The sequence below is a fragment of the Endozoicomonas sp. ALD040 genome, from assembly GCF_049275945.1.
GTDB lineage: Bacteria > Pseudomonadota > Gammaproteobacteria > Pseudomonadales > Endozoicomonadaceae > Endozoicomonas_A.
On the sequence record NZ_CP184829.1, the window covers coordinates 2,602,672 to 2,658,365 of the forward strand.

Genomic DNA, 55,694 nt, shown 5'->3' on the forward strand with positions numbered 1-55,694 from the left:
GGGTTTCTGCCATTTCCTTCTGCTGAGCAGCGTACTGGCTCAACAGCTCATCCGGGTCATGACTGACTTGTTCGCCGATATGAGGGTTGTCGATATCGAGGTTGTAGATTGGCCAGTAGATGGCATCGGCTGCTTTCTTTTCCGTGTCGGCTTTTGCCTTGAGTGTTTTGGCTTCCTGGGTTTGCTGCCAGATCTGTTCGTTCAGGGCTGCTTTTTTGCTGACAACAGAGACGGTTTTCAGATCTTCTTTTAGCTGCTTAACGCTGGATTCCAGCCGGTTGGCCTGTTGCTTGTAGTCGGCTTCTTTATCTCTGTGTGGCTGTGCCTTTTTTTCGGCTTCAGCTTTGATGGTTTTGAAGTCTATTTTCCAGGCAAACTCACTCTGTTCCCGGCTGGCAAAACCATCCGCTTCGTTGCCCCACCATACTTGCTCAGCTTTGAACTCTTCCACCCGCATGGGCCGGGTTTTGCTGTAGTTCTTGTAACCTTCCGGATAAGGGTGTTGGTAAAACCAGATGGTTTCTGTTGGTTGCCCCTTGGTAAAAAACAGCAGGTTGGTTTTAATGCCGGTGTAGGGATTAAACACACCATTGGGTAAACGGACAATGGTGTGCAGGTTGCACTCTTCCAGCAGCTTTTCTTTCAGCTTCGATTTGGTGCCTTCGCCAAACAGGAAGCCATCCGGCAAGACCACAGCAGCACGACCATTCTCTTTGAGCAGGCGAATAAATAACGCCATGAACAAATCAGCCGTTTCTCTGGTTCGGATATTGGCCGGGAAGTTTTTTTCTATCCCTTCTTCTTCTGTGCCCCCAAAAGGCGGATTGGCCACAATCACGTCTACCCGTTCATCTTTTTTCCAGTCAGTTAATGGGCGGGAAAGGGTGTTGTCGTGACGTATCTGGCTGGGCACTTCAATGCCGTGCAGTATCATATTGGTGGTAGCGAGCAGGTGAGGAAGAGGCTTTTTCTCTACACCGTATATGCTGCACTGTAGCTTCTGTTCATCGGCGGGCACTTTAACGTAATGCTTACGCTTATGCTCAATCGTGCAGGTCAAAAAGCCGCCAGTTCCACAAGCGGGGTCCATGACTTTTTCATTCAGTTTTGGATCGATCTGGCTCACCATAAACTCGGTAACGGCACGGGGGGTGTAGAATTCCCCTGCGTTACCGGCACTTTGCAGATCTTTGAGGATTTGTTCATAGATATCCCCAAAGGCGTGACGTTCCTGTGCCTAGTTAAAGTCGATGCTTTCCTGAATTTTATTAATGACCTGTCGGATCAGCTGGCCTGACTTCATGTAGTTGTAGGCATCTTCAAATACACTGCGAATCACGAAGGCTCGTTGATCATCACCCTTTGGTTGAAGGGTTTGTAATTCCGGAAACAGCTCATTGTCGATAAACTTTTTAAGCTTGTCACCGGTAATGCCTGCAGGGTCTGCGGCCCAGTTCCGCCAGCGCAATTCTTCCGGAATAGGTGATTCATAGTGTTCTTTGAACAGCTCCCACTCGTGCTCCCGGTCGTCAAAGATTTTCAGAAAAAGCAACCAGACCAGCTGACCAATACGCTGGGCATCACCGTCTACCCCTACGTCCTGGCGCATAAGATCCTGAATGGATTTGATCGTACTCGTGATACTCATTGGTCTTCAGAAATTTCCCAGTAAACGGCCTGATGGCTGACTTCGGACAGGTGAAACCAGCTTGTTGCAACCAGGTTAAATAAAACGAACGCCCGTCCTTCATTGATGTAGTCTTCATCAATCAAATAACAGGCTTTGAGCTGTCTGTCGGAGAAGGCGATAGAGCTATCCCACCCCTTGAAAGCGTAGCCATTAAGGGCTTCCAGTAACTCAGGGTAATGCTGTAGTAAGTCGGCAATAGTATGCCACTTCGACTCACGGTAAAAGCTGTCAGCAGGCTGGGTTCGTAGTTTGCTGACAATATCGTCGCTGGTAAGCAGTGAATCAAGGAATGCTTTAAACGATGGATGTTTAACATTTGTCATTGCATCAAGGTACTACCTATCCAAATAATACAGTTGCGCTTCCAGTTCTTTAAACGCCTTCTGGTACTGAGACTTGCCACCAAACGCTCTTACCAATTCTATTGGCGCACCTATCTGGCTAAATGCCTGATCTGTCAGAATAGTCATATCTTCCACTGGCTCGATGCCCACATCGGCGTATTTGTCGAGTAATGTTTCCAGCACCTGACGAGCTACCCCTTCGTATTGGCTGAAATAGTTTCGCTTCTTCACATTATTGGCACGCTCCCGTCGAGTGAGGGCTGGCCGGTCAAATGCAATGTGACAGATCAAGTCAAACGGGTCCAATTCTGTTCCCAGTTTCTCGCCGACATTATCTTGTAACTCCTGCCAGAAAACACCCAGTTCTGTCAGTTCATCAATTATGGCTTTTTTCTTGTCGGCAGCGGACCACTTGCGGAGGAAATCATCCATGCTGGCATACTGCTTTACGACACACTGTTTGGTGTAATCGTGCATGGATTCGGTGACCAGTTTGCCGCTGACATCCAGATGCTGAACTCGATATTTGGTGACTTTAAACGCCTGCCCTTTGACATGGTACTTGATGCGGGGTGACTCCGGCGGTGGTTCAGGGTCGCCTTCATCGCTCCCTCCGGGTGGTATGGGTTCTGGCTCAGGTTCCGGTGTTATTTCGCTGGGTGGATCAGTGATGATCGGCGGATCTTCCTCTATTCCTCCTCCGCCACCTTCTCCTTCGGGATTTTCAGGTTCATCCTCTGGCGGGATAATGGGCTCACCTGGCTTAGGCTTGAATATCTGTACCGGCTCGCCATCGAAGTCTTTGTCGGCAAAACGTTCAGTGGCTTTTTTAAAGTCCATGATAGTGAACCAGTGTTTGCCGTGATCTTCATCAATACGGGTGCCACGACCAATGATTTGCTTGAATTCAGTCATGGATTGGATGCTCTGATCGAGAACAATCAGCTTGCATGTTTTGGCATCCACACCGGTCGTCATCAACTTGCTTGTCGTGGTGATGACCGGATAAGTGGATTCGGGGTCAATGAAGTTATCCAGCTCATCCTTGCCTTCTTCGTTATCACCGGTAATCCGCATCACATACTTGCGGTTCTCTTTCACCCGATCCGGGTTCAAATTCACCAGTGCTTCCCGCATGCGTTCAGCATGATCGATGTCGTCACAGAAAACGATGGTCTTCTGAAACTCATCGGTTTTCTGCAAATACTCAGTAACCTTCAGCGCTACCAGTTGGGTTCGCTCGTCAAAGACAATGTTTCTGTCCATATCCCGCTGGTTGAATATGCGGTCTTCAATCAGGTTGCCATACTTATCGATCTGTCCTTTTTGTGGTCGCCAGCCTTCAAGATCAATATCGAAATCAAATCGGATGACTTTGTATGGTGCCAGGAAGCCATCTTCAATCCCTTGTTTTAGAGAATAGGTATAAACAGGTTCACCAAAGTAATGGATATTGGAGACTTCCTTCGTCTCTTTTGGGGTGGCGGTTAAACCAACGTGTGTTGCAGAGGAAAAGTATTCCAGAATTTCTCGCCATGCAGAGTCTTCACGGGCGCTACCACGATGGCATTCGTCTATGACAATCAGGTCAAAGAAATCAGGATCAAACTGTTTATAGATGTTTTTTTCTTCTTCATTGCCTGAAACGGCCTGATAGAGCGACAGATATATCTCAAACGCTTTGTTGACCTGGCGCTTTTCAATTTTGGTCATCGCTGGGCCAAAGGGTTTGAAGTCGTTGGACTTGGTTTGGTCCACAAGAATATTGCGGTCGGCAAGAAACAGAATGCGCTTCTTCTTTTCAGATTTCCAGAGCCGCCAGATGATCTGGAAAGCGGTATAGGTCTTCCCGGTTCCAGTTGCCATGACCAGTAGAACTCGATTCTGGCCTTTGGCAATGGCTTCAATAGTGCGGTTAATAGCGTTTGCCTGGTAGTAGCGCGGAGTGCGCCCGGAACCATCATCGAAATAAGGGTAATTGACGGTTTTTTGAGCTGGCTCGTCTAATTCTTTTGCCTGGCAGTAGCGACTCCATAGCTCACCAGGCGAAGGGAATTCATTAAGGGACAACTCTGTTTGGGTTTGATCTGCATTACCCGTGCGGTCGTAAAATTTGAAGCCATCTCCATTACTGGAGAACACAAAGGGAATATCAAGTGCTTCTGCATAGCTCAGGGCTTGCTGCATTCCGGAGCCCATGCTGTGCTTGTTATCTTTGGCCTCGATGACCGCTATGGGTTGGTTTTTCTGATGATAGTGGATGTAGTCTGCCCGACGTTTTTTACCTCGGGCATGGAGCTTACCGCGAACGATGATGCGGCCTGCGGTAAAGGTTACTTCCTCTCTTACTTGAGTTTGGATATCCCATCCGGCCTTTTCGATGGCTGGGGTGATGTATTTGGTACATATATCACGTTCGGATAGTTCTTTTTTGTTCACCTCTCAGATCCTGTCACGTCAAGACCTCCCAAACTGCAATGAATCGCCACGAAAATAAGCCTGAATATGAGCGAAAAGCTTGAATAGTGGGATCATTGTACAAGTGATAATAAAGAGAATGGGAGTGGCAAAGTTTGATAAAAAATGAACTGTATGTACGTCGACTTCTTGGTGTTTGGTGCTGGCATCTAGTGTTGAGATCGGGCTGGATGCAGGTTCGCTTTCCAGACTGGAGCAACCTGAATAATCTCAAATCAGTTCTGGGGGTTCAGCTGATCATGCTGCTTCAAAAAAATAGCTATCCTCCGGTTGTTTTTAATGAAGTGTATCAGGGTGTGTTTGAGCAGTTAAGGCATTTTAAGACGTATAGAGTGGGTTGGGTATATGTGATAGAAGGCACTGGATAACCTTCCCCTAATCTAGTGTTGACCTATTCCGACGGAAAGAGGGCGCATTAGCAGGCGCAAAAGCTCAGAAAGCAAAAAGCCCGTAGTGTTCACTAACGCTACGGGCTTTGCTATATATGGTGCCGGCACCAAGAGTCGAACTCGGGACCCACTGATTACAAGGTACGTTAGTACTAATTCCGTACCATTCCACATAATTCCTTATCTTGCTTGTAACCCTTTGTTTACTGGGTTTATTATTTCCGTACGATTTCAGACTGTACTATAGTTTTCCTCTACAGTCCGACAGAAACGGGGACCAAAGTGGGGACCAAAAATACAAATATTCACATTTGCTTTACAGGGACCAAACACGGAGTAAGTCAGTATGGCTAGATTGTCAGACCTGCAATTGAAAAAGCTTTAGGGAAAAGTAAGCGAGCCTATAGGCAGTCGTGGTGATGGCACTCTTTTCTTTAAGCGCAGAGATTGCGGCACCATCGAGGCATACTACCGTTACAGGGATCAAGGGAAGGAATCACTAATCAAGATAGGTCAATACAAACTCACCAGAGACGGGCACGGTTACACACTGGCAGAGTGTAGGGACAGAGCACAGGAGTTCGCCACCATTCGACGTGAGCAAGGCAGTGACCTTAAAGCCCACCTTGAAGATCAGGCGAACAGACGCAAACAAGCAAAAGCAGAGCAGGCCCGGCAGGATCAGTTAGACGCAGCAAAAGGCACACTGTCTGATTTGATCGAAGCTTATCTAGCCAATCTTCATAGGCAGGGTAAGCCTACCGCTAAGGATGCCCGGTACATGCTTGAAAAGTACGTTACCAAGGCTTACCCACTACTGGCAGAAAAGAAAGTGCACCAGGTTGTAATAGAGGACATATCGGAAGTTCTTCGACAGATGATTAAGGACGGACTCACCACCAGCGTTAACCGTACCAGAAGCTTTTTACATGCTGCCTTTGCTTTCGGCTTGAAGGCAGACCATGATCCACGGCACCAGCTGGAACACGGTAGCCGCTTCCACCTGCAGCATAACCCTGTATCCGCGATTCCCAGACAGGCAGACTTTGAAAAGACCAGAGATAGAACTCTGAGCATTGAGGAAGTTAATTCCCTGTGGCATGAGGTTATGAACGTCAACAAGCTGGGTAGAATTATCGGGTTGTTTATTCGTTTCATGCTGGCTACTGGAGGGCAGAGACCAAAGCAGCTACTGGCTTCTGGCTGGGATCGTTACGACACCTTCAGAAAAACCCTGTTAGTTGATGACACTAAAGGCAGGGGAGGTAATCGGGAGCATTTAATACCACTGACAGATAGAGCATTGGCAATCATTGAAGAAGTCCGAGAGTTGACCGCCGATTATCCTTGGCCTTTTGCTACCAACCACAACGCACCCATAAGACTTGATAGCCTGTCTACTGCCTTTACCCGCTACTGTGATGCTCTGGAAGCTGAAGCCAAGGCAGCAGGCACACCAACACCTGAACGATTCACAGCCAAGGATATTCGACGGACGGCTCACTATCTTATGGTGGATGCCGGTTTAACCAGAGAGCAAAGAAATCTGTTACAGAATCACGCCCAAACAGGCATAGATACCAGGCATTACAACCGACACGACCAGTTACCAGAGAAGCGGGAAGCGATCCGCAAGTATGACGCTTGGCTCTCAAAGATCATCGACGGAAAGGCTAGCAAGCTGGTGGATCTTGACCAGTACCGGCAGTCCACCAGCAGCGTTAAAAAATAGGGAATACGTAAAACGGACAGATCCAAAAAGTACCATTTAATCAATTACCGGAGATAACACCATGCCAGCACAACCAAAGCCACAATACATAACCGATGACCAGGGCAACCGGGTATCTGTCGTTCTGCCTTTGGATCAGTACCAGGAACTGATAGAAGACCTTGAAGACCTTGCGACAGTGGCAGAGCGCCGAGACGAGGAAACCGTATCACACGAGGAGCTTATCAAGTCCCTGAAGGCAGCCGACAAGCTATGAGCCGGTTCGTGTTGAGCTGGAAGAAATCAGCACAGAAGGAACTCAGAAAGCTACCCAAGGCAACAGTAATAAAGCTGGTGGCCTTGGCTGAATCGCTGGTGAATGATCCACACCCGGACGGATGCCGCAAGCTGTCAGGCACAGAACACACCTACCGGGTAAGGTCTGGTGATTATCGGATTGTGTACCAAGTACATAACGCTCAGCTAATCATTGAAGTGGTGAGGGTAGGCCACCGGAAAGAAGTCTACCGATAAGAACGACGCGGGCCCGAGCCTGTAACAGAATAGCCAGTCTAGGGTAGCTCCCGAAAAGGCGGATAACCCACCCGCCCTGACTGGCTGACTTAACTGTGGGGGATCGCTGGGGGCAGTGTAGTGGTCAAGTAAAAACGGACACCTGATTAAGCTGCTTTTTTCAATTTTTGCTTCTCGAAGTCTACTGGAATCATATAGTCCAGATAGGAATGCAATCTGTTATTGTTGTAGAACAAAATGTAATCAATAACATGTGCCTCTACTTCTGCCCGAGTATCATAAATATAATGATCCGTTCTTTCCCTTTTCAGGCTGCCAAAGAACCGCTCCATCACAGAGTTATCCCAGCAATTACCCTTGCGACTCATACTACAGACCATCCCATACTCCCTGAGTTGATTCTGATACTCCAGAGACGCGTACTGGCTGCCACGATCTGAATGGTGCATCACACCATCTCCAGGCTTTCTGCCCCAGTAAGCCATTCTCAAAGCTTCCAGGGGCAGCTCTGTCGTCATACGGTTACTCATCGACCAACCGACGACTTTCCGCGAAAACAGATCAACGACAGCCGCCAGATAAACCCAGCCTTCACGAGTCCAGAGGTAGCTGATATCAGCTACGTATACTCTGTCGGGTGCTGAAACTGAAAACTCACGATTCAAAAGGTTTGCCGCCACTGGCAGTTTGTGTTTGCTGTTGGTTGTCACCTTGAATTTTTTGACCACCCGAACCCGCAGGCCAAGCCGTTGCATCAGGGTTTTGGCCTGATAACGCCCTATGCTGTAACCTTTTTCCATAAGAGTCACCTGATTGAGCAAAAATCTCTCGGGCATCTGCCTCCAGGCGAAACATCTCCGGGTCAATCTGTTGATTTTTTGCCTGTTGTTTATTCCATTCGTAGAAACTACTGCGACTAACTTTTAGTGCTTTGCATAGCGTTACGACAGGATAGGCCTTCCTCTCCCGCTGTATGAAGGCGTATCTTACAGCTGGTCTTTCGCAAAGAAGGCCATGGCTTTTTTTAAGATTTCCTGTTCCATTTTCAGCTGTTTGTTTTCAGCTTCAAGCTCTTTGATTCTCTGCTGTTCAGTCGTCAGGGCCTGATGGCCTTTGCCGGGGAAAGCCAGCTCTTTCTTCTCTTCACTGAGTCGAACCCAACGACGGAGGTTAGTCGCACAAATTCCTAGACTTCTGGCGACTGCTGTAGGCGACTGAGCATGTTCAGTAACCAGTTTTACAGCTTTGAGTTTGAATTCCTGAGAATAATGTTTTCGCGTTGCCATTATGAACCTCGTTACTGGTTGCACTATTGTGCTTAACGAGGTGTCCGGTGTCATTAGACCACTTCACTACAGCATGGCGCTGTGTGACCAGACACACCCAAACATTAAAGTAGTTCGGCCTGAAGCCATACAGGAAGAAATCAGGCAGAGTGGTTTAGACAGTGGGAGCAGGCCCGCTATTGATTGGCCGGAACTGCTACCCGTTCAGGAGATTACACCGGATATGCTCCCCCCGGAGCTTTCCGGCTGGCTGGTGGACACGGTAGAGCGAATGGACAATGCCCCCTTTGAATATGCCGCTGTTGCTGCTGTAACTGCCCTGGGGAGTCTGATCGGTCGAAAGGTTAGTGTGAAACCAAAGCAGTATGACGACTGGGCAATCATTCCTAATCTGTGGGGCTGCTGTATTGGCAGGCCAAGCCAGAAAAAGACACCTGTCATCAAAGACACTACCAAGCCATTAACCCGGCTGGAGGCTGAAGCCAGAGCAGAGCACAAGGAAGACCTGAAGCGTTACCAGGCGCAAGAGAAAATAAACCAGATGGCAACCAGGGAAGCAGAGCGACAGGCACAGGCACTGGTAAAGAAAAAGGATCTACAGGCCGCTGAAGCCCTGTTGATGGATGACAGCAGCGACCCGGAGAAGCCCGCCAGCCGCCGTTACATCGTCAATGACGCCACTGTAGAGAAACTGGGTATATTGCTGTCTGAAAATCCATGGGGGTTGCTACTGTTTCGTGATGAGCTGGCCGGATGGATAGCAGGGCTCAACCGGGACGACCAACAACAGGACCGGGCTTTCTGGCTGGAAGCGTTCAACGGCGATGGAACATACAGCTATGACCGTGTAACCCGTGACGATGTTTACATAACCTCTAACACAGTGTCATTGCTTGGAGGGATTCAACCGGGGCGATTACTGCCACTGTTGATGACCCAGAGAGACGGGAGCGGGGACGATGGACTTGTAGAACGTTTTCAGCTGCTGGTGTATCCAGATAAACGATCATTCAGGCTGACCGACAGGAGCCCGGACAAGGCATTGAAGGAACAGGCATATCAGGTATTTCGAAGGCTGGATAACATCCCATACCAACCAGAGGAAGAGGACAGGCCCGCTATCCGATTTGATGATCAGGCACAAGCAGTGTTTAACCGCTGGTACTCTGATCTGATGACCCGGATCAGTGGCGAAGGTGTCAGCCTGCAGATGGAAAGCCACCTCGGTAAGTATCCGTCTTTAATGCCAGCACTGGCCCTTGTGTTTCATGTTATCAGCAACGGGGCAACAGGCCGGATCAGCAAGGCATCAGTTGAAATGGCTATCCGCTGGTGCGATGTATTGGAGACTCACGCCAGACGGGTTTATGCCTTGGCCGACGATCCATTAGCCGGGGCCCGGATACTGGCGGACCGTATAGGGCAGTTGCCGCAACCCTTCAAAATGGCAGACCTTGAGCGTAGAAGGTGGATAGGGCTGCAGGAGAAGCGGGACCGAGAACAGGCTGTAAAGTGGTTAGAACTACATGGCTATATTGTGCGGGAAGAGTCAAAAGGCCGGGGCCGTCCTTCAGTCACTTTTCATATAAACCCGGCTTGCTTGGTAGAAGAAGAAAAAAACGAAAAATAGCAGGGGTAGGTATCAGTAAAAACCAGTAAAAAGACTTTTTACCCCTTTTTACTGACCCCTACCCTACATGATTTCTGTTTTTTTTCAGGAGAACGACCATGCTAATCAATGCTGAAAACAGGTTCGTTGCTAACCAGTGGATGATAATAAATTGGGTAGCTGAATACCTGAGTGTGCCGACAACCCACGTGAAGATAACCAGGCTACTTAACTCTGAACTGGGGTTGCTCATTACAGGGCAATACAGAAAGGTGAATAGCCAGCAGTGGGAGCCCTTCCAGCCAATGACCCGGATACATAGTCAGCAGCCGAACAAGAAAAATCTGCAGAGTTAGAAACAGGGCGCTAACCACCACAGGTGATAGCGGGAAGTACCGCTATCAATCCTGCCTCACCTGGGAGCTTATGAGAATTTACTGAGGGTGGTTGTTGTTTAGTTGTTACTGATAACCGATTGGGCCTGAAGATAAAAAAAGAACTGATAGAACAACCAGACGGCCACCAACCCCCAAACTGTGCAGATTCGCATAGTTTCAACGGGACCCTGACCAGATCGGCATAGCCACGGGGGAACGGATGCGCGGGAATTGGCAAAATTCCTGTGTTCTATGGTCGTCAGCAGCAGCTCTATCAAGCCCTTGCTTCTACTGGCCTGAGAGCTGGCGAAGCTGACGACAGGGAAGGGGGGGGGTAAGAAAATCTCTAAAGCTTTATAGGATAGTGACCGTCGCCCCAGGTAGATTTTTATGTGTACAAAATTAAAAAATCCGATTTGGTGATTTGTGAGTAATGCAGAGCGGGAATTCCCGCTTAGGTTATGAATTCGTCAGGGTCCTTTCTGGTCTAATTGCTGCGGGTGCGAAAGGTCGCGGTGTTTTCAGTTTGCGTGGCTCTGCTTTAGGCCGGTTCCGTTTCCGCTTTGTTAAATGTGGAAATTCCCGTAATTACAAGCTTGCTTGTCTATCCAGAAGCGGAAACGGGTAGCAGTCTTTCACACCCGCAGCAATTAGGTCAGAAAGGACCCGGACCAGTCTGGGGTAACTGCAGATGTGGACTGCCTGTTTTTAATATTTCTGAATACCGACAGGAGAGAGCGAAGATAGGCTGATAAATATCGGTTTCATTCCCATGTAATGCCGCTACAGTCCGACAGAAACGGGGACCAATATGGGGACCAAATCGACAGATAGAAAAAAGCCCGTAGTGTTCACTAACGCTACGGGCTTTGCTGTATATGGTGCCGGCACCAAGAGTCGAACTCGGGACCCACTGATTACAAGTCAGTTGCTCTACCAACTGAGCTATACCGGCAAAGAACGAGGTGCATAATATGTATGAGCAGGTTCTTTGTCAATAACACCGGGTACAAAAAACAGACCCTGCGGTCTGCTTTTTGTACGATCCTTGTGAAACCTCTTCCTGCTCTGAAACGAGCATCCTGCTATCCTGGTCTTTCCTGACCACTTCAGGCGTCCTGCCTCAATTTACTTCCCATCTGAATGCTGACTTCAAAGCTTCCTGCTTTGTCCGCTTCCTGCGGTATTCAAGTCTTCCTGAGTATCCCGAGGCGTCCTGCCTGAAGTAATCCTTGTCAGCTAAAGTCTTCCTGACTTTACGAACGTCCTGTTCCCTGCTGACGATTCCTATTATCCATGGCTAGGTATTTTCCGAAACCGGAGGTTTCCCCTTCCTTTTGTGAGACATTGGCCATAGTGCGTTGGAACAGTTATCGCTGACTGGCAGCCAGAAGCCCGCCGCAGGTTATAAACATTGAGCCAAACAGTCGGTTTTGCAGCTTCCCGTATTTTTTCAGAAATGGCATCAGCTTTAGGGCGAAGCTGGCGTAACCCAGCATGACCAGGCTATCAACCAGGATCATAGTGATTCCCATAATCAGGTATTGGGGCCAGAGTGTCAGAGCAGGATCAATAAACTGCGGCAGGAAAGCCGCCTGAAAAACAATGGCCTTGGGGTTAGTCAGATTCACCAGAATGGCACTGGCAAAGGATTTTTTCTTGCTGGTGCGGATTTGGCTTTCGACCGAAAACTCATTGGGTGCTTCACGCCATTTCATGATGCCCAGGAAAATCAGGTAAAGAGCGCCTGTCCACTTGATCAGGGTAAACAGTGTCTCTGAGGCTGCAAGGATGGCCCCAAGACCGGCAGCGACGACAATCAGAAATATAATCAGAGCGACCTGGAGTCCCATGATGGATGGCAGGGTCCGGATCAGCCCTGAGCGAATGGCGTTGGCCATGGTATTAACCGCACCGGCTCCCGGCGTTAAGCTGATAATGATGGTTGCGGCCAGAAAAGTCAGCCAGGTATTAAGTTCCATTGAAGATTCCAGGTTAGAAAGCCAAGTCTTTCTAGAGTAGGCCCGATGGTTTTTAATCGATGAAAGCTTAAAGCCGTGCAAGAGTAAATAGTCACATCCCGATAGTAAAAGATATATATGGACCAATAGGCCACAGACAAGAGGCAAAGTGATGAGAATTGAACCGTTCAGCTTCGTAAAAAGAAAGCGGCTAACCCGGACTTGAAAGAGCGAATCGTCTTGAAACCAAATGGCAAGGTTTACATCATTGAATCCTTTGAGAATAGAGAGCGCAGGCAAGAAGCTATCGCACTGCTGAAGCTATTGTCTTTCGGTGCTAAAGATGAGTCAGAGGGCAAAACACTATCCGGTGATCAGGTGCTGAATAATATCAGGGCAAAGTATCTGAACAATGCCTGTTATCTAACCTGAGTCCTGTCAGCCCTTTATGAAGCTGATGATAGAACCCAAAGCGACCAGACACCCTGAAAACCTGTGACATTGGCCTCTTTTGAAAGCAGGTCGCCATTACAACTGCATCTTCATTGGAGGCTTAAGACGATTAGCTACTGAAGAAAAGCGATAGCGCGGCTCTGTCAGTGGCAGTTTCAGGTTTCTACGGTGATTAACATTCTTTTTAAAATATTGGGATGAATCGCGATCACATACCTACGAAAAAGGCCGGATAGCATAGTCAGCATCTATCAGAGTGAACGACATTTGTCTTTTGCGAGAACTCAGCAAAGCACTCTGTAAAACTCACCAACGGGAATCTTCTAAAAATTTCAAGAGAGCCAAAATCGAGCTCAGTTCATCAGTAACACCTTCTACTGCTGATTTCCTTTACCTCTTTAATCAAAAATCGATCCGAAGACTACCTGGTACTTGTGTAGCAATATCTACATATAATTAAATATAATTACATATAAAATTATAACTTCAAAAAGTATTAAATAATGCCTTTCCACACATTTATGGACGATCTGGGGGGGTGCAGTGTCTCAATTTTACGATGTTGAACCATCGCTTGATAATTACTGGCGCAGCATTATTCTTTTCGGCAACAATGTAGCTTCTTACAAATTTGCCCTTGCCTGTTCTCTTTATGAGTTGTCCAACTCAAGCGATGATTTTATCTCTCTGGAACAGCTGGCAGGCCCATTCTCTCGCCATATCTGTGAGCATCTGAAAGAGGCACCAAAACAGACGACATCAAGATCCAGTAAGTTTCTGTCAGCATGTTCAGATTTCAATCTTGGTAGGGTTGATGAGGATTATCTCTGTGCCCAAACAGTAAGACTCGGTTTTCAAAATGTCATTGACGCCTTTCACAATGTTAATCGTCGTGAAGTCGACAAACGCTTTTTCATAGATGAGCGTAAAACGACTAACAAAGGCATCCGACTTACAGAAAATTTTTACACCCTCATGGCATCAGAAGCCATAAACAGCATAAAACCCGAAACCGATGCTCGTTGGCGATTGGTAGAAAGTGCTTGGCAGTCAGGCCTTGCAAGAAATCTCTTGCGTGTTGAGCATGACCACCATAGCAAGCAACTATTCACTCATCTGAATGACCGCAGGGTAAACATTACCAGCTCCAGAGACAGCTTGAACGGCTACCAGAAAGGAAGATGTTTTTACTGTTTTGATCATATATCCATTCAATCAGGGGCGACCGACCTTGCTGATGTAGACCATTTTTTTCCATGGTCAATCAGAGAGTACATACCCACTATTGATGGTATCTGGAACCTTGTTCTTGCCTGTCAGAGCTGTAACAGAGGGGAGGATGGTAAGTTTGCTCAGCTTCCACATATTGACTATCTGTACAGACTTCATGCCAGAAATGAGTATTTTATCAACAGCCATCTGCCTATCAGAGAGACTTTGATTCAACAAACAGGCAAAACAAAAGCATTACGTAAAGCATTCCTCCAGCACAGCTACGATCAGGCTAAATTTCAACTTCTGCATAGTTGGAAAAAGCCCGAACCTCGTGGATCGAGAATCTTTTAATCATTCAGGCCTAAAATTACATTTAGCCATTGCTCAGTGGCTCTTTCTGGCCTTAGGTCACGGGTGGTCCAGCTGTTGTGAATCCATAGCTCAGTTGAGCTCAGCATGTTTTGTAATAGAGCGTCATCCATATACGTAAAATGACGTCCATCCCGTAATGCCTCACCCCGCCCGTATTTAAAGGAACAGTAAAAATAGCCGCCCGGGACCAAAAAACCAGCCAGGTGGTTAATGGTTGCAGCGAGATCTGAATAAGGAACATGAAGCAGGGAGGCGCAAGCCCAGATTCCATCAAACTGTCGTTTTGTTTGAAACTCATCAAACAGGCAAGTCTGAACTGTCAGACCCGTTAGCTGAGAGGCCATTGCTGCAAGATTGGCGCTGGCATCAAATGCAGTGACTTTGTAGCCCCGGTTAAGAAAAGCTCTGGCATCCCGGCCTGAACCACAACCAGCGTCAAGGATATGCCCTCCATTGGGAATCAATGGTAGGAAAAACTTATAAAGTTCCCGAGCATCAACGCCAACAGTTGAACTATAAAATTGCAGCGCATTTTTCTGGTAAAAATCTGAGGTGGTGGTCATGGCTTGGCTTGTAGTGTTTTGCAGTAAATCTATCATGTTGATAATACCGAATGAGGTTCGGAATGAATAACATGTCATTTTATAAAAAGCCTTCAGCACTTCATTAGGGATTGCCTGTAAATAATGTCATTTCTTAAGCAGGTCTGCACTGATCCGTACTCGCTTTATAAAGCAAAGAGGCAACTTTTTGTCTGCCAATGAAATACAACTGTGCACCAAGGTGGCGGGTAAGGAGCCTGGTCTGCGTAGTCAGACATTGTAGTGTTTGACATCCTTCACCACTGATTTCTTTGAATCAGTCGTGGAGGATGTCAAAATAATGCAGGTCACACTGGGCGGGTCAAAAATCTTTTAACAGCAATGAATGCCACCCTGCTCTGGGCATCAACCGATGCCTGTGAACAGGCGGTCAATAATTTTGCCAAGTGCCTTTGTGACATTCTCGATTGTCTACTAAGCTCATCGCTCACACAACAAACTGTAAAGGTAAATGTATGAGCCTTGAGGCAAGAGTTGAAAGACTTGAGGAGCAACATAGACAGATGGACGCTAACATGCACAGTCTGGTGAAGGTTTGCGCAGACACACAGAGCATTGCTATGACTAACCAGCATGACATTGCAGACTTAAAGTTGGATATTGCAGGGGTCAAATCTGAGGTTATCAGGGTTAAATCTGATCTTTCGGCACTGACACAAGCAACACTTGCAGGCTTTAAGAGAGTTGATGAACGTTTTGACGAACAAGATAAGCGTTTTGACGAACACGATAAGCGTTTTGACGAACACGATAAGCGTTTTGACGAACACGATAAGCGTTTTGACAAGATTGATAAACGACTCGACGCACACGATAAGCGCTTTGACGAACACGATAAGCGCTTTGACAGGATTGATGAACGCTTCGACGAGCACGATAAGCGCTTTGACAAGATTGAAGAAACACTTGCCATCATCGTGAATCATCTCAAAAAATAACCACGTCATTTAATAGCAAAATCCAGCGGCTTGTCTACGACAGCCGCTGATATACTGGCGTAGTGCAGGTATACATCAGAACTGTTTACAGAAAGATAGTACTTCCACGATCTGAAAGCCAAATGCTTGCCTGACCATGAAGGATTAGTATCCGGCCACAAAATACTGGAAGTGAAGAAGACTCAAATCCGGAAAAACCAGCAAGTAAGGGATGAGAGAGAATAAAAAGGAAGAGAGATGAGAGAGCCGGGAATTTACCGGTTTTCTTGCCATGAATCACACGACAAGATCTTGAGGATTGGTGCCCAGGAGAAGACTCGAACTTCCACGCCCTTTCGGACACTAGCACCTGAAGATACTACCACAGCCTTATAATTCAAAAACTTACCAAATTAATTGGTTCTTTTGATATGGCTTTGAGTTGCCTGATATCTGTTTTTCTGTGCTGTTGAACGTAATGATCAGCAGTACGACCGTAGGCATCGTGACTGTAGGATATGGCATCCACTCTGGCTGCCTGTTTTGATTTCCAGACGAATCCCTCTTTCTCGTATGCGGTATTCTTTTTTCGAATCCTGGTAAAGAAGTAGTTGGCACCACCAGAGTACAGGTCTTCGGAGTACGACATTCCACCCAGCTTTATGCCTCTACGGATTTTATCGGTGGTAGATGCCATCTGACCGCCTGAGCTGAGGACGTTCTTCAGGGTTTCAACGATGTTTTTCTCAGCAGTATTCTCATGGAATATTCGATAGTCCTTTTCAAAACCTTTAAAGGCTTTGTCTTCCAGAACCTCAGGTCGATAGTGAACTCTGCGACCATGACCGAATGCCTGATGTTGCCCCATGGGTTGATAGGAAGGGCTGTTCTTTAGATCCAACTCTAATGTTTCGCTGAGTGAACTGAGCTTCAGATCTATGCGTTCCTGCTGGTCATCCATTCCCTTGGTCAGGTTGGACAGTTTCTTATCCTGCTTGTGGATGTAGGACAGCTTATCAAGATAGAGTTCCTCAATATCCAGTGCAGAAGTCCGCTGGCTGTCTATGCCCAGTTCAGTGATGGCATCAAAGATCTTGAGTGCATCGTCCTGCTTATTGCCGGGTACCTCAATTTCCACCCTGCCCTGCAGGGCAAAGCGCACGTCATATTCTCCCTGGGGCCAAAAGCGTATGGTGGCACCATTCACTTTAGTTTCGTAATGGCTGGTACCCACTAACTCCTTTGATTTCCCATGTCTCTGGTGACCTCTGTCGAAGCTTGAAAGGCCATACTCAGTGTTCTTCTTCTGCCACTGCAGGCCACTAGTCTTTGTGTCGGACTTGGCTGGTTTAATAGTGAACTTCTCGTAGAATCCCAAGTTTTTGTCCCAGCTCGGTATCTCGCCAGATACCTGGTTTGTTCGAACCTGCGACAGTTGACTAATGAAGGGCCCTGTCTTTTTATTGAACTCCATCAAATCTTTATTAGGACGAAGTTTCTTAGCAACGTCTTCTGTGAGTATTTTTTTAATCTCCTCGTATCGTTCAATAGCAGCATCAATATATCCAAAAACATGAGGTTCCAGTGCCATGTCGTTGTCTGCTCTGTGGGCGACTGACTTAACCGCTTTGATGATTAAGCCATGAAGGTCGTCATACTGCTTGCCATCTTGAGTCTGGCTGAGTGTTCTTTCCAGCTTTCTCATAGCAGTAGGCATGAGTTTGAAATAGGCACCTGTTTGCTGTTTACCTTCCGGGCTTTGCTTGTGATATAGAAGGACGTTGTGGTCTTCAATATCGCCTTTGTCAGTGGCTATGGCATAACCGTTGGATCGACTGTTCTTGATCTGCTCATGTTCCAGGCGAGTGATCGGAGTGCTGATTGTTGGCTGAGCCTGTTTTTTCTGGACGGCTTCAGGGAATTGTTTAGCTATGTCTTTTTGCCTGGCCACCAATGTGTTGACCAGTTTGGTTCGCTCACGTTTCGTGGTCGGTCCGTAGGCTTCTACCATTTCTTCTATTTGTTGCCTGCTGAGGCTCAGTACTTTCCTGGCACCTGTCACCATGTCGTCTTTAGTGACATTGGCAAAGACCGCTGCTGACTGAGGGTTCATGCCCGTGTCTCTCAGGCTCTCAATTTCCAGTACTTCCTTGCCGAATGCTTGCCCTTTCTGACCTCCCTGGGCTCGATAGCGAAGGGCTCCACCCACATCGATGTGAATGGCCTTGCTGCCTTTGATGAGCAGGTTGTCATAACCAAGACCGGCCACATCCCAGTTGGCTAACCAGGCATCCACCATAAAGTTGTCGTTGATTCCCTGAATTTTCCCGCTGGCCAGCTGACTGCCATCCTGCTGCAGGTCTTCTATGATCTCGGAGGCAATGCGTACTGTTTTGCCTTCTTTCATCAGATGCAGGGTTGGCACATCTACGCCTGCAGCTTCATAGAGCTTGGCTGCTAATACTTCATTTCTAGCGATGTCCTCGCTGGCGGGTTCTTTGACGTAGTACTTCTTGCCTGTCGTTGTGTCCTGGTAGATGCCTCCCGGGTTGGAGCCTTTCTGGTTGCCGATCTTGGTAAGGTTTGACCACTCCGGCGCTTTTGCCTGTGGCTCCACAGTGGTGGGTGCTGGGTCTGTTTTCTCGACCGGATTTGAGGTGGTTTGCTTTGTCTTTTTCGGTACTGTGACTACTGGCTCACTGGCAGCAGCTTTCTTGGCCACATCCACTTTGGCCAGAAACGTATCTTTCGCTGCATCATCCAGGCTGTTGAAAGCAGCTTGCTGTCCGGGTGTTGGCAGCTTGCCTTCCAGCACTTTTTTCTTGTAGCCAGATAACTTGGCAGCGACTTCTTTCTTCGCTTGCTCAAGTTTGTATTGTTCTTCCACCAGCTGGAGCAGTTTCACCGGAGTCAGATTTTCTGCCTCACCTGACTTCTCGAGCTTTTGCAGTATCTGGTGCTTGAGTGTCTGTCCCTTTGGGTTGTCTTTAATGTCTTTCAGAGTTGCCTTTGCCTGATATTGGCCTGTCTTTAATTCGATGGCATCGTCAATGGCTAACTGAGCTTCTCCCGGGAGGTTGTCGTAGGCTGCCTGAGCTTTGGAACTGGGCTGCTTGTCACTGACCTTGGCTTTTTTGTACTGATTCAGGAGTACGGATTGCTCGATGCTGGTGGCTTTCGTTTTTGCTTTGGCTAATAGCTCTGTGGAGCTGAGTCCGGCACTGCCTTTCTGCTTGTTCAGCTGCTTGATAGCATTGGCCAGATAGGGTGTATTCTCACTGATGGCAGTATCCAGCTGGTGCTGAGCAGCTCTCTCCAGTGTTTTCTTCTTCTGCCGTTCAAAAGCACCATCGATTTCTGACTGGCCCAGCTTTTTCAGAGCCTGGTTTGCTGCCAGCTGGGTCATGTAGGCTTGCTGGGCTTTTTTGATAGCCTGGTCACTGACTTTGTTGGCTTGTTGTTGGGCGATGGTCAGCTGACCGATTTTTTCTTGCTTGACCTGTTTCAGATGATCAAGTCTGCGTTTGCCGGGGTTATGATCCCAGCCGGGATCAAGATCAGCAGGGACGTTGCGTACTTTGCCTGTTCTGGAGTTTGTCCATAACCGCTTCTTGATCTTGGGTTTGGGTGAGAGACTAATGCCCTGCTGTTTCATCTCATCACGGGTCATTTGAATGACGCCACAGCGACAATTCCAGCCATTGGGCGGGTAGTGAGTCTGCCAGAAAGGGTCATCCACGGGTCGAGCAGTGCCGTTCCACTGTTGATGTTCTGGTCGGGTCCGATGATCTTCTACTGCGTCGTACATCAGGTAGGGAGCGGTTTCCTTGTTGGCATCGATACTCTGCCACTGACCTACCGCATAGGCGCTTTGGAGATTGGTTCTGAAGATGTTCTCCAGACGGGAGGCACTGCCCAGCTGCGCTTTGATGACTTTGCCGGTGAGCGGGTCGACCACATCCTTTTTGCCCCACCAGCCAGCTTTCTGCAGTCTGGGGATCATCTGTCGTTTGAATTCGTTCAGGGTAAGACCGTCGTCGATGGCCTTGTCCAGATGCTTCTCAACCGTGGACAGCAGATCGTTGTCCATCATCTTGGCCACTGTCAGTGCTGCGTCGTTTTCTTCGCCGATCATGTCCATCCAGCTGAAGCTGGTGGTTAATCCTTTGCTTTGGAAGTGGCGGATAGCATCTTCGGGCTTGAGGCCAAATGAAGTCGTGAGTTCAAAAAAGTTAAAAATCTCTGTGGCCATAAAAAGCTCCTCTGGTAGTAGGAGCTTCTTTGCTGTGGCTTTTCTTGATCAGTCAGGAATATTCCGTTACCTTTTTTTATTCCTACCTAAAATCTCAAAGGAATGAGACCAATGAAATTGCTTAATCGCAACTTTTTTGCTTTGTTGATTCTGATTTTTTCTTCTCTGACGTTCTCCATCACTTCTAATGCTTCAGAATCCATCCCAATGAAAAAGCATAAGTTTGAATTGCTTGGTGATGCTAATGCTGCTCCTGCCCTTGGTCTGATGGCACAGCCTTTTAACGCCTCCACTATTACTGGAGCATGGGCTGACTCTGTGACTGGACCGACTATGTATCTTAGAGGGTAGTACTATATTTCCTCTTTGATGGGATCTACAACTTCCATTCCAACCAATGCCACAGTGACTCTTGTTCAGTGGAACTGGAACATTGCCAATAAACCGGCAGGGCTGATTGTATATCTCTGCGATACTATCGGTGGTTGTTTAAACGTATCTGGCTATCAATCAGCTGGTAGTGAGGCTTTCCGGGGACGCTCTGCAAACGCAGAGTACTATTTTGCTTTCGGTGTGCCTGGTAGCGGTAACATTTCGCCAGTACCTTTTGGTATGACAAATAACATTATCGTGAACTGGACAAGTAACAATTGATCCTGGATTTTTTGAGGTGAGAACCAGCATTCTCACCTTTTAATGTCCCATCTCAAATATACCCTATCTTCAGTTTGAAGCTCTCTGGCAGGTTAGCATACAGATCGAATATTTTTTTCATGATCTCAATAGATGAGGTGCCTTCAGCCCTTTCTTTTTCATACAATTCGATTCTCTGTTGCCTGAAGAAATCAGCCTCAGCTTCGAATTTTGGTCTGTAGCTAGTGTCAGTGACCGGTGTTCCATCCAGGTACTTATGGTCAGCGATTCTTGGGCTGGTTGGTGCTGGAACAAGGAGAAAATTAATACCATAGGCAAATTGTTTTGCGTCAACAGCAGCTTCTCTTGGGTTGTTTTTATAATACTCGATCTCTTTAGGATTTAATGTGTATGCCTGTTTTGTACTGATCTTACTCAAATCCCTTGCTTGCTGACTGATCTGAACTTGAACTTCTTTATTACCTGAAGGAGTCTGAGATGCTGAAAGAGGGTTTTTTGCAACACCTGTAGCTGCTGTATTGTATCGGTTTGTTGAGATTGAACCAATTTCCATGAAGGTATCCTCTAAATATGCAGATATTCGTTCTATCGCTCAGGTCTTCTTTTTTTTTAGTACAGAGTTCGATCTGCTTATGACAGCAATATGAGTCAGAAAGCATTTTGTTTTATGCACTCTCTTCATGTCGATTTTTGAATACCCCCCATCAACCTCCCAAAAAACGAAGCATTCCTCACCTGCTCTACCGCCTCATTAGCAGGCGGCTCTTCCATCATCTGGGTTAGATTTTCCCTGAACGTCTCTACATCCCCGGTTTCCTCCATATATTGCAGCAACTGCTCCACCCGCTTGCCATACATCTCCTTATACTGACTTCCCAAATACTCAGCCGCATCCACAATGGCCTGCATATCGGCCCGATGTGCTGCTCGTTTCTGAGTCAGACTACTAATCTCCGAAAACTCCGCAGGTAGCTCCGGTGAGCCTTTCCCCACAGGCGGCAGAGGACTGCTTTCTTTTTTCTTCCAGCCGGGGCCGTAGACTTCTGTAATGTATTCTTCGGAAGGCTCGTAGCCGAGCGTACTGATCTTGTTGTCCCGTTCTGCCCGTTGCATCAGATCTTCTTCAGGCTCGGTGTTTCTCCAGACTCGGGGTGGGGTGGCGTTAGGAAAGTTCCATTCAGTCAGCCATTTGATGACTTGCTGGTTCAGGCTCTCACACACCAGGTCTGCATCACTCTTGATAACCGAGCGAGCTACTCCCTGATGGACTTCAGCCTGGCTGCGACTGCTGCCATCGTCAGTGGTCATGGTTTGGCTGAGGATGACTTTGCTGATGGCTTTGTCCATACGCTGACAGAGCACGTCATAGTCTGCGGTGCCGGATCGAGCCGCCTCGATCAGCTCGATGACAATATTGTCCGGTACCACTATGCCGCTGTCGGTTTGTATGGCATCTAATGCCGCCAATGCTTTGTCTCGTTCGATGGGATCTTGTGCCTGTCCGGGTGGCAGCTTGGCCGCTGCAGTGGGCATGCCGAACTTCTCCAGAAAGATCAGCCAGAACTTAATGCCGTTGCGCTTGAAGAAGGTGGGCCAGTAGAGCGCATGAGCCAGACCGAGGCCGTAAGGGTTATCACTGTGGTCAGCACCGGCTGAAAAGACCCAGAACTTATTCTCAGGCATCAGCTTGCCGTTGGGGTTCTGGACGTTGATCAGTCTCAGGCGGTTTTGCACATCGAACTTGAAACGGGACCTGTCCCTGATCTTGACCGTGTCCAGGGTGATCCGATGACCATCTGTTTGCCAGAGACATTCTGCTACCGAGAGGCCATAGAAAACGCCGTACAGCATCTTGTCGGTAATATCATCAAACACCAGCTGAGTAAGTTGCTGTTTGATAAACTCTGCGGCTGCTACATCTTCAGGACTTTCACTGGCAGGCTCTACATCCCACTCTGACTGTGTGACAGCCAGACGTCTTTGCTGGAAACAGGACTTTACCTGGTCATCACGCAGGATCTCTTCGTAAAGCTTTAGGTCACGGCCTCGTTGTTGTAAGACAGTGTCAGGGTTTGACAGTAACAGTGACGTATAAGCCTTGGCCATGCGTATGCCATGGTCGGCCTTTGCGATTTCTCCGAGACTGGCTTTCCCTGCCATGATAGTATCCTTCTTGGTATGGTCGGTGATGATATTATACCTTATGTACGGCATATCCAGTGCTATGTGTCTAAGGAGTAAGTTTGAAACCCGCAATTTTCATTTTAATCGTAGCGTGGATAGTATCTGTAATCGCTTTGATTACAGACCTTTTGGGTTATACCGCTTCAATGACCTTGTTTGGTAGAACTGGAGCAGTTTTAACCTTATTTGCAGTCGTACTTGAGTATAAAATTTCCACAAAAGGTCAAAAAAATACATCCCATAAACCGGATGGGCGAATTTCATTGGGGGCTGTAGGTAATGCTGTTCTCCTGACAGATGGAGAGAAATGCGCTCAATATTTTGCGCATATATCAGTCATTCTTGGCACATTCATTTGGGGCTTTGGTGACTTGGTTCTCCGGTTTACCAACACATGCCAAGTCATTCCATGTTGACGCCTACGGCGTACCTGAATGAGGCGTTAGCATTCTCTACAACAATCACACTGTTCTTTCACTATTCGACTATAAATATAAAGATTCCAACATGGAGTAAATAAGTAATGCTTATCAGTATCAAAAACAGAGATGATGTTTTCTATTACGAGTTCAATAGTCTTGTAAAGACCGAAGGTTATGCTCAGGGAATATTACATGAATATTATATAAATCCAGAATCTCTTTGTTCTTTCAAGATTTGTGAAAATCTAGAGCATAGCTTTTCATTTGGTGGTGTGGGCTGTGATGAATGTCGGAAATCAATAGTTCTTAATTTTGGTGGAACAATCGAAGTTTTAGCTTTTGAAGATAGTGCTGTGGGTGAATATCATAGAATTAAGCGAGAGCTACTAGAGCACTTTGAGGATAAAAGTGAGTCAGTTTCTGAGGTGCAGTCAAAAGCCAGCAGCTCAAAATAGTCCGAATGCTAACAAAAAATACCAAGGGACGCCATTGGCGACCCTGAATTTGGCATTATGCCGCTGAATTAAGTCTTGTCAGTCTTACATGTAACTGAGCAAGGTTATTGAACTTCTGTCCCCAATACGATTTAGGCTCATCCTTCACCCTGCCCAATTTCATGTAAAAAAACGGGTTCCCTTTATCATGCTTATCTAGGAACTCCAGTAACACTCTGCCAGTGTATGTCTCTAACGACATCGCTTACCTCAGTACAAATGCAACATAATAGCAGCATTGTCTGGGAGTCGCTGACGCTGGCCCTTCAGTCATCGGAGCAGCCTGCTTTTTTTATCACCGATATAAGCGACAAGGTTATCAGTCTGTTCATTCATCAGAACAAACAGGGGCAATGCCGCATAATAAATACTCCCAGTTCGTTCTCTTCGCCCACCCGACGCCGCCTTTGGCGGCTCGGCTTCAGCAGGAGACATTCTCTAAATAAAATCAGCTCTGCCCGCGTCCGCTTAATGCTGTCATCCGCTGAGCTGCTGAATCTTCCGCCACTTCGGATAGGGCATCCCTTTAATGTTCTCACCACGTTCCAGAAAACCCAGAGCCTCCAGAGCTTCGCACTGATCTCTAAACTTCCCAATGGTGCAGTACCAGGCTTTGAAGTTCATGTCTCTTATCATGAGTGCCGAGTCCAGATCCGTAGCCTCTATCAATTCATCAAATGTCATCAGTATCCTCTGAAGTCGTTGTTGCCTCGCACACTGCCGTAACCTCTATCGGAGTCGATTCTGCTGTCGCCCAGAGCTTCTGCTCCCACCCGCTTCTTACCGCTGGCGGCAAAGTCAAAGCTGGCCTGATTCTCATGGGCCCACTTGAGAAACTGACTGGTGCTGCCCACCTGATCATCGTGAGGTGCCAGAGGGAAGATGGTCAGCTCGATCTCTTAGTCCAATAACCAGGGAGCCACTTCTGGCAGAAAAACCATGCCTGCTTCAAACAGGCTTGATACGGCGATAACTCGATCCACTTTGTTGATGCCCTTGGGACCTATGGCAATCACCGGAATACGCACTTTGCTCTGGTTCATATCCACGCCAGCTTTCAGCTCCTGAATCAGGCTTTGGCCGCTGCCCTTGTCTTCTATCAGGACGCCCTGTGGCCGCCAGGCTTCGTATAAGCTGGCTGCTGCCCGCTCCAGTGCCGGGTACTCCATACGTTCTCTGAAGACATCCAGCAGGTACCATCCCTGTCGTGTTTCGCCCCAGGTGGTGCAGACACTGGGATCGTTCACCTGTTCTGGTTTATAAGCGGTATCCCAGCTTTGAATAACACGCAAAAATTCCGAGGGCTGAACGTTGTACCGCTTGAACCACTGTGCCTTGAGCAGGCCGCCTTCGGGTGTAGCGTTCCAGTCACCTTTCAGCCATGCCTGAACCAGCCAGGAGGGACCTGACTTGCGTATTCTGGCGATATACTTCGGGTCGTTCTGCATCAGTAGCTGGTTGTCTTCCAGACGACTGGGGATATAAATACGCTTCTCGCCGCTGCTTTCATCCGTCACTGGACGCATACCCAATGGAGCCGGATCGATGTAACGTTTCTTGATCCACTCATGGCCGGGTCCGCCCGGGTTGGCACTGACATTGAAGCTGGAGGGAATACCGTAGGGGTTACGCAGTGTGGCGTTCAGTTTGTCGATGGGCGCTGGGTCTGGAAAGTTGCCGCCTTCGTCTATGTAGATATCGGTGTAGCTGTGTCCCTGGTATTTGCCTGCATCGGCATCCCGCTCCAGGCTTCTGAGTCGGAGCATGGCTCCGTTGGCCATGATCCAGGTGCTTTTCTGGGCTTTCCAGGTGGCTCCCAGTGGTGTGAATATCTCCTGGCTGCGGCCTATCACCTCATCCAGCTCTGGCATGCTGCGTCGCACAAAGAGCCCTTTGCTTTTGCCGCCATAGTGCTGGCTTCGCATCAGCCACTTGCCCAGAAAACCATCGGTCTTGCCACCACCACGGGCACCGCCGTATAGAATGTCTTCGATGGGACAGGTGAGCAGTGCCGTCTGCGGACCGGGCGGTGACCAGGTGATCACTCTTGTTCCTGCTCGTCCTGGTGGTAATGCTTGATCCAGTCTTCCAGTGCCATGGGGGTCGGAACAACAACAACGCCTTGCTGTATCTCTTCGCCATCGGGTGTTGTGTGAGCTATCTTCTGGGGTGCCTCAAAGCCGTAGATCTTGGCTCGCTGGTCTATGGCTTTCATGATTCTGTCCATGGCCTGCAGATCACCCTTGAGAGCCAGCTTCATGGCCTCTCTGATAATCCAGTCCAGTCGTTGTAGATCGAGGGTCTTGTTGAGCTTGGCCAGCTGACGAGTTTCTTCCTGAATCTCTTGCAGAGCATTCTTCACTGCCTTGTAAGCAGCCGTCTTGGAGACCCCTAATTGGTCGCCGACTTGCTGGTAGGAAAGACCAAGTGTACGGAGTTCTAACGACTTTCGTTTTAACTCACTGGTTTTTAAGCGTTTTTTGTCCATTTCCTTGGCCTCATCGTTAACTTCCTTATGCGTTAACCTTTCTTACTATTTTATCTCCTTTAGATTCTTGATGATTTTTATTGTTGTTTTAACTGCCTTTCGATCAGGTTCTGCCTTTTCACAACGGCTCCTACCTATGTAACCGAGCCCAGTGATCAATAGCTCTCTCGTAGATGACTTCCCGGCAATCTGGAGAAAACGTTGCGCTTTGGATCAAACCAAGCTCTGGTGGCCTGTCAAGCAATGGTTGTGCTTCCCTGTCCCCGAGACTGTGTCTGCAATAAGGACAGGTTGTATTTTCCGACAGCCATTTACTCAGGCAGTCTTCGTGAAACATATGGCGGCATTCTTCGAGAACCCTGACTTCCCTTCCGTCAAAAGCTTCGAAACAAATAGGGCAATCACCGGTCGCCTCTTGATAAGGCGATGATGGACTATTAGGGTCGGCGGGTAGTGTGTTGGGTGGTGTGTTGGGTGGTGTAATTCCGTTCATATCCTTTCTCCTCTCTCTGTTTTTCAAATAACTTATAGTTTTAGATCATTGTCTATCCATTTAGTTCCCCGTGTTTATTTTTTTGTTTAACATTTCTAATCCCTGAGGTTATGTGTGTGGTTATTTTTACTGTATAAATCCATACAGATAAGTTATCTATTAACACTTTCAAAACATAAAATCTTTGACTGCCTGACTGGTGACTATTGTGAATGCTTTCTTTTCCATGCCTGTGCTGCTCGGTCTTTAGAAGTTTTTAATTCCGGCTCTTAATCAAATCATCCAGCGATTGACCGCTTTGACTGTGGATGATTTCTACATCCGGATACTTTCGCCTGAAACGTTCCAGTGCCACATCGCAGTATTCAGGTGCCAGTTCCATTGCATACATTTTTCGGCCAGCTTGCTCAGCGGCGATCAGACTGGTCCCTGATCCTGAGAATGGTTCATAGCAAATATCATCCTCGTCTGTGAAGGCTTCGATAAAGTGCTGAGGCAGTGCGACTGGAAAGACCGCCGGATGATCGATGCCATCGCCGATACTGCCTTTCTGACGCATGATTCGGATAACGCTGTCCGGTATTTTAAAGTCTTGGATGGGTTGGCCAGCATGGGTCCAGCCACCGACATCACCATCGACTTGTCGAATTCCGCCGGCATTTCTATCATGGCTGACTTCACCGGCACCTTCGCAGGGTACAATCTTGTTGGGTTTTCGCTTCTGCTTGTTGAAGTGAAAGATCAACTCAAAGGCAGGGGCAAATCTGCCTGCCCAGTCACCCGGCATACCGGGTCCCTGATCCCAAACGTATAAACCAAACCTTCGCCAGCCACCGATACTCATCCACTCTAGCCAGTCCTTCCAGTAAGGCAACCACTCATTTTTGTGGTGTATCAATCCAAGGTTAACTAACACCTGGCCGCTTTTGTGCAGAGCACTGCCGAGGGTGCTTCCTCCAAAGACGCCGGTCATTAATTTGTCCCAGTCGCTGATACCATCTGTGGTGTAGTCTCTCTGGTTGCCATAGGGCGGGCTGGTAAAACAGAGTCGTGCTTTGCGGCCGTCCATCAATAGATCAACGCTTTGTGGATCTGTGCTGCTGCCACACATGAGCCGATGTTCATCGATCTGCCAAATGTCACCTGATTGCGTGACCTTAGGTGCGCTGAGTATTTCTTCTTCGGGTTCTTCTGCTACGACTGTTTCTGTGTCTTGTGGATAATCCGGCTCAAGTTCTGCCAGCAGTTCCAGCAGTCCATCGTTGTCTGTTTCAACCTGGCTCAGCAAGGCTTCGAGCATTTCTGCGTTGCTGTCTGCCAGAGCGCTGATAGGGTCCAGGGTGGCAAGGGCCAGTTTCTCTTCTTCCTCTGTGAGGTCGACGTAAATGACCGGCACTTCTTTGGCTTTGTGTTTTTTGGCCAGCTCTACACGCAGGTGGCCATCTATCAAACGGCCCGTTCGCTGATTAACGATGATTTGCTGAATCCATCCCAACTCATCGAGTGCGCCTTTCATTGCTCTTTGCTGGGACTGCGGGTGGACTCGCCAGTTGTCTGGGTTCACTAATAGCTTCTGGGGATCCTCGGTACCCTGGCCTGTGATGCGCTGCTTCCATGTCATGCTTTGAACTCCTGTCCATTCTCATGCTTGGCCACTTGCCCGGTGAATTCCTGCCACCGCTTGATAATCACATCGCAGTATCTTGGGTCCAGTTCCATGAGCCGGGCTTGTCTTTTGAGTTTTTCGCAGGCAATCAGGGTAGTGCCTGAGCCTCCACACAGGTCGAGCACCCGGTCCTGGCGAGTGCTGCTGTTGCGAATCATATGCACCACCAGAGAAACAGGTTTCTTATTTTTTTGACGAGGCACATTTTTTAACAGCAATGAATGCCAACCTGCTGTAGGCGTCAGCCGATGCCTGTGAGCAGGTGGTCTATAGTTTTGCCAAGTGCCTTCGTGACGGCCTCGATTGTCTACTATGCTCATCGCTCACACAATAAACTGTAAAGGTAAATGTATGAGCCTTGAGGCAAGAGTTGAAAGACTTGAGGAGCAACATAGACAGATGGACGCTAACATGCACAGTCTGGTGAAGGTTTGCGCAGACACACAGAGCATTACAATGACTAACCAGCATGACATTGCAGACTTAAAGTTGGATATTGCAGGGGTCAAATCTGAGGTTATCAGGGTTAAATCTGATCTTTCGGCATTGACACAAGCGACACTTGCAGGTTTCAAGAGAGTCGATGAACGTTTTGAAGAACACGATAGGCGCTTTGACGAACACGATAAGCGCTTTGACAGGATTGATAAACGACTCGACGAACACGATAAGCGCTTTGACAGGATTGATGGACGCTTCGATGAGCACGATAAGCGCTTTGACAAGATTGAAGAAACACTCGCCATCATCGTGAATCATCTCAAAAAATAACCACGTCATCTAATACCAAAATCCAGCGGCTTGTCTACGACAGCCGCTGATTTACTGGCGTAGTGCGGGTATACATCAGAACTGTTTACAGAAAGATGGTACTTCCACGATCTGAAAGCCAAATGCTTGCCTGACCATGAAGGATTAGTATCCGGCCACAAAATACTGGAAGTGAAGAAGGCTCATATCCGGAAAAACCAGCAAGTAAGTGATGCGAGAGAATAAAAAGGAAGAGAGATGAGAGAGCCGGGAATTTTACCGGTTTTCTTGCCATGAATCACACGACAAGATCTTGAGGATTGGTGCCCAGGAGAAGACTCGAACTTCCACGCCCTTTCGGACACTAGCACCTGAAGCTAGCGCGTCTACCAATTCCGCCACCTGGGCCTGTCACTTAAATTGTACGGACTTTGCGTCCTGCCCAATCATTGTTAATGATTGGTGCCCAGGAGAAGACTCGAACTTCCACGCCCTTTCGGACACTAGCACCTGAAGCTAGCGCGTCTACCAATTCCGCCACCTGGGCCCTGTGATCAGCAGTAGGCTGGTCAACAAGTGCGGCGAATGTTAGGGATTTAAAGCGAAAGTGTCAACACCCCGGTCGAAAAATAGGGGTTCGGAATGTACGCTATAAGCATTTGAACGACGATGAAGGTCTGGCGGGCTTTTGATGTAAACCCGGACTGATAGAGGCTACTCACTATGATTTGTGAAAAGACAGGCTCTGGTTCCTGAAGACATCTTAGGAGGACATCATGAAAGTGAATGAAAAACAGCACCGATTTCTGCAAGCAACACTGGAGAACTGGTACCGGGATGGTCTTCTGGATGAAGTTAAAAAGGAAGCCCTGCTGGACTCTCTGGACGTGCACTCCTTTCAGTGGCGTATGTTGGCTCAATACGCTTTTTGGGCTGCATTGTCTTCCATGGTGCTATCCCTGTTAGCGGTGGTTATGGATGAGGCTCTGATGGCATGGCTGGAGCGTTTATTGACTCTTCAGGACGGCACCCGAAGTTTGTTTTTTGCTGCGTTGTCAGTTGGTTTTTATCTGTTTGGCGGTTGGTTCAAGTCCCGTCAGACAGGCCGTGTCTTTAGTCAGGAGCTTGTTTTTTTTCTGGGCGCTGCATCCACAGCGGCTTCCATTTACTACCTGGGTCGGGCCGTTTATACAGGAAGTGGCCACTATTCGCTGCTATTACTTCTTGGTGCCGTGATCTATCTGGTGCTGGCGTTACTGCTGGAATCGCTGTTGCTCTGGGTTTTGTGTCTAGGAGCATTGGCTTTCTGGTTTTTTGCTGAAACGACTTACTGGGCTGGTGGTTACTATCAGCCGTTTTTCGGGATGAGCTATCCCTTGCGATTTCTTTTCTTCAGTTTGGTGGTTCTTCTGTTGGGCTATGGCCTGCCCTTTTTTAAACGAACCAGAGCCTTTTTTGATGTGACTCAGTTTATTTCCTTAATGATGCTTTTCGTGTGCTTGTGGATTTTGTCCATGACGAGTAATTACAACTACGGGCTTAAAGCCCTTGAGGCATCAGAAATGCAGCTTTGGTTATGGCGACTGGCCATGGCGGCAGCGTCAGGTTTGGCGATGTTTATCGGTTTTTGCAGAGATGACTCTATTCTGAGAATCAGCGGAATCTCCTTTTTGTTGCTGAATCTGTATACCCGGTTCTTTGAGTACGCTTGGGAAGAGATAAATACAGCACTGTTTTTTGCATTGCTGGCGCTTAGTTTCTGGCTGCTGGGAAGATACTCAGAGAGGCTCTGGCTGTCTGGAAAAAGAAAGGTTTCAATAAATGAGGTTGTTCTGTAAGCAGAGCAACCTCGGGTATTATTGGGCTCAGCCGGTATCAGCCGTTAACTGCGTCTTTCAATGATTTACCTGGTTTGAAGGCGACCGTATTGCTGGCAGCAATCTGAATCGGCTCTCCTGTTTGCGGGTTTTTACCTGTGCGTGCGGCTCTGCTGCGTTGCAGGAATGTACCAAAGCCTACAAGGCTGACAGTGTCTTCTTGTTTCAGAGCGGAGGTTATGACTTCAATCATGGCGTTGAGTGCCTGATTGGCTTGTTCTTTTGTCAGATCTGCCTGATCGGCAATGGCGTTAACGAGTTCTGGTTTACGCATGGTGTCATGCACTCCTTCTTGTTTTTCTTTCTTCCGATGGATAAGCAGTCATGAACAGACTAAAACACTGTAAAGGTTAGAGCAATAGGCTTTCTCGTGAAAAACACGGGAATCGGATTATTTCGACCAAATTAGCCAATTTTGACCATTTCAAAGTCTTCTTTGCCGACACCACAGTCAGGACAGTGCCAGTCTTCAGGAACATCCTCCCAGCGAGTACCCGGCTCAACCCCCTCATCAGGCCAGCCCTGTTCTTCGTCATAGATAAAACCGCAAACAACACACTGCCATTTCTTCATGTCTGTCTCCATTAATGGCCATTTAAAAGTCAGTGACGACTGTCTCAATCTTATACAATGAAAGCTGCTCGGGGGTGAAAAAAAGGGCAAGGAAAAAGCATTGGAATAACAATAACACCCCGGGCTCTGTTTTTGACAGAGCCCGGGGTGATGAAAACTGTGACCTTGTTCTCCTATTCAGATTTCAGCTGCTGATACCACTGCCCCAGAAGCTGGCGTTCTTCTTCCGTCATCTCTGTACGGTTTGCCAGTGGCATGATCTGTGTCTGAACGGACTGACTGTAGATTTTGTCCGCTTTGCTGGCGATGGATTCATAATCGTCAAAGATCAGGCCACCTGGCGCTGTCTGGAAGAGAGGGTCAGTTGGCTTGGCCCCATGACAGGTAGAACAGCGGCTGGTGACAATCTCGACAATTTCCTGTTTGTCAAAAGCGGGTGCTTTTGCAACCTCGGATATTGGAGCCATTTGTGGTCGTATAACAAACGCCAGACTCAACATGACAACGGCAGCGGCAGGCCAGAGCCAGGTTAATACAGCACCCTGGTTACGACGGTTAAAGAAGTGTCGGATCAGAATCGCAGCCAGCGACAGGGCAGCAAGAATCGCCCAGTTCCAGTCATGACCATAAGTCATTGGGTAATGGCCGCTGATCATGATAAACAACAGCGGCAGGGTGAAGTAGTTGTTGTGCCTGGAGCGAAGCAGTGCATGTTGGGCAATGGCCGGATCAAAGCTGTTATCACCTCTTTGTGCTGCGTCAACCAGCTTCCTCTGGGACGGGATGATAATCCGGAAGACATTACCCACCATCAGGGTTCCGATCAGGGCACCAACGTGGATATAAGCTGCTCTGTCGCTGAACAGTTGCGCATATCCCCAGGCGGCAAAAACAATCAGCCCAAAGAGTACCGCGCTGAACAGTCTTTCATTTTTAAACAATGGCGTTCGGCAAAGAAAGTCATAAGCCAGCCAGCTCACGAACAGGCTGAATAGGCTGACCGCAATAGCTGAGGCCGGGGACAGTGAAGAGTCTGACGACAGCAGATAACTTTCTGCTCCCCAGTAGTAGATGATGGCCAGCAGGCCAAAGCCACTGAGCCAGGTAACATAAGCTTCCCATTTGAACCAGTGCAGGGTTTCCGGCATTTTCTCCGGTGCCAGATGGTATTTGTTTACTTCATAGAAGCCACCACCGTGCACAGCCCATAATTCCCCTTTAATACCTTTTTTCTGTTTTGCCTGAGGAGCTTTTTCCAACCGGCCTTCCAGCCAGTTGAAGTAAAAGGAGGCACCAATCCAGGCAATACCTGCTGTGACGTGCAACCATCGAAAAATCAGGTTCAACCAGTCTTGTATATAGGATTCCATACTCAGCTTCTTCCTCGAGTTTCCTGGCCCATGATAATGGCTTTTTCAATGACCCGGTCGTCACCCATTACCATCAGTACACCCAGCAACTCTTCAAGTGTTTGTGTTTTCTCTGTTCTGAATTTCAACAAAGGTGTGGCTTCGGGATTAAGCACCAGAAAGTCTGCCTCGTTGCCGACCCGGAAACTGCCAATGCGGTCATCGAGATGCAGGGCTCTGGCCCCACCCAGAGTGGCCAGGTAGAAAGCTTGAAGAGGAGATATCGTATTCTCACCCAACTGAGATACCTGATAAGCGTCTTTCATCGTGTTCAACAGACAAAGACTGGTGCCACCACCCACGTCTGTGCCCAGCCCGACACGAATATTTTTGTTTTTAGCATTAGAAAAACGGAATAAACCGCTGCCCAGGAACAGGTTGGAACCCGGACAGCAGGCAATGGATGAATCACTTTCAGCCATTCGCTCCCAACTCTCGTCGCACAGATGGATGGAGTGGGCAAAGATCGAGCGGGGACCCAGCAGACCGTGCTGGTCATAAACATCCAGATAATTTTTACTGTCAGGAAACAGTTCCTGAACCCACTCTATTTCTTTGGGGTTTTCAGACAGGTGGGTATGCAGGTAGAGACCGTTATGTTCTCTGAGCAGTCTTCCAGCCAGGGTGAGCTGCTCGGAAGAAGAGGTTGGAGCAAAGCGGGGAGTGACGGCATAAGACAATCGACCCTTGTTGTGCCAGCGATCAATCAGTTGCTTTGACTCTTCATAGCTGCTTTCCGGGGTGTCGAGCAGGTAGTCTGGCGCATTGCGATCCATCATGACCTTGCCGGCAATCATACGCATCTTGCGCTTTTGCGCAGCTTCAAAGAAAGCATCAACTGATTGGGGAGAGACTGTGCCAAAAACCAGTGCGGTAGTCGTTCCACTGTTCAGGCACTGATCCAGAAACAACTCTGCAATGTCCCGGGCATATTCAGGATCTGAAAAGCGGGCTTCAGCAGGAAAAGTATACTGTTCCAGCCAGTCCAGCAGTTGCACTCCGCAACCTGCCATGACTTCCAGCTGGGGATAGTGCACATGAGTATCGATAAATCCCGGTATGATCAGCCTGCCTGAAAGGTCTCTGATTTCACAGTCTTCCGGCAGTTCTTGCAATAAGTTCTTGGCAGGGCCGCAGGCTTTGATACAACCCGACTCAACCAATAGTCCACCGTCGTCAAAGTATTCCCAGCTTTGTTCTCCCTTATCGGGATCGTCCAGAAAGTGGAGTACAGAAGCACGCCAGAAAACAGGGGTAGTTGCAGTGCTCGTCATAAGGGTGCTCCCACGGTCAGGGAAAGGTGGGCAGGGATTAAAACTTCGTCACAGTTGTGTCCTGGCCCGGCCCGGTCAATCACCAGATAGGAGATTCCGTCACCGGCAGAGAGTAGCGGATGATGCCAGGTGCCCGGATGGTAATTAATGCCCTGGGAACCATCAGTGATGAAACAGCGAATATGATTAAAGTCCGGCTCCGAGTGGTTATCAGGAGCAACAACAATCAAAAACGGCTGCTGCTCCAGGGGCATAAAGGTCTGGCTGCCCAGAGGGTGGCGTTCCAGCAAATCCAGTTGGTAGGGCTGTTTGATGGCTTGCGTGTGGTAAATATGAATAGCCACTTCCCCCACGGCATCGGTTTGAATTCGGGTGAGATCGTTAAACTTACGACAGCGGCCCTGATTGATGATCATGGCGTCACCACAGGCTTCGATCACATCGCCGAAGGGTTTGAAAGCTTCGGCAGACAAGGGCTCTACAGGGAGAGCCCGGGTGGTTAACGTGGTTGGCATGGAATGCCTCTTTATATTTATTTTCTGTTAGCTCAGGGCTTTTTGGGGCTAAGGGCTTTTCGCTAAGCGCTTTGCAACGCTGTTCATGTTTGACTTACAGACCTTATGAACAATGGAAATCAGCTACCTCTGTAAGTCGAATACCCAAAGGGAGATATCAGCAATGGCACATGGTGGTGGCGATTGTCGCTGACTTCAAAAATGACCGGGACTTCCGGATAAAAGCATTTTTGTTCCAGCCGGTTAAAGTAATCCTGAATCGCAAAGTCCAGCTTATAAATGCCTTCCGGAAGGTTTACTTCGTCCGTAGTCAGACTGTTTACTCTTCCGTCGGCGTTTGTTTTGCCCCGTCCAACCTCTACCCAGCTGTCTTCAGCCTGTTTGTATAGAGTGACAGGAACCTGGTCGGCAGGATGGCCACGAGCTGTGTCGAGGATATGAGTACTGATCCCGGTCATTAAATTACTCCTTCTTTGGCCAAAGAGGTGTTCTTGAGCATTTTGCACAGGCGAATACTGGTTATTTTATGCTGTTCAGCCGCTGCAATGGAGAGTTCTTCCTCTGGCTCGTTACTCAAACGTTCCTCCAGCAGCGTCAGCATCTCGCTGGCACTTTTGCCGGTAGCGCAGACAATGAAGATATAGCCAAACTGCCGTTCGTACTGTTCGTTGCCTTCAGCCAGTGCCTGGAGGGTTTTTTCATTGGCCTCATCGACGCCGGACTGCTCATGGCCTGCCATGGTTTGAGTATTCCTGTATTTTTCTTTCAGGCTGTTGATGTCACCGATTTTCGGGTGGGCATCAAACGCTTCCAGGTAGTCGGGCTTCTGGCAGTGAGACCAAACGGCATTAGCAGCAATCAGCAGGCTTTCAATATTAGCAAAGGGTCTTGCTGCTACCATGGACTCAACCCACTGACCGCTGGCACAACACTGACGAAAAGTTTCTGATGCCTGCTCTTCGCTCAGGGTATTCAGTTCGTTCAATGTCATTTTGTGGGCTCCGGCTGACCGACAACTCTCAATCTTGATACGCCACCATCGGGGAAAATATTCAGGCGAACATGGGTGTATATTTCCTGAGTATTTTCCAGATTCTCTACAAAAGAGTGATTACGGTGAGCATGAAGTTTCTGTTCGCTCAGGATCGGGCGCCATTGTGCCGTGTCATCAGGCACATCTCCCTCAAAATAACAGCCTTCCAGGCTTCCTCTGTCAGGATAGTTTCCTTTGAAGTGCAGGGTATCAATCTCAACCCGACCAATTTTACCGGGTGTCGCCAGCCTGATGATCATCCAGTCGTGACCGCCATTGCGTCTTCTGCGGGTTTCCCAGCCATCATGCATATCGGCACCGCGACCCGGACGAAGCAGGTTTTGCATCGGACTGAAGAAAGCGTCTGAACAGCTGACAGGGCGGGCTCCATTCATCAGAGCCGATAGATCAACGGGTTCGTTGGGAAGAAGGTGTTGAGTGTTAAAGAGGATTTTTCCATAAACTCTCAGGCGGGCAACACCGCCATCGGGGAAAATGGTCAGACGAATATGAGTGGCTTCGACAGGTTGGTCCAGACAGATCAGATTTCGGTGGTCGGCATCAACCGCCATTCTTGCAGTCATAGGCTGCCATTGACTTTGTTCACTGGGGTCAGATTCGCTGGCGATGTATTCCAGCTGAACGGCGCCCGGTGCATTACCTTTGAAGTGGCGGGTATCGACTTCTACCCCTTCCACCATTCCCGGGGTCGCAAGTCTGACGATGACCCAGTCATGATCGCCGCTGCGGCGTCGGCGGGACTCCCAGCCGTCCATCCATTTGCCGTAAGCCGTGTACTTTTCCGGAAGAAAAACCGGCTCGGAGTCCAGCAAAAGGTTGTCTTTTTCAGCAAAGAAGTCATCGCTTGCAGACAGTACATCTCCACCCAGGGCACGGGCGGCCAGATCGACTTTTGTCTGTCGCCATAGCAGGGCTTCGTCAGGGCCGTCAGTGGTTGTTGAGCCATCAGTCATTGTATTCATCGCATATCCTGATTTTTGTTGGTTTTTTATTGGAGTATTATTGTCCCCAGCTAAAAGGGCATATTTTTCTGTGTTCTGGCAAAATGGATGTTGTAAATTATAAGCAAAATGTTGACCAAATGGTCAGACTTTGGGAGTTTATGCCATAGATACTACAGGTCAATCAATATATTGATTTAAACAAAAAAAATAAGTCGGAGTTTGCCATGAATCTCAGTGATAACCACTACCCCAGAGACTTAACAGGGTATGGAAATACCCCACCTCATCCGCAATGGCCGGGGCAGTCGCGGATTGCCGTTCAGTTTGTCATAAATTACGAGGAAGGTGGTGAAAACTCTGTACTTCATGGTGACAGGGGTTCAGAAGCTTTCCTTTCCGAAATTATTGGTGCCCAGTCGTATGAGGGGATGCGCCATATCAGTATGGAATCTATCTACGATTATGGGGCCAGGGCCGGTTTCTGGCGGCTGCACCGTATCTTCACCCAGAGAAATATTCCTGTGACGGTGTATGCCGTAGCCATGGCCATGCAGCGGAACCCCCAGGCGGTTGAGGCCATGCTGAAGGCTGACTGGGAGATAGCCAGTCACGGCTATCGCTGGATTGATTACCAGTTTCACGATCCTGATGAAGAGCGTGAGCACATGCATAAGGCCATTCAAATTCATACAGAAATGACCGGTCAGAGACCTTCCGGTTGGTACACAGGCCGCTGCAGCCCCCAAACAGAGCAGCTGGTGGCAGAAGAGGGAAGTTTTCTCTACCACGCAGACAGTTATGCAGACGATCTGCCTTATTGGGATACCCGATTTGATCAGCCGCAGTTAGTCGTGCCTTATACACTGGACTGCAATGATATGCGTTTTGCGACCGCTCAGGGTTTTAATTCTGGCGATCAGTTTTTCAGTTATCTGAAAGATGCGTTTGATGTGCTCTATGATGAGGGAGCCGATCATCCAAAGATGATGTCAGTAGGGTTGCATTGTCGTTTGGTAGGCAGACCGGGTCGTGCGGCTGCACTGATGCGTTTCCTTGATTATGTGCAGTCGAAGGAAAAAGTATGGCTATGCACCCGTGAGCAGATTGCCCGCCACTGGCATGAGCATCATCCCTGCAACGAGACCGGTGCTCAATAGATTAATATCGCTGAGCCCGTTTGAACCCTATTAATGGTCAGCGCAGATGGTGGCCATTGGGGAAATCGTAGATTCATTAAACTATCTATGGCGGCGCCCCTCGTTTGGGAAGTTCGTCAATCACCTGCCAGCAGCGGCCAAAAGCTTTCAGCTGATCAGGGTCTGAACTTCTGGTGGCTGAGGCCAGGTTAAGATGCCGATTGGCCTTTGCCAACTCCAGCAACGAATCATCAATCTCGTACTGTTTATTTTCTCTCAGCCAGGTCAGCAAGGTTTCAAGAGGCCAGAGTGCCTGTTTGCCCTCGTGAACCGGGGCGGGAAAACTCTCTGGATTACTGGTCATCAGTTTTCGCATATTCTGTCTTGAGAAACCCAGTAGCTCCGCTGTGTCCGTCAGCCCAACGAGGTCCGGTGAAGCTTCAAGAAGCCTGATATCAGGAATCACTGCTTTCACGTCCCGTATTGCGCTGCCAACGGCATCAGCAGCACTGGTGCCATCCCGGTCGAACATCATGGCCATTCGCCCTGCCTGACCAATACCAATCAACATGTCATTGCAACCCGCCTCGCCCAGCGCTTCGATAATATCATCAACGTCCTGAGCGCACTCTTTGATGCTGAAACGAAGGGTAAATTCATAGGATTTCATAATGGGTAAAATTCAAAAACTTAGTGATGACTATTCAGGTTGTCAATTGACAACCTGAAAGTTTTTATTCAAAGGCAAGCCGAACAGTCTGGTATAAAATCTCAGTTCGCCATTCGAGTGTGTCGCAAAACTCTGGTTCCCATGCTTTTAGGCTCTTTGGATTCCAGCGTGAGAACGAGTTGACTCCCGTCATTCCCGACTTCATTCTCGTCATTCCCGACTTCATTCTCGTCATTCCCGGCTTCATTCTCGTCATTCCCGGCTTCATTCTCGTCATTCCCGACTTCATTCTCGTCATTCCCGACTTCATTCTCGTCATTCCCGACTTCATTCTCGTCATTCCCGCGAAGGCGGGAATCCACACTGACTCACCTCCAGAACCATACTGCCCGGTGACCCCCTGGCCTTGTCATCCCCGACTTCATTCTCGTCATTCCCGCGAAGGCGGGAATCCACACTGACTCACCTCCAGAACCGTACTGCCCGGTGACCCCCTGGCCTTGTTATCCCCGAGAAGGTAGAGATCCACCGTTGGCGCTGGATTCCCGCCTTCGCGGGAATGACGACCTCAGAGCATGGGAACGAGCTGTTGGAGTCTTGCGACACTCTCAGAGCATGGGAGCGAGTTGTTGGGCTTTCGCGACAACCTCAGAGCGTGGGAACGAGTTGTTAGAGTTTTGCGACAGCCTCCTTCGCGGGAATGACGACCTCAGAGCATGGGAATGAGCTGTTGGAGTTTTGCGATGGAGTTTTGCGACACCCTCTTTAGGGTGGGGAGGATGTCATGCCAGTACTATGGATCCAGCACATTATCAATTGACAACCTGAAAGTATTTGTTCAGAGGCAAACCGAACAGTCTGGTATAAAATCTCACTTTCGCCATTCAAGGGAGTGAATATTATTTATCTGCTCTGTCATTGCTTTGAGTTTTTTCTACAGGCTCAACACCGCTTTCACGTCAAAAAAGTCTGTAACGACACTTTAACAGGCAGTTTCTGAAACTTTTCGCTCCCATTGTTGTCTGATCTGGAAAGTGTAAATATTTAAGGAGAATTATTATGCAGGCTATCAGCGGTACATCATGGAAGGCTACGACTTTATCGTCTGACACGGCCGACATAAGCAATGACGATAAAAGCGTATGCGTCATCTGTCAGGTGGAATTCGATAAGAAAATCGTTGTAGATAGCTACGGGCATGCATTTCATTCTGATCAGCGTCAATGTGATAAGTGCATTGGAGTTCGGAAAATTACCTCTGCCACCCAAGCGAAACTGGAGGCAGCAATTCGCGACGGGAACTTCTCTCTTGCACAACGTCTGGTCAATGACCATGGCGCTATTCTGACCGCAGATATTCTGAAAGTGGGCCTGGAAAGTGCCGCAAAAACCCTCAATGTCCAACAGGCCAGGAGCTTATTTGAACTTTCATCGTCCGAACCGGCCACTCAGGCGGTTGCCCGAACGGTATTGGATGGTGTACTGCAAAAAGCTCTAGCAAGTGCCAAGGCTACTACAAGTCTTTACATGCACCGCAATACCGTGGAATTTACCCGGCTTTTTTTCAACCATGACATCGTTAACAATGAGCTGGCGAATATTGCCCTGTATATCTGTGTTCTCAGAGATGATCTTGTGTCAGCACAAGAATTCAAAGCAAAATACCGGGCACAACTTGAGGCTAGCCATTTCCAGACAGTTCTGAGGCAAATAGTCCAAGAATTGGAAGAGGGGATTTGTCTACAAAAAGGAAAAACCGATATTCTATTGGATCTGGTAACGCCTGATGCAGCCACTCAAACCATTGCCCAGGATATCCTGACGCATTTTCTGCAAAACGCGCTGCCGCAGGCCGTTAATATGAGCAGGACCAAGTACAGCGGAATCAAGGAATTTACCGATCTTATTCTTGGTCATCACTTGGGTAATATTGAGCTGGCGAATATGGCCCTGGAGATCTGTGTTCTCAGAGGTGAACTTGAGTCTGCACTAAAATTCAAAACTGAGCACAGGGCACAACTAGGGGTTACTACTTTCCAGAAAGTTCTGCAGCAGATGGATTTGAAATGGGAGACTAACCGGATCGATATCCTATTGAGTCTGGTAATGCCTGACGAAGCTGCTCAAAATTTTGTCCTTGATATGCTGACGGGGCTGCTGCAAAACGCGCTGACTGAGTTTGAGAATATGTCCGATCCCGTATACCGCGATATCATGGCCTTTACACATATTGTTTTCCGCCATGAAGTTATCAACTCGGCCCTGGTCAACACAGCACTGAGAATATGTATACTCAGGGAAGAGACTGAACAGGCACAAAAGATAAAAGCACTTTATGGTGCATTTGTTTTTGAAAAAGAATACGGAATGCACACAATTGAAAGTTTTGCTGAAAAAATTGGTTACAAGCTGACAACAGATCGGGCTAAAGACTATAGAAATATGGCGAGAATGGTTCACTCTGATAAGCAGCAAAGTTCTGACGAACTCATGAAAGAATTAAACAGGCTCTACGATAAATAAACATTCAGTGAGGCGTTACTGTTTGGAGATAATCACCTAAAAAGATTACCCTCCTGCTGTGAGGGCCAATGTCTTTTCATTTCGTAAGGTGCTTCGTTATCCTGCAAGATGGCCCATTGCCTCTTCCAGGCCATTAAGAGCGTGTTGCAAAGCTCTCTCCAGCGTGGGAACGAGTTGACTCCCGTCATTCCCGCGAAGGCGGGAATCCACACTGACTCACCACCAGAACCATACTGCCCGGTGCCCCCAACTGGCCTTGTCATCCCCGAGAAAGCAGAGATCCACCGTTGGCACTGGATTCCCGCCTTTCGAGCGTGTCGCAAAACTCTGGTTCCCATGCTTTTAGGCCCTGTGGGTCCCAGCGTGGGAACGACTAGTTGGAGTTTTGCGACACCCTCCATTCAAGGGAGTGAATATTATTTATCTGCTCTGTCAGTGCGTTGAGTTTTTTCTACAGGCTCAACACCTGCTTCAACACTGCGTCGAGAACACTCCGGATGGGGCCGAAGCTATGGAGCGAACAGAAGGCATTCGTCATGCCTATACTATCGATCCAGCACATAGCATTTAAAACTGAATATTGAAATGATTACTAAACTTGCAGCTCTATTACTTCTGGCGGTTACCTCTAAAATTTTTGCTCAACCCGATGGCTGTCTTGAACAAAACGCTTCAGCTTTACAAAAAACTGAGGCAAGGTGTCATCAGATGTTCGTCGAAACTGAAGAGGCGTTAGTATGTATAAAAATTGATAGATCTAAAAAAAGAGACAAGACTTTTACTGGTTTGCTTCAAGACGGTTTGGAGAAGAGAACAGTATTAAAGTACCTTCCATTTGAAATAGAATATGACCTTTTTAACTGCATCAACGGGAATGAAAGGGATAATGATTTAGCACAGAAAATTGGTGACAATACGCTGGGAAAGGTTATATCTTTTAACATTAAAACAGATGATGGCAATCGCAACTACAAGCCTTCAAATTCATGGCAGGAACGATTCATAAAATGTATAAGTCAAGGCTTACAAAATATTTTTGATGATTTCCCCCCAGAGTTTGGAAATCGTTTACCAGGAAATAAAACTTTTAGCGATTTTTATAAAGGTGAAAAAACGCCAACAACCTGCTTTCAGTTTGTTAACTTAATGGAGGTTAATTCACAATCATACCATGACGAACTTTACCTTCAACTTACAGCTTTAGAAAACTCAGACATAGAGGATCATTTCATTGCTCTTGCAATTTTAAACAATAACAAACTTGTTCATACATTCATTCATATTGGAGATAATGTTTGTGTAGGTAAAATGGGAGGTAGTGGTATTTATTTTCATACTGTTGAAGATATATTAAGTCATTACCAGGAGTATTATGAAACTCCTTTGAGTTTAGCGATTGCAAATATAAAAACTTTACAGTAGCCGTATGGTAAATAGAGCCTGCCCGAAAACCCATAAATAATCCGGTTCAGCAGGCAACAGTCAAAATTTTTTGATTAAAATTCAGCCCACGCATTTGTGGGTGCTACTTTTTGGTTGATTTCTGATCATTCATAGTGGGTAAAATTCATTTCTATCATTTAAATTTTTCTATTCTTCATCCATGATTACATGCGACCCCTTTCCATACCTGCTAACTGATTGAATTGAGGAGCAATGTCATGTCCAGAACAACTCTGACCATAACACCTGCAATCGCCACTTATCTCACCCATGCAGGCATGCGCGATCATCCTGTACTGAGTGAGCTGCGAGCGCGGATGGCAGACTTTTCCGAAGGGTACATGCAGGTCTCGCCGGAGCAGGGGGCTTTCATGCAAATGCTGGTGAAGATGAGTGGTGCAAGAAAGGGAATAGAAATCGGCACATTCACTGGCTACAGTGCTTTGGCAACCGTATTGGCCATGCCAGAAGATGGACACCTGACTTGCCTGGATGTTTCTGAGGAATGGACGAACATTGCCAGAGAGTACTGGCAGAAAGCGGGGGTGTCGGAGAAAATAACCCTGAAAATTCAGCCTGCTCTGGACAGCCTGGCTCAAATGCAAGGTCAGGAGGGTTTGTTCGACTGGGTGTTTATCGATGCCGATAAAGAAAATTATCTGGATTACTACCGGCGTGGTGTTGAGCTACTGAAGTCTGGCGGACTGGTGTTAGTGGACAACAGTCTCTGGGGTGGCTCGGTGGTGAATCCTCAGGATGCAGAAACCAGAGCCATTGACGAATGCAACCGCTTTATTCAACAGGATGACAGGGTTGATATGGTATTACTGCCGGTAAGCGACGGATTGATGATCGCTCGCAAGCGTTAACTGTTCAGGCTGATGACGCCTTTCTGGCAATAATGAGAAACTCCCGGTTTCCATCACCCCCTTTGATCGGACTGTCAAAATAATCGGTGGTTTTCAGACCCTGCTCTCCGAGACAGCTTCGAATGGATGATTCTACTTCAGAATAGACAGTCTGCCAGTTGCGGGCATGTAACACTTGCACCTTTCCTTCAGCAATAAACTTCTGTGCCTGGGTGCGGGAGGCAGCAAGGCCGTTGTCTACCAGCAGACGATCCGCTTTTTCCATTCTGTATGTTCATCACGGGAGTTAGAAAACACGATTGGTATTAATCATTAACTACTACCACTATGATGCGTTTTTCTTCCAGATCATCATCATTTTCGCTGAGGTATACGATATCCCCAGCCCGATGAATCAGGGAATGTTCATTGGAAAATACAACCCCGTTATTTCGGCCATCATATGAAAATGACTCCTCAGTGCCTTTATCAAGGAATATTTCTGCTGAATTAATACGCGATGAATTTTTGCCAATATCAAGCCCGCCTCCTGAATACTTTACACCCGTTCCAGTTGCGTTGGTATTGTCATTCAATTGGACGACCATGCTTTTTTTGCCGGGATCCTTATGCCAGGGCAAATCTTTAATTCCCCTTGAGGGAATTAATGGGTAACGAATCAGGACAAGATTAGAAACTTCTACCGAACGATCCCGCCATTGAAATTCATCGGCCATTTTTTCCAATGCCTCTGAGCATAGAGCCCGGATTTCATCCGATGAAGTAGCCAAGCAGTCCTTTCGGAAAGACTCTTTAATCAAATGACTATTTTTATCAAACTGAATTCGCTTTTTATAGCATAATTCGGCCATGAAAACGGGATTTTCATGATTTAACCCAAATTTCAGATGGTCAAATATTGTGCTTGATTTTATAACTTTTCCTACCATTCTTTCATTCAGCAGATGTTTGACAAAAGCCGAATTGAAATAACTTTTGTCGTCATCTATTACCCGATTGGCCTCTTTTAAAACACTTTCAGAAAACACCGAGGAGACTCTTCTGAATGTATCGCCAAATTTTATGCCTTTGGCCTGCGTTTCAACAGAATATGCCGAGGCGGCATCTGAAAAAACCTGCATCGTTGGGCGGGAAGAAATATTATTAGACAACATCATTATCACTCCTTTGATCTATTAATTATTCAATTACAGGACTAACCAAACATCATTCAACGATTCTGGAGTGTCCAAAGCAGAATAGTTCAGCAAAAAGCGTATAAACTGGTAATTTCAACCATCCCCGATGACGAAACATGAGATGGTTGCCTTACTCACAAGAGATCACCGGGTAATCCCTCAGAAGTTTGCTTTTTCGCCGATACCTGCCTTTTACTTTGCTGGAAGCTGACTCAGTGTTGGTATCCTATAAAGTCTGAGTATGAAACATCGTAGGGTATTTTTTGTAAACATGACAGGCAGAAACGCTGGCGTTTCGGTCAGGAATACTAACCTTGGCAGGTCCCTGTCAGGTCAAGAGGAAAAGATTTTTCTTTTCTCCGTGGCAAGGGTTTTTTTTACTGGATAACATCATCGTAAGTGTGGAAGTTATGTCAAGACAGTTCCTTAGAGTCTGTCGCCTGATATTTTCTGGCAATAACAAGAAACTCCCGGTTTCCATCACCCCCTTTGATCGGACTGTCAAAATAATCGGTGGTTTTCAGACCCTGCTCTTCGAGACAACTTCGAATGGATGATTCTACTTCAGGATAGAGACGCTCATCCCGAACAATGCCTCCTTTGCCAAGACCTGCTTTTCCCACTTCAAATTGCGGTTTGACCAGGCTGACCAGAAAACCTCCCTTTTTAATCAGCGGTGCCAGCGAAGGTATAATTTTGGTCTGGGAAATAAAAGAAACATCCATCACCGCCAGATCAAACCCGGCTCCGTTTTCAGTATGCTCTAACAGCTCCGGGCCAAGCTCACGGGCATTAATACCTTCCAGACAAACTACCCGCTGATCCTGCCGCAGTTTCTCTACCAGTTGCTCATGCCCTACTTCAATACCGACTACTTTCGTCGCGCCTGACTGCAGGGCACAATCAGTAAAACCGCCCGTTGACTGACCCACATCAATCACGGTCATTCCCGTAATATCCAGACCGGCTTTCTCCAGAGCACTTGCCAGCTTGAGTCCGCCACGGGAAACAAATCTATCCGACTCATCCAGAGTGACTTTCAGCTCTGCCTCTCCGGTCAGTTTCTCGCTGGGCTTTTTTACGGTTTGCCATTTGCTGGAATGCAACACTTGCACCTTTCCTTCAGCAATAAACTTCTGTGCCTGGGTGCGGGAGGCAGCAAGGCCGTTGTCTACCAGCAGACGATCCACTCTTTCCATTCTAATAACCGTATTGGGAAACAGATAATACCAATCGAACTTACAACTCGTTCCCACGCTCTGAGGCTGTCGCAAAACTCTCTCCGGCGTGGGAACGCGTTGACTCCCGTCATTGCCGGCTTCATTCCCGCGAAGGCGGGAATCCACACTGACTCTCCACCAGAACCATACTGCCCGGTGTCCCCCTGGCCTTGTCATCCCCGAGAAGGCAGAGACCCACCGTTGGCGCTGGATTCCCGCCTTCGCGGGAATGACGACTTCAGAGCGTGAGAACGAGCTGTTGAAGTTTTGCGACACGCTCCATCACTGGAGTTAGAAAGCAAGATTGGCATAAAGTATAAGTACCTGTTCGTACAAAATCATATTTTCTTACTCATTCTGTGCTGACCTTTTAAAGGGTCAGGGGAACCATTTCCTGAGTTGAATGTCCAAATTAAGAGAAGGCAACCATCTGACAACGGAAGTCAGTCAATCAATGAACAGGAGTTTCTTATGAATATAAAGCCCATCCCTTCACCGCCGCCGAGTTTCACTGATTTCGCTAACATTGAGGCTTCAGCGAATGATCCTGCTCAAAAGCAGGATGATCTGTCTAAACAGATTGCAACTCTCGCTACACCTGAAGTTGCCAAGCAGATTCCCTTAACAGAAGGTAACCTGAGTCAGTTTAAAAAAGCGTTGGAAGAGCACAGCGTAACCGCCGCAGATGCAATGCATCACCCTCTGGCCTCCATTGTTGGCAGCATGGATGGTTGTGTATCCGCTCTGAGTAAGGCGATTTTGAACCCAATACCCTTTACCTCACGGCGTCTTCCTGTTCTTCCTTTGCTTTCTTTCAAATACCTGGGCCTGAAAAAAACCTTGGCACTCTATATTGCTATTGGCGCAGCCGGAGGCTTTTACGGCAGGCTTAAGGCTGCTTCTGAAATCTACCAGAAGACACCTGAAGATAATCTGACAGAAACAGTAAAACGCCTCGAGAAGGAGTGTTCCGAGTTAAAGGAGCAAATGCTGGAAGCACGGCTTGAGCGATTGAATGCGTTGAATAATTGTCGTCGACTGGCACCTTTGAAGATTTTTATAAATGATGCAAATGTGCGTAATTTTTTCGAACGTACATTGAATGATTGTGTTGAATTGACGATGCCGACGGATATCCAGTTTTATGAGAAGGTACTGCAAAAACAGGCCTCAGACATTCAGGCTCTTGAAGTAAAGCTTTACAGTTTAGAAGAGAAAATGACCGAAGGTAGGGATGTTAAGCTGAAATTTCTGCGAACAGCTCTTGATCTGGACGCCGAAAAGGAAGCGTTCAAACGCGTACAGGCATTACTGGACAGCGCAAAGGCCAACCCGGTAGTTCAGGATTTAGCTGGGCATGCCCGGCAGTTGGATGAGTTAGCAAATAGTTTGTCTGAGAATTCCAAGCTTCAGATGACATTTGAAGCTCAAAAAAAATACCTCGCAGCTGAGAGCAATTTCAGTAAATTGCAGCATGACTTTATAGAAAAACAGGTGGAACTTATTAAAGCTCTTGTCAGCAAGCAACGGATTTTTATGGCTCGGGGCGAGGGCATGACGACCAAAAAGGAAGATAGAGAGGCATCTCGTGCAGGTGTTTCCGCTAGTGCAGATAGCCAATCTCAGACCTCTGGGGCGGCTGGTTCAAGCCCGGTATAAACTGACCAGACTCAATTTTCCTTTACCAACAGGCAGAGAAAACTGTGCTGTCCGGTAATGCCATGGGAGTATCAGTACGGGGCAACAGGCTCATAGTGGTTGTGTGGGATTGTGCCTGCTAGAGGTTTTTGAAAAATTCATCCAGATCCTCAATGCCTTGAGATTCATTCATTAGATCCTGCCAACTGTCAGGGGGCGTTCCCGCACTCACCAGTTTCCTAAACACCGAATATGCATCGGTCTTGCTACCGTAGGCACGTTTGGTTTTTTCGTCATTTACCCAAGCATATATGATGATTCTGGCTGCCTCGTCGTAGCGGAAAAACAGCCGGTACTGTTGAAAAAACTTAGCTCGAAACCAATGCTTTCTGGCTTTTCCAAGCGTCAAACCTTGACGGTATATTGGATCAGAGGGATTGCTCGGAACCTGTTCAAACGCCAACTGGTTTATTGCCGCCAGTCGTTTTGTGGCGTTTTTCTTTTGAAAAGAATCAGGATGTTGTTGTTTCAGTTTTTTGACTTCAACAGCCAAGCTCTTGAGTTGAGCGACAAACATTGGGTGGGCCAGAATCGTCCAGCCATGAAAATCATTACGGTTGGAAGGCATTGCCGATCAATCCCCACCAAGAGGCTCATCGAGATCAATATCGATCTCCCCAACCAGATCAGTGAGCTTCTGGGCAAGCTCCGGGGAAACCGGCTTCAGTGTTCGGGGATGATTTTTCATGTCCCGCTCAAGAAAATCCAAGAAACCTGCTATTACAGGGTCTTCTTTGTCACTCTGGCACTTAGAAAGTAGGACGCTGCCATCGGAGCGAATCTCATACTGAAGCTTTTCCTGCTTGTTCAATTCCAACGCCTTTCTGACCGAGGCCGGAATAGTCGTCTGATAACGATCCGTCAGGGTGGATCGATCTACGGACACATTTTTCATGATGAAACCTTAGATTGTTAACTATTACTTATTATGGTAATGCAAATGCATTATTGTGTCAAAATCAGGATTGAGGATGAGTCGGTGAACAAGCGGACTCTGATCTGACCGCCCTGCTGCCGGTAGTTCGGGGTTTTTGCGCATTCCCTCAGAAAGAAGCTGAATCACCCTCTTCCCCCGAAGACAAGGAATCCATGACATCGAGCATTTTTTCAATTGCTTTGCCCATGCTCATTTTGCCGTCAGCAAGGGCTTGTAGACGGTAATACATAGCTTTCCTGACTCGGATTCATAAGTCAGTGTTGATATCTCTGACAATCTTATCTTCTGACTGTTTAGAGACTGGCATCCTGCGCAGGCCTAATAAAACGGTACGCCCCGCATACATGGAGTTGATGGGCAAGCTCACTCTGGAACACCTTGTTGGCCTCTTAAAAAAGGAAAGTGAGGATGTCATAGGTATCGTGTTTGCTTGGGGCAACTGTTGAAGATGAGGCCATTGTTTTTGAGTACCATTCGCAGCTGTACAAGTACGGGTTCTGCGGGGTGTTGTTCAATGAGGCATGTCCTGGAAGCTGCCTAGGTCAGGGCAATGGTTTTCTCGCTACAGAGCTCACTCGGGATGCTGATGCCATGATTTGTCTGATCGAGGCGGACCTTTTTTCTTTGACAACAGATTTTAGGCAAATATCAATCGGGGTGGTGAAAGGCAGATAGAAAAACAGATGGAATTTATTAAAGCTCTTGTCAGCAAGCAACGGGTTTTTATGGCTCGGGGCGAGGGAATGACGACGAAAAAGGAAGATAGAGAGGCATCTCGTGCAGGTGTTTCCGCTAGTGCAGATAGCCAATCTCAGACCTCTGGGGGGGCTGGTTCAAGCGCGGTATAAACCCACTTCCAAGTCTTCAGGCTTGGTGGTGGTCGTTTATTAATTTCTTGAGTGTCTGCCAGGGAATACCCTCCCTTTTTCGGACAAGGCTGTCACGAGAGCCATTTCTGACAGCCAGTATCTCTGCAGCAATGGCAATGGCGATCTCTGCGGGCTCTCTGCCTCCCACTTCATTGAGTCCGACCGGACATCTCATCTGTTCAATCCGCTCCGGGTTGAAGCCCTTATGCTCAAGACGCTTACGGAATCTGCTGGCTTTAGTCTCGGAGCCTATGACGCCCAACCAGCCAGTGTCTGATCGTTTTAATGCCTGTTCAGCAATCGCATAATCCAGCTGGTGATTGTGGGTGACCACCAGAATAAAGGCGTTTTCGGGCAGATCTGCCACTTCTTCATCAGGCTGTTCACTGAGAATACAGGTGACATTTTCAGGGGTATTCCGGGGGAAAAGTTCTGCCCGATTATCAATCCAGGTAATACGGCAATTCAGAGGCGTAAGAACATGAATAAGCGCTTTGCCAATATGCCCGGCCCCAAACAGAGCGATATGGAAGTGACAGCCTGCAATGGGCTCCAGCATCACGCTGACACTGCCACCGCAGCACTGACCTAACCGTGGACCCAGTGGGAAGTGCTCCATAACAGGCTCATGCTGATCTGAAGCCATCAGCTCCCTGGCTCTCTCAATCAGCAGAAACTCAAGATGCCCGCCACCCACAGTGTCAAAGCTTTTTTCTTCTGTGACCAGCATTTTACTGCCTGATTTTCTGGGCGCAGAACCGGCTGATCCCAGGACGGTCACCAGAACGCCAGGCAGACCAGAACGCTTGAGCTTTGACAGCGCGTCAATCCACTCCATAGGCGGCCTCCTCTTTTTTTAGAGGTTCTGTGTGGGGCCGCTCTTTAATTTTCGAGATGGCTTTCAGCACTCTTTCCGGAGTCGCGGGAACATCAATGTCCGGGCTGACGGTGTAGTCTGAAAGGCTCGAAACGGCATCACGTATTGCCGACCACACCGAGATGCTGAGCATCAGGGGAGGTTCGCCGGTGGCCTTGGAATGATAAATCGTATGCTCCGGATTATCCTGCTCGAACAACTCAACGTTAAAGATAGCCGGTAGATCTTCAATCGTAGGAATCTTGTAAGTCGCCGGGTTGTTACTGAGCAATCTTCCCTGCTCATCCCAGACCACTTCTTCAGTGGTCATCCAGCCCATACCCTGAATAAACCCGCCTTCAATTTGGCCACGGTCAATGGCGGGGTTCAGTGATCTGCCAACGTCGTGCAATATATCAACCCGCTCCACCCGGTATTCACCGGTCAGGGTATCCACTACCACTTCAGAGACTGAAGCACCGCAGGCAAAATAATAAAAAGGGCGGCCACTGGCTGTTTCCCGGTCATAGTGAATCTCGGGAGTGCTGTAAAAGCCTGAGCTGGAGAGTGAAACCCGGTTGAAGTAAGCGGCCTGAATCAGTTCAACAAAAGGAATGGTCCGCTCTTTCATGTGGACATGACCATCAGCGAACTGAATAGCCTCAGGTTGTTCCTGATAATGTTCGGCAGCGAATGTTATCAGGCGATCACGAATTTTCTGACAGGCATCCTGTGCGGCCTTGCCGTTCAGGTCACTGCCGCTGGAAGCCGCCGTCGGAGAGGTGTTGGGTACCTTGTCGGTTCGGGTGGAGGTCACTTGTACCTGATCCAGGCCAACCCCAAATTCATGAGCAACCACCTGGGCCACTTTAACGTAAAGCCCCTGTCCCATCTCGGTACCGCCATGATTTACCTGAATACTGCCGTCTGTGTAGACATGGACCAGAGCGCCAGCCTGATTGAGATGTTTGGCCGTGAAAGAGATACCAAACTTCAGCGGGGTCATGGACAAGCCTTTCTTTAATACCGGGCTGTTCCGGTTGAACGCTGTAATCTCCTGCCTGCGCTTTCGGTATTCAGAACTCTCTTCCAGTTTTGCCATCAGCTCCGGCAGAACATTGTGTTCAAAGGTCTGGTGGTAATGAGTGACATTTCGTTCGCCAATGCCGTACAGGTTATTAAGGCGAACATCCAGTGGGTCAAGACCGGTAGCACGAGCAATGTCGTCCATTGCCCGCTCTATTACCAACATGCCCTGAGGCCCGCCAAAGCCTCTGAATGCGGTGTTGGAAGCAATATTGGTTTTGCAGCGGTGACCAGTGACTATGGCATTATCGAGGTAGTAAGCATTGTCGGAATGAAACATGGCCCTGTCGACAATAGCGTCTGTGAGGTCAGGGGAATAACCGCCATCACCTGCGACCTCTATATCTATCCCCTTGATAACTCCTTTACTGTCAAAGCCTGCGCGATAACGGTGTCTGAAAGGGTGGCGCTTGCCGGTGGACATCATGTCCTGTGAGCGGTCGACCCGGAATTTTACGGGTTGTCCTGTTTTACTGGCCAGAAGTGCTGCAATACAGGCCGGACCAGCAGCCTGGGTTTCTTTGCCACCAAAGCCTCCCCCCATGCGTCGAACATCCGCCACGACTTTGTGCAAAGGAATGCCCAGAACTTCTGCTACCAGCTTCTGCACTTCAGAAGGGTGCTGGCTGGAGGTGTAAATATGGTATTGGTTGTCTTCCAGAGGGACGACGCTGGCAATCTGTCCTTCCAGATAAAAGTGTTCCTGAGCGCCGTTGCTCATGGCACCTTCGAGTCGTCTGGGTGCTTCGGCAATGGCACGATGGGCGTCGCCTTTACGCATCACATGCTCAGGTCTGAGAAAGGATTCTTCCTGCATGGCCTGATCGATGCCCAGCACAGGCTCTAACGCCTTGTATTCAATGTTTGCTTTTCTGGCCGCTTTTTTGGCGGCCAGGTGAGACGTGGCCGCTACCGCAAAGACCGGCTGACCGATATAGTCGACCTTGCCATCAGCCAGCAACATATCACCAGGGTAAACCGGGCCAATGTCTTTGTGTCCGGGAATGTCGTCAGCGGTGACGACCATGACCACACCGGGACTGTTTTTGACTGCCTCCAGATCCATGCTGATGATTTCAGCATGGGCCTGGGTAGACAGGCCAAATCCGGCGTGTAACTGACCGGCCATTTCGGGTCGATCATCGATATAGGTGGCTCTGCCGCTGACATGCAGATGGGCACTGTCGTGTTTGGCTGTCTTCGGGGAAGACCGGGTTTTGCTGATATCCGGTAACTTACGCATGAGCAATGATCCTCGCAGTTTGTCCGGACATTTCCAGAAAGTATCTTTCCAGCAGGTTGCAGGCTGCCTGCAATCGATAGTCGCTGCTGCCCCTGACATCGGACAGTGGTGTAAATTCTGAACGAATGGCTTTCTGCGCCTCTTGCAGAGTAGTGGCGCTGGCCTCTTTTCCTGTCAGGGCTTTTTCGCAGGCCAAAGCCCGTTTGGGTATGGCTGCCATACCTCCAAATGCGACTCTGGCCCGGGTAATGATTCCGTTGTCGTTCAATTCCAGATTGATGGCGGCCAGAACGGCGGATATATCATCACCATAACGCTTGCTCAGCTTGTAAACCCTCAGTTGATGAGGCTTGAGTGGAATGCGAATGCGGGCAATAAATTCACTTTCTTCGAGCTGGGTCTTTTTGTAGTCCAGGAAAAAATCTTCCAGAGGCAGGGATCTGATGGTGTTTCCTTTACGCAGTTCAACCTCTGCATCCAGTGCCAGTAACACAGGAGGCGTGTCGCCTATGGGCGAGGCATTACCGATATTGCCGCCCAGAGTGCCTGCATTTCGAATCTGTTGTGAGCCCAGACGCGAAAGCATTTCTGCAAACTCGGGAAAGTGTCTGGCCAGCAGAGGTTCCATCTGACGGAAGCTGGCTGCAGAGCCAATGATCATTTCCCGGTCAGTACAGGTGATCTCTTTTAACTCATTGACTGAGGTCAGAGTGACCAGCGACGGTAAATCCTTCATCTGTTGAGTCACTTCCAGCCCAAGGTCTGTGCCACCGGCCAGTAATCTGGCTTGTGGATGTTGCAACAGATAATCAGCCAGTGCCTGCTCGGAGTTCGGCATGAAGACACCATTGGCGGTGTCATCAAGCCGGGCTTGCAGTGCGTTGAGTTTCTCAACGGTCTCCTGTTCCTGATGCTTGAAGCGGTCAGAAGGTGTCAAGCTGGCGATTTCATCAGCAGCATCAACGATAGATTGGTAGCCGGTGCAACGGCAAAGGTTGCCACCCAGAGCTTCAGGAATGTCAGGTCTGTTTTCGGGGGCTTCATGATGGAAGGCAAACAGGGACATGATAATGCCGGGCGTACAGAAACCGCATTGAGAGCCGTGGTGATCCACCATGGCCTGTTGAACAGGGTGCAGTTTTTCCCCTTCAGCAAGATCTTCAACGGTGATCAGTTGCTTGCCGTTAAGTGCCGGTAGCAAAGCAATACAGGCGTTGATGGTCTGATAGTTCAGACGGTCGTTCTCCGGCTCCGCAACCACCACAGTGCAGGCACCGCAGTCGCCTGAACAACAGCCCTCCTTGGTGCCGGTTTTTCTATCCGGATTGTGGCTGTGATTACCCCGGAGGTAGTCCAGTACGGTGGTATCGGAGGGAGTGTCTCTAAGTTCAACCAGAGTCTCGTTGAGCAGAAATCGAATCACGACGACTGACTCCTTTATTCTAATTCTCTATAGGGAAAAATATTCTGCATGGTCGTTTTTTTGTTTTTGATTTACGTAGAATATTTTTCTTAGCTCATATCTGCGACTTGTAATTTGACTATTTGGTCGGGAAAATAGCAAGCGAAATCAGCAAAATGCTGGTATTAAAAACAGGCTGGTATTAAAGAGGCAGGCAGCAGACTCAGCTGTCCTGGAACGAATAATGCTATCAAAAAAGCCTCGTATACCTTTGGATCGTTTTTTATTGACCCGGGGTAAATTCAGTATTATCAGTTTTGATCAGTTGCTTGGATCATTGCATCGATAAGAACAACAATTATATGGAGTCTGGAATGGATAACGCTGAAATGTCGCCCGCTGTGGGTGGGGATAAGGGTGCATCATTGCTCGATCGTCTCTTCAAACTCAGTGCCAAAAACACGACAGTAAAAACTGAAATGATGGCAGGTCTGACGACCTTTGTTACCATGTGTTATGTGGTGTTTGTCATACCGGGAATGCTCAGTGATGCCGGGATGGATAAGGGTGCCCTGTTCACTGCCACCTGTCTGGTCGCGGGCCTGAGTACCATTGCCATCGGTCTTTTCGCTAATTGGCCTGTAGGACTGGCTCCGGGTATGGGTTTGAACGCTTTTTTTGCCTACGCGGTGGTGCTGGGAATGGGTTACACCTGGCAAGAAGCCATGGGTGCTGTATTTTGGGGCGGCATAGGCTTTATGTTGTTGAGCCTTTTCAAAGTCAGGGCATGGATTGTAGACAGCATTCCTGTCGGTCTCAGAGTCGGAATCACCAGCGGTATTGGCCTCTTCCTGGCACTGATTGGTCTTAAAAATGCCGGCATTGTGGTGGCCAGCCCCGGCACCATAGTGACGTTGGGGGACATCACTCAGTTTGGCCCAATGATGGCCTGTCTCAGTCTGTTTCTTATTCTGGGTCTGGCATTCCGTGGCCTCAAAGCCGCCGTGCTGATCGCTATTGCCGTTGTCACCTCTATTGCCTTGTTGGCCGGTGATGTTGCCTTTAGTGGCGTGGCTTCAGCACCACCCAGCATGATGCCTATCGTCGGTGGACTGGACATTATGGGTGCTCTCAACCCTGAAATGCTGGGTGTCATTATTGCTTTCATGTTCGTCAATCTGTTTGATACGACAGGTACCCTGATTGCTGTGGGCGACAAGGCGGGTCTGGCCGACAAAGACGGTAAAATGCACAACATGAACAGAGCCATGATCACTGACGGTACAGCTTCATGGGCGGGTGCACTGGTGGGTACACCGACGGTCACTTCCTATGTTGAAAGTGCTTCAGGTGTGGCCGCAGGAGGTCGCACCGGTCTGACAGCGGTTACCATTGGTCTGCTGTTTTTGCTCTGTGCTTTCTTCTCTCCCCTGGCCGGGATGGTACCTGCTTATGCAACTGCGGGAGCGCTGATTTATGTTGCCGTTCTGATGGTGGGCAGCCTTGCTAATATCGACTGGAACGATCTGACTGAAGCCGGACCGGTCATGATGACTGCTATCATGATGCCACTGAGC

58 protein-coding genes, 3 tRNA genes and 2 pseudogenes (2 of these 63 only partly in view) are annotated in these 55,694 nt (G+C 48.2%); 25 read left to right on the top strand and 38 right to left on the bottom strand.

Features of this window, described 5'->3' with window-relative positions; translation table 11 throughout:
* The 4 genes and pseudogenes from ACOJUN_RS09080 to hsdR all read right to left on the bottom strand — a co-directional run.
* A pseudogene (locus tag ACOJUN_RS09080) lies at positions 1–1,219 on the bottom strand (N-6 DNA methylase) (its annotated part extends 65 nt beyond the left edge of the window); the annotation flags it as partial.
* Positions 1,220–1,237: 18 nt separating this feature from the next.
* Positions 1,238–1,648 (bottom strand): type I restriction-modification system subunit M N-terminal domain-containing protein, encoded by a 411-nt coding sequence (locus tag ACOJUN_RS09085; protein ID WP_422136317.1) that lies wholly within the window; start codon positions 1,646–1,648, stop codon positions 1,238–1,240.
* Positions 1,645–2,013, bottom strand: coding sequence for a hypothetical protein (locus ACOJUN_RS09090; protein WP_422136318.1), 369 nt, complete (start codon positions 2,011–2,013; stop codon positions 1,645–1,647). Before ACOJUN_RS09090 ends, ACOJUN_RS09085 begins: the two co-directional genes overlap by 4 nt.
* Positions 2,014–2,025: 12 nt before the next feature.
* Positions 2,026–4,473, bottom strand: a complete 2,448-nt coding sequence (gene hsdR, locus ACOJUN_RS09095) for an EcoAI/FtnUII family type I restriction enzme subunit R (RefSeq protein ID WP_422136319.1) — start codon at positions 4,471–4,473, stop codon at positions 2,026–2,028.
* A gap of 209 nt (positions 4,474–4,682) precedes the next feature.
* On the opposite strand from hsdR, the gene ACOJUN_RS09100 reads away from it, so the two are divergent.
* The 4 genes from ACOJUN_RS09100 (at position 4,683) to ACOJUN_RS09115 (ending at position 7,146) form a co-directional block, all read left to right on the top strand.
* Positions 4,683–4,880, top strand: a complete 198-nt coding sequence (locus tag ACOJUN_RS09100; protein WP_422137057.1) for a type I restriction enzyme endonuclease domain-containing protein — start codon at positions 4,683–4,685, stop codon at positions 4,878–4,880.
* A 736-nt stretch (positions 4,881–5,616) separates the two neighbouring features.
* Positions 5,617–6,633: a tyrosine-type recombinase/integrase gene (locus ACOJUN_RS09105; RefSeq protein WP_422136320.1), complete on the top strand. Its 1,017-nt coding sequence runs from the start codon at positions 5,617–5,619 to the stop codon at positions 6,631–6,633.
* A 61-nt stretch (positions 6,634–6,694) separates the two neighbouring features.
* Entirely contained in the window at positions 6,695–6,889 is a 195-nt protein-coding gene (locus ACOJUN_RS09110; protein WP_422136321.1) for a hypothetical protein, read from the top strand.
* Positions 6,890–6,897: 8 nt separating this feature from the next.
* Positions 6,898–7,146 carry a type II toxin-antitoxin system RelE family toxin gene (locus ACOJUN_RS09115; protein WP_422136322.1) on the top strand — a complete coding sequence of 83 codons (249 nt, stop codon included), beginning with the start codon at positions 6,898–6,900 and terminating at the stop codon, positions 7,144–7,146.
* Between the two features lie 146 nt (positions 7,147–7,292).
* Here the strand turns inward: ACOJUN_RS09115 and ACOJUN_RS09120 are convergent.
* A pseudogene (locus ACOJUN_RS09120) lies at positions 7,293–8,432 on the bottom strand (IS3 family transposase).
* Position 8,433: 1 nt separating this feature from the next.
* Here ACOJUN_RS09120 and ACOJUN_RS09125 point away from each other — a divergent pair.
* Positions 8,434–10,062, top strand: a complete 1,629-nt coding sequence (locus tag ACOJUN_RS09125; RefSeq protein WP_422136323.1) for a YfjI family protein — start codon at positions 8,434–8,436, stop codon at positions 10,060–10,062.
* Between the two features lie 98 nt (positions 10,063–10,160).
* Positions 10,161–10,397 (top strand): hypothetical protein, encoded by a 237-nt coding sequence (locus ACOJUN_RS09130; protein ID WP_422136324.1) that lies wholly within the window; start codon positions 10,161–10,163, stop codon positions 10,395–10,397.
* 900 nt (positions 10,398–11,297) lie between these two features.
* On the opposite strand, the gene ACOJUN_RS09135 is transcribed toward ACOJUN_RS09130, so the two are convergent.
* Together ACOJUN_RS09135 and rhtB are read right to left on the bottom strand one after the other, a co-directional pair.
* Positions 11,298–11,373 (bottom strand) — tRNA-Thr (locus ACOJUN_RS09135).
* 415 nt (positions 11,374–11,788) lie between these two features.
* Entirely contained in the window at positions 11,789–12,400 is a 612-nt protein-coding gene (rhtB, locus tag ACOJUN_RS09140) for a homoserine/homoserine lactone efflux protein (protein ID WP_422136325.1), read from the bottom strand.
* Positions 12,401–12,619: 219 nt separating this feature from the next.
* Between rhtB and ACOJUN_RS09145 the strand changes: the two genes are divergently transcribed.
* Together ACOJUN_RS09145 and ACOJUN_RS09150 are read left to right on the top strand one after the other, a co-directional pair.
* Complete coding sequence (locus ACOJUN_RS09145) at positions 12,620–12,811, top strand: hypothetical protein (RefSeq protein WP_422136326.1); 192 nt, start codon at positions 12,620–12,622, stop codon at positions 12,809–12,811.
* A 564-nt stretch (positions 12,812–13,375) separates the two neighbouring features.
* Positions 13,376–14,398, top strand: a complete 1,023-nt coding sequence (locus ACOJUN_RS09150) for an HNH endonuclease domain-containing protein (RefSeq protein WP_422136327.1) — start codon at positions 13,376–13,378, stop codon at positions 14,396–14,398.
* On the opposite strand, the gene ACOJUN_RS09155 is transcribed toward ACOJUN_RS09150, so the two are convergent.
* Entirely contained in the window at positions 14,395–15,018 is a 624-nt protein-coding gene (locus tag ACOJUN_RS09155; protein ID WP_422136328.1) for a class I SAM-dependent methyltransferase, read from the bottom strand. The two genes, ACOJUN_RS09150 and ACOJUN_RS09155, sit on opposite strands and share 4 nt — an antisense overlap.
* A gap of 458 nt (positions 15,019–15,476) precedes the next feature.
* On the opposite strand from ACOJUN_RS09155, the gene ACOJUN_RS09160 reads away from it, so the two are divergent.
* Complete coding sequence (locus tag ACOJUN_RS09160) at positions 15,477–15,959, top strand: hypothetical protein (RefSeq protein ID WP_422136329.1); 483 nt, start codon at positions 15,477–15,479, stop codon at positions 15,957–15,959.
* A gap of 376 nt (positions 15,960–16,335) precedes the next feature.
* On the opposite strand, the gene ACOJUN_RS09165 is transcribed toward ACOJUN_RS09160, so the two are convergent.
* Entirely contained in the window at positions 16,336–20,190 is a 3,855-nt protein-coding gene (locus ACOJUN_RS09165) for a phage minor head protein (RefSeq protein WP_422136330.1), read from the bottom strand.
* A gap of 111 nt (positions 20,191–20,301) precedes the next feature.
* Here ACOJUN_RS09165 and ACOJUN_RS09170 point away from each other — a divergent pair, with 111 nt between their 5' ends.
* Positions 20,302–20,541 (top strand): hypothetical protein, encoded by a 240-nt coding sequence (locus ACOJUN_RS09170; RefSeq protein ID WP_422136331.1) that lies wholly within the window; start codon positions 20,302–20,304, stop codon positions 20,539–20,541.
* 18 nt (positions 20,542–20,559) lie between these two features.
* Complete coding sequence (locus tag ACOJUN_RS09175) at positions 20,560–20,844, top strand: flagellar protein FlhE (RefSeq protein ID WP_422136332.1); 285 nt, start codon at positions 20,560–20,562, stop codon at positions 20,842–20,844.
* 52 nt (positions 20,845–20,896) lie between these two features.
* Here the strand turns inward: ACOJUN_RS09175 and ACOJUN_RS09180 are convergent, their stop codons facing one another.
* Both ACOJUN_RS09180 and ACOJUN_RS09185 read right to left on the bottom strand, forming a co-directional pair.
* Positions 20,897–21,397 carry a hypothetical protein gene (locus ACOJUN_RS09180; RefSeq protein ID WP_422136333.1) on the bottom strand — a complete coding sequence of 167 codons (501 nt, stop codon included), beginning with the start codon at positions 21,395–21,397 and terminating at the stop codon, positions 20,897–20,899.
* Positions 21,398–21,522: 125 nt separating this feature from the next.
* Positions 21,523–23,004 carry a DUF935 domain-containing protein gene (locus ACOJUN_RS09185; RefSeq protein WP_422136334.1) on the bottom strand — a complete coding sequence of 494 codons (1,482 nt, stop codon included), beginning with the start codon at positions 23,002–23,004 and terminating at the stop codon, positions 21,523–21,525.
* A gap of 83 nt (positions 23,005–23,087) precedes the next feature.
* Here ACOJUN_RS09185 and ACOJUN_RS09190 point away from each other — a divergent pair, with 83 nt between their 5' ends.
* The gene (locus tag ACOJUN_RS09190; RefSeq protein ID WP_422136335.1) at positions 23,088–23,444 is read left to right on the top strand and encodes a hypothetical protein; all 357 of its coding nucleotides are present in this window, start codon (positions 23,088–23,090) and stop codon (positions 23,442–23,444) included.
* Between the two features lie 107 nt (positions 23,445–23,551).
* On the top strand, positions 23,552–23,905 hold the full coding sequence (locus ACOJUN_RS09195; protein ID WP_422136336.1) for a hypothetical protein: 354 nt from the start codon (positions 23,552–23,554) through the stop codon (positions 23,903–23,905).
* A 516-nt stretch (positions 23,906–24,421) separates the two neighbouring features.
* Here the strand turns inward: ACOJUN_RS09195 and ACOJUN_RS09200 are convergent.
* From ACOJUN_RS09200 to ACOJUN_RS09230, 7 genes are all read right to left on the bottom strand, one after another.
* Positions 24,422–24,628: a hypothetical protein gene (locus ACOJUN_RS09200; RefSeq protein ID WP_422136337.1), complete on the bottom strand. Its 207-nt coding sequence runs from the start codon at positions 24,626–24,628 to the stop codon at positions 24,422–24,424.
* Entirely contained in the window at positions 24,628–24,798 is a 171-nt protein-coding gene (locus ACOJUN_RS09205) for a hypothetical protein (protein ID WP_422136338.1), read from the bottom strand. Before ACOJUN_RS09205 ends, ACOJUN_RS09200 begins: the two co-directional genes overlap by 1 nt.
* A 45-nt stretch (positions 24,799–24,843) precedes the next feature.
* On the bottom strand, positions 24,844–25,989 hold the full coding sequence (gene terL, locus ACOJUN_RS09210; RefSeq protein ID WP_422136339.1) for a phage terminase large subunit: 1,146 nt from the start codon (positions 25,987–25,989) through the stop codon (positions 24,844–24,846).
* The gene (locus ACOJUN_RS09215) at positions 25,986–26,432 is read right to left on the bottom strand and encodes a hypothetical protein (protein WP_422136340.1); all 447 of its coding nucleotides are present in this window, start codon (positions 26,430–26,432) and stop codon (positions 25,986–25,988) included. Before ACOJUN_RS09215 ends, terL begins: the two co-directional genes overlap by 4 nt.
* A 130-nt stretch (positions 26,433–26,562) precedes the next feature.
* Positions 26,563–26,925: an RING finger domain-containing protein gene (locus ACOJUN_RS09220; RefSeq protein WP_422136341.1), complete on the bottom strand. Its 363-nt coding sequence runs from the start codon at positions 26,923–26,925 to the stop codon at positions 26,563–26,565.
* Positions 26,926–27,181: 256 nt separating this feature from the next.
* A complete protein-coding gene (locus tag ACOJUN_RS09225; RefSeq protein ID WP_422136342.1) occupies positions 27,182–28,546 on the bottom strand; it encodes a DNA modification methylase in 1,365 nt (454 codons plus the stop codon).
* Complete coding sequence (locus ACOJUN_RS09230) at positions 28,543–28,911, bottom strand: DNA methyltransferase (RefSeq protein ID WP_422136343.1); 369 nt, start codon at positions 28,909–28,911, stop codon at positions 28,543–28,545. The genes ACOJUN_RS09225 and ACOJUN_RS09230 overlap by 4 nt, the downstream gene beginning before the upstream one ends.
* 31 nt (positions 28,912–28,942) lie before the next feature.
* On the opposite strand from ACOJUN_RS09230, the gene ACOJUN_RS09235 reads away from it, so the two are divergent.
* Complete coding sequence (locus ACOJUN_RS09235) at positions 28,943–29,362, top strand: hypothetical protein (protein WP_422136344.1); 420 nt, start codon at positions 28,943–28,945, stop codon at positions 29,360–29,362.
* A gap of 300 nt (positions 29,363–29,662) precedes the next feature.
* Here ACOJUN_RS09235 and ACOJUN_RS09240 read toward each other — a convergent pair.
* Both ACOJUN_RS09240 and ACOJUN_RS09245 read right to left on the bottom strand, forming a co-directional pair.
* Positions 29,663–29,749 (bottom strand) — tRNA-Leu (locus ACOJUN_RS09240).
* Between the two features lie 52 nt (positions 29,750–29,801).
* A tRNA-Leu gene (locus ACOJUN_RS09245) sits at positions 29,802–29,888 on the bottom strand.
* 229 nt (positions 29,889–30,117) lie between these two features.
* Here ACOJUN_RS09245 and ACOJUN_RS09250 point away from each other — a divergent pair.
* The gene (locus ACOJUN_RS09250) at positions 30,118–31,179 is read left to right on the top strand and encodes a hypothetical protein (RefSeq protein WP_422136345.1); all 1,062 of its coding nucleotides are present in this window, start codon (positions 30,118–30,120) and stop codon (positions 31,177–31,179) included.
* A 37-nt stretch (positions 31,180–31,216) separates the two neighbouring features.
* On the opposite strand, the gene ACOJUN_RS09255 is transcribed toward ACOJUN_RS09250, so the two are convergent.
* The 8 genes from ACOJUN_RS09255 to alc form a co-directional block, all read right to left on the bottom strand.
* Positions 31,217–31,492, bottom strand: a complete 276-nt coding sequence (locus ACOJUN_RS09255; protein ID WP_422136346.1) for an HU family DNA-binding protein — start codon at positions 31,490–31,492, stop codon at positions 31,217–31,219.
* Positions 31,493–31,623: 131 nt separating this feature from the next.
* A complete protein-coding gene (locus ACOJUN_RS09260) occupies positions 31,624–31,791 on the bottom strand; it encodes a rubredoxin (protein ID WP_422136347.1) in 168 nt (55 codons plus the stop codon).
* Between the two features lie 173 nt (positions 31,792–31,964).
* Complete coding sequence (locus ACOJUN_RS09265; RefSeq protein WP_422136348.1) at positions 31,965–33,161, bottom strand: urate hydroxylase PuuD; 1,197 nt, start codon at positions 33,159–33,161, stop codon at positions 31,965–31,967.
* A gap of 2 nt (positions 33,162–33,163) precedes the next feature.
* Positions 33,164–34,474, bottom strand: a complete 1,311-nt coding sequence (gene guaD, locus ACOJUN_RS09270) for a guanine deaminase (RefSeq protein ID WP_422136349.1) — start codon at positions 34,472–34,474, stop codon at positions 33,164–33,166.
* The gene (locus tag ACOJUN_RS09275; RefSeq protein ID WP_422136350.1) at positions 34,471–34,989 is read right to left on the bottom strand and encodes an ureidoglycolate lyase; all 519 of its coding nucleotides are present in this window, start codon (positions 34,987–34,989) and stop codon (positions 34,471–34,473) included. Before ACOJUN_RS09275 ends, guaD begins: the two co-directional genes overlap by 4 nt.
* Positions 34,990–35,108: 119 nt before the next feature.
* Entirely contained in the window at positions 35,109–35,447 is a 339-nt protein-coding gene (gene uraH, locus ACOJUN_RS09280; RefSeq protein ID WP_422136351.1) for a hydroxyisourate hydrolase, read from the bottom strand.
* Complete coding sequence (uraD, locus tag ACOJUN_RS09285; protein ID WP_422136352.1) at positions 35,447–35,980, bottom strand: 2-oxo-4-hydroxy-4-carboxy-5-ureidoimidazoline decarboxylase; 534 nt, start codon at positions 35,978–35,980, stop codon at positions 35,447–35,449. Before uraD ends, uraH begins: the two co-directional genes overlap by 1 nt.
* Positions 35,977–37,005, bottom strand: a complete 1,029-nt coding sequence (alc, locus tag ACOJUN_RS09290; RefSeq protein ID WP_422136353.1) for an allantoicase — start codon at positions 37,003–37,005, stop codon at positions 35,977–35,979. Before alc ends, uraD begins: the two co-directional genes overlap by 4 nt.
* A gap of 206 nt (positions 37,006–37,211) precedes the next feature.
* On the opposite strand from alc, the gene puuE reads away from it, so the two are divergent.
* Entirely contained in the window at positions 37,212–38,144 is a 933-nt protein-coding gene (puuE, locus tag ACOJUN_RS09295; protein WP_422136354.1) for an allantoinase PuuE, read from the top strand.
* A gap of 85 nt (positions 38,145–38,229) precedes the next feature.
* Here puuE and ACOJUN_RS09300 read toward each other — a convergent pair whose 3' ends face one another.
* Positions 38,230–38,793 carry a helix-turn-helix transcriptional regulator gene (locus ACOJUN_RS09300; protein WP_422136355.1) on the bottom strand — a complete coding sequence of 188 codons (564 nt, stop codon included), beginning with the start codon at positions 38,791–38,793 and terminating at the stop codon, positions 38,230–38,232.
* A gap of 179 nt (positions 38,794–38,972) precedes the next feature.
* Here ACOJUN_RS09300 and ACOJUN_RS09305 point away from each other — a divergent pair, with 179 nt between their 5' ends.
* The 6 genes from ACOJUN_RS09305 (at position 38,973) to ACOJUN_RS09330 (ending at position 43,628) form a co-directional block, all read left to right on the top strand.
* Positions 38,973–39,254: a hypothetical protein gene (locus ACOJUN_RS09305; RefSeq protein WP_422136356.1), complete on the top strand. Its 282-nt coding sequence runs from the start codon at positions 38,973–38,975 to the stop codon at positions 39,252–39,254.
* A gap of 25 nt (positions 39,255–39,279) precedes the next feature.
* Positions 39,280–39,519 carry a hypothetical protein gene (locus tag ACOJUN_RS09310; protein ID WP_422136357.1) on the top strand — a complete coding sequence of 80 codons (240 nt, stop codon included), beginning with the start codon at positions 39,280–39,282 and terminating at the stop codon, positions 39,517–39,519.
* Between the two features lie 333 nt (positions 39,520–39,852).
* On the top strand, positions 39,853–41,316 hold the full coding sequence (locus ACOJUN_RS09315) for a hypothetical protein (RefSeq protein WP_422136358.1): 1,464 nt from the start codon (positions 39,853–39,855) through the stop codon (positions 41,314–41,316).
* A gap of 174 nt (positions 41,317–41,490) precedes the next feature.
* Positions 41,491–41,760 (top strand): hypothetical protein, encoded by a 270-nt coding sequence (locus ACOJUN_RS09320; RefSeq protein WP_422136359.1) that lies wholly within the window; start codon positions 41,491–41,493, stop codon positions 41,758–41,760.
* 141 nt (positions 41,761–41,901) lie between these two features.
* Positions 41,902–42,738, top strand: a complete 837-nt coding sequence (locus ACOJUN_RS09325) for a hypothetical protein (RefSeq protein WP_422136360.1) — start codon at positions 41,902–41,904, stop codon at positions 42,736–42,738.
* Positions 42,739–42,977: 239 nt separating this feature from the next.
* Positions 42,978–43,628, top strand: a complete 651-nt coding sequence (locus ACOJUN_RS09330) for an O-methyltransferase (RefSeq protein ID WP_422136361.1) — start codon at positions 42,978–42,980, stop codon at positions 43,626–43,628.
* 4 nt (positions 43,629–43,632) lie between these two features.
* On the opposite strand, the gene ACOJUN_RS09335 is transcribed toward ACOJUN_RS09330, so the two are convergent.
* The 3 genes from ACOJUN_RS09335 to ACOJUN_RS09345 form a co-directional block, all read right to left on the bottom strand.
* Positions 43,633–43,893: a hypothetical protein gene (locus tag ACOJUN_RS09335; RefSeq protein WP_422136362.1), complete on the bottom strand. Its 261-nt coding sequence runs from the start codon at positions 43,891–43,893 to the stop codon at positions 43,633–43,635.
* Between the two features lie 40 nt (positions 43,894–43,933).
* Positions 43,934–44,785 carry a hypothetical protein gene (locus ACOJUN_RS09340; protein WP_422136363.1) on the bottom strand — a complete coding sequence of 284 codons (852 nt, stop codon included), beginning with the start codon at positions 44,783–44,785 and terminating at the stop codon, positions 43,934–43,936.
* 434 nt (positions 44,786–45,219) lie between these two features.
* Entirely contained in the window at positions 45,220–46,005 is a 786-nt protein-coding gene (locus ACOJUN_RS09345) for a TlyA family RNA methyltransferase (protein WP_422136364.1), read from the bottom strand.
* Between the two features lie 99 nt (positions 46,006–46,104).
* Between ACOJUN_RS09345 and ACOJUN_RS09350 the strand changes: the two genes are divergently transcribed.
* Together ACOJUN_RS09350 and ACOJUN_RS09355 are read left to right on the top strand one after the other, a co-directional pair.
* Positions 46,105–46,275, top strand: a complete 171-nt coding sequence (locus tag ACOJUN_RS09350; RefSeq protein WP_422136365.1) for a hypothetical protein — start codon at positions 46,105–46,107, stop codon at positions 46,273–46,275.
* A gap of 222 nt (positions 46,276–46,497) precedes the next feature.
* The gene (locus ACOJUN_RS09355; protein ID WP_422136366.1) at positions 46,498–47,685 is read left to right on the top strand and encodes a hypothetical protein; all 1,188 of its coding nucleotides are present in this window, start codon (positions 46,498–46,500) and stop codon (positions 47,683–47,685) included.
* Positions 47,686–47,803: 118 nt separating this feature from the next.
* On the opposite strand, the gene ACOJUN_RS09360 is transcribed toward ACOJUN_RS09355, so the two are convergent.
* The 6 genes from ACOJUN_RS09360 to xdhA form a co-directional block, all read right to left on the bottom strand.
* Positions 47,804–48,292: a type II toxin-antitoxin system YhaV family toxin gene (locus tag ACOJUN_RS09360; RefSeq protein WP_422136367.1), complete on the bottom strand. Its 489-nt coding sequence runs from the start codon at positions 48,290–48,292 to the stop codon at positions 47,804–47,806.
* A gap of 6 nt (positions 48,293–48,298) precedes the next feature.
* Positions 48,299–48,619 (bottom strand): type II toxin-antitoxin system PrlF family antitoxin, encoded by a 321-nt coding sequence (locus ACOJUN_RS09365; protein WP_422136368.1) that lies wholly within the window; start codon positions 48,617–48,619, stop codon positions 48,299–48,301.
* 148 nt (positions 48,620–48,767) lie between these two features.
* A complete protein-coding gene (locus ACOJUN_RS09370) occupies positions 48,768–48,890 on the bottom strand; it encodes a hypothetical protein (protein ID WP_422136369.1) in 123 nt (40 codons plus the stop codon).
* Between the two features lie 635 nt (positions 48,891–49,525).
* Positions 49,526–50,368 carry a xanthine dehydrogenase accessory protein XdhC gene (gene xdhC / locus ACOJUN_RS09375; RefSeq protein ID WP_422136370.1) on the bottom strand — a complete coding sequence of 281 codons (843 nt, stop codon included), beginning with the start codon at positions 50,366–50,368 and terminating at the stop codon, positions 49,526–49,528.
* Entirely contained in the window at positions 50,355–52,715 is a 2,361-nt protein-coding gene (gene xdhB, locus ACOJUN_RS09380) for a xanthine dehydrogenase molybdopterin binding subunit (protein ID WP_422136371.1), read from the bottom strand. Before xdhB ends, xdhC begins: the two co-directional genes overlap by 14 nt.
* The gene (xdhA, locus tag ACOJUN_RS09385; protein ID WP_422136372.1) at positions 52,708–54,138 is read right to left on the bottom strand and encodes a xanthine dehydrogenase small subunit; all 1,431 of its coding nucleotides are present in this window, start codon (positions 54,136–54,138) and stop codon (positions 52,708–52,710) included. Before xdhA ends, xdhB begins: the two co-directional genes overlap by 8 nt.
* A 353-nt stretch (positions 54,139–54,491) precedes the next feature.
* On the opposite strand from xdhA, the gene ACOJUN_RS09390 reads away from it, so the two are divergent.
* Positions 54,492–55,694: the 5' portion of an NCS2 family permease gene (locus ACOJUN_RS09390; RefSeq protein WP_422136373.1), read on the top strand. It continues 144 nt past the right edge of the window; 1,203 of the gene's 1,347 nt are visible here — the first part of the coding sequence; it begins with the start codon at positions 54,492–54,494; its stop codon lies off the right edge, out of view.

What these genes read in the sequence shown, in the direction of transcription:
- ACOJUN_RS09085 (WP_422136317.1), bottom strand. Translation starts at nt 1,648, where the DNA reads ATGAGTATCACGAGTACGATCAAATCCATTCAGGATCTTATGCGCCAG.
- ACOJUN_RS09090 (WP_422136318.1), bottom strand. Translation starts at nt 2,013, where the DNA reads ATGACAAATGTTAAACATCCATCGTTTAAAGCATTCCTTGATTCACTG.
- ACOJUN_RS09100 (WP_422137057.1), top strand. Translation starts at nt 4,683, where the DNA reads ATGCAGGTTCGCTTTCCAGACTGGAGCAACCTGAATAATCTCAAATCA.
- ACOJUN_RS09110 (WP_422136321.1), top strand. Translation starts at nt 6,695, where the DNA reads ATGCCAGCACAACCAAAGCCACAATACATAACCGATGACCAGGGCAAC.
- ACOJUN_RS09125 (WP_422136323.1), top strand. Translation starts at nt 8,434, where the DNA reads ATGAACCTCGTTACTGGTTGCACTATTGTGCTTAACGAGGTGTCCGGT.
- ACOJUN_RS09130 (WP_422136324.1), top strand. Translation starts at nt 10,161, where the DNA reads ATGCTAATCAATGCTGAAAACAGGTTCGTTGCTAACCAGTGGATGATA.
- rhtB (WP_422136325.1), bottom strand. Translation starts at nt 12,400, where the DNA reads ATGGAACTTAATACCTGGCTGACTTTTCTGGCCGCAACCATCATTATC.
- ACOJUN_RS09155 (WP_422136328.1), bottom strand. Translation starts at nt 15,018, where the DNA reads ATGATAGATTTACTGCAAAACACTACAAGCCAAGCCATGACCACCACC.
- ACOJUN_RS09160 (WP_422136329.1), top strand. Translation starts at nt 15,477, where the DNA reads ATGAGCCTTGAGGCAAGAGTTGAAAGACTTGAGGAGCAACATAGACAG.
- ACOJUN_RS09165 (WP_422136330.1), bottom strand. Translation starts at nt 20,190, where the DNA reads ATGGCCACAGAGATTTTTAACTTTTTTGAACTCACGACTTCATTTGGC.
- ACOJUN_RS09170 (WP_422136331.1), top strand. Translation starts at nt 20,302, where the DNA reads ATGAAATTGCTTAATCGCAACTTTTTTGCTTTGTTGATTCTGATTTTT.
- ACOJUN_RS09175 (WP_422136332.1), top strand. Translation starts at nt 20,560, where the DNA reads ATGGGATCTACAACTTCCATTCCAACCAATGCCACAGTGACTCTTGTT.
- ACOJUN_RS09180 (WP_422136333.1), bottom strand. Translation starts at nt 21,397, where the DNA reads ATGGAAATTGGTTCAATCTCAACAAACCGATACAATACAGCAGCTACA.
- ACOJUN_RS09185 (WP_422136334.1), bottom strand. Translation starts at nt 23,004, where the DNA reads ATGGCAGGGAAAGCCAGTCTCGGAGAAATCGCAAAGGCCGACCATGGC.
- ACOJUN_RS09195 (WP_422136336.1), top strand. Translation starts at nt 23,552, where the DNA reads ATGCTTATCAGTATCAAAAACAGAGATGATGTTTTCTATTACGAGTTC.
- ACOJUN_RS09200 (WP_422136337.1), bottom strand. Translation starts at nt 24,628, where the DNA reads ATGACATTTGATGAATTGATAGAGGCTACGGATCTGGACTCGGCACTC.
- ACOJUN_RS09215 (WP_422136340.1), bottom strand. Translation starts at nt 26,432, where the DNA reads ATGGACAAAAAACGCTTAAAAACCAGTGAGTTAAAACGAAAGTCGTTA.
- ACOJUN_RS09220 (WP_422136341.1), bottom strand. Translation starts at nt 26,925, where the DNA reads ATGAACGGAATTACACCACCCAACACACCACCCAACACACTACCCGCC.
- ACOJUN_RS09225 (WP_422136342.1), bottom strand. Translation starts at nt 28,546, where the DNA reads ATGACATGGAAGCAGCGCATCACAGGCCAGGGTACCGAGGATCCCCAG.
- ACOJUN_RS09230 (WP_422136343.1), bottom strand. Translation starts at nt 28,911, where the DNA reads ATGAGCATAGTAGACAATCGAGGCCGTCACGAAGGCACTTGGCAAAAC.
- ACOJUN_RS09235 (WP_422136344.1), top strand. Translation starts at nt 28,943, where the DNA reads ATGAGCCTTGAGGCAAGAGTTGAAAGACTTGAGGAGCAACATAGACAG.
- ACOJUN_RS09250 (WP_422136345.1), top strand. Translation starts at nt 30,118, where the DNA reads ATGAAAGTGAATGAAAAACAGCACCGATTTCTGCAAGCAACACTGGAG.
- ACOJUN_RS09255 (WP_422136346.1), bottom strand. Translation starts at nt 31,492, where the DNA reads ATGCGTAAACCAGAACTCGTTAACGCCATTGCCGATCAGGCAGATCTG.
- ACOJUN_RS09260 (WP_422136347.1), bottom strand. Translation starts at nt 31,791, where the DNA reads ATGAAGAAATGGCAGTGTGTTGTTTGCGGTTTTATCTATGACGAAGAA.
- ACOJUN_RS09265 (WP_422136348.1), bottom strand. Translation starts at nt 33,161, where the DNA reads ATGGAATCCTATATACAAGACTGGTTGAACCTGATTTTTCGATGGTTG.
- guaD (WP_422136349.1), bottom strand. Translation starts at nt 34,474, where the DNA reads ATGACGAGCACTGCAACTACCCCTGTTTTCTGGCGTGCTTCTGTACTC.
- ACOJUN_RS09275 (WP_422136350.1), bottom strand. Translation starts at nt 34,989, where the DNA reads ATGCCAACCACGTTAACCACCCGGGCTCTCCCTGTAGAGCCCTTGTCT.
- uraH (WP_422136351.1), bottom strand. Translation starts at nt 35,447, where the DNA reads ATGACCGGGATCAGTACTCATATCCTCGACACAGCTCGTGGCCATCCT.
- uraD (WP_422136352.1), bottom strand. Translation starts at nt 35,980, where the DNA reads ATGACATTGAACGAACTGAATACCCTGAGCGAAGAGCAGGCATCAGAA.
- alc (WP_422136353.1), bottom strand. Translation starts at nt 37,005, where the DNA reads ATGAATACAATGACTGATGGCTCAACAACCACTGACGGCCCTGACGAA.
- puuE (WP_422136354.1), top strand. Translation starts at nt 37,212, where the DNA reads ATGAATCTCAGTGATAACCACTACCCCAGAGACTTAACAGGGTATGGA.
- ACOJUN_RS09300 (WP_422136355.1), bottom strand. Translation starts at nt 38,793, where the DNA reads ATGAAATCCTATGAATTTACCCTTCGTTTCAGCATCAAAGAGTGCGCT.
- ACOJUN_RS09315 (WP_422136358.1), top strand. Translation starts at nt 39,853, where the DNA reads ATGCAGGCTATCAGCGGTACATCATGGAAGGCTACGACTTTATCGTCT.
- ACOJUN_RS09325 (WP_422136360.1), top strand. Translation starts at nt 41,902, where the DNA reads ATGATTACTAAACTTGCAGCTCTATTACTTCTGGCGGTTACCTCTAAA.
- ACOJUN_RS09330 (WP_422136361.1), top strand. Translation starts at nt 42,978, where the DNA reads ATGTCCAGAACAACTCTGACCATAACACCTGCAATCGCCACTTATCTC.
- ACOJUN_RS09335 (WP_422136362.1), bottom strand. Translation starts at nt 43,893, where the DNA reads ATGGAAAAAGCGGATCGTCTGCTGGTAGACAACGGCCTTGCTGCCTCC.
- ACOJUN_RS09340 (WP_422136363.1), bottom strand. Translation starts at nt 44,785, where the DNA reads ATGATGTTGTCTAATAATATTTCTTCCCGCCCAACGATGCAGGTTTTT.
- ACOJUN_RS09345 (WP_422136364.1), bottom strand. Translation starts at nt 46,005, where the DNA reads ATGGAAAGAGTGGATCGTCTGCTGGTAGACAACGGCCTTGCTGCCTCC.
- ACOJUN_RS09355 (WP_422136366.1), top strand. Translation starts at nt 46,498, where the DNA reads ATGAATATAAAGCCCATCCCTTCACCGCCGCCGAGTTTCACTGATTTC.
- ACOJUN_RS09360 (WP_422136367.1), bottom strand. Translation starts at nt 48,292, where the DNA reads ATGCCTTCCAACCGTAATGATTTTCATGGCTGGACGATTCTGGCCCAC.
- ACOJUN_RS09365 (WP_422136368.1), bottom strand. Translation starts at nt 48,619, where the DNA reads ATGAAAAATGTGTCCGTAGATCGATCCACCCTGACGGATCGTTATCAG.
- ACOJUN_RS09370 (WP_422136369.1), bottom strand. Translation starts at nt 48,890, where the DNA reads ATGTATTACCGTCTACAAGCCCTTGCTGACGGCAAAATGAGCATGGGC.
- xdhC (WP_422136370.1), bottom strand. Translation starts at nt 50,368, where the DNA reads ATGGAGTGGATTGACGCGCTGTCAAAGCTCAAGCGTTCTGGTCTGCCT.
- xdhB (WP_422136371.1), bottom strand. Translation starts at nt 52,715, where the DNA reads ATGCGTAAGTTACCGGATATCAGCAAAACCCGGTCTTCCCCGAAGACA.